Source organism: Pandoraea sp. ISTKB, from assembly GCF_001721285.1.
Taxonomy (GTDB): domain Bacteria; phylum Pseudomonadota; class Gammaproteobacteria; order Burkholderiales; family Burkholderiaceae; genus Pandoraea; species Pandoraea capi.
In genome coordinates this window covers 1-57,671 of the sequence record NZ_MAOS01000046.1, presented here as the reverse complement: position 1 = coordinate 57,671, position 57,671 = coordinate 1, and the positions used below count along the sequence as shown (strand labels likewise).

Here is a 57,671-nt window from a genome sequence, read left to right as displayed (position 1 = left end):
TTCGGCGAATCGGCGGAATCTGAAAGACGTGTAGGCGGGCGCTGGCAAAATCCCTCGCCCCGTTAGCGAATGACGTTTGATAATGAAAATTGACCTGCCGATCAACGACTTGGCGTCGTCTTCTGAGGTCTCTTGGGAACTAGACGGATGAGAAAAAACGGGGTCGCGCACGCAACGATTGCGTCTGCCATCGCTGGAGAATCGGACAATTCCTACAGATCGGAGTCCGCACCGACGACTGAACGGCGTCGGCGCGGGACCATTCCGGGGGATCTCCCCTAAGCCGTCATGTCTGCATCAGACGCCACGATGACGCGATTGCGCCCGGTCTCCTTCGCCCGGTAAAGCGCATCGTCCGCCGCCTTGACGAGGACATCGACTGTCTCCCCGCCCTGCGGGGTGCGGCAGGCGACACCAACGCTCACGGTCACATGGCCGAAGTCGCTTGAAGCGTGCGCGAGGTTCAACCGGTCGACAGCCAGACGAATGCCCTCCGCAACCCGCTGTGCACCCAGCGCATCCGTGTCCGGGAGCACCGCGATGAACTCCTCGCCGCCGTAGCGCCCGGCAGCGTCGGACGGTCGTTGCAGCGCCCCGCCGATCGCACCGGCCACCGCCGCGAGCGCCGCGTCGCCCGCCTGGTGTCCATGCGTGTCGTTGTATCGCTTGAACCAGTCGATATCGACAAACGCCACCGCCATCGGATGTCCCGCGCGACGCATGCGCCGCCACTCCTTGGCCAGAATCTTGTCGAGCGAGCGACGATTCGAGAGACCCGTCAGGCCGTCGGTCCGGGCCAGCAGACTCAGTTCCCGCTCGGCCCGCAAGCGCCGCCGCAGCTGGGCGGCCAGCAGCGTCGAGGTGATGACGAACCCGATGTTGAGCAGCAGAAACAATCCGCCGAATTCGATCACGCGCTTGTGCCATGGCGCGAGCGTCTCGTCGCTGGACGTCACGACGATCAGCGTCAGCGGCACATTACTCAGAAAGCGGCGCGACATCAGACTGTCGCGACCGAGAAAGCGGATGGGGTAAATCTTATGGTCATCGCGCCCGGGCGGCAGCGCTTCGTAGCGCCCGGTCTGCGCCATCGTGAGACCGATCACGCTGGCGTCGAATGGCTTGCGCATGAGAATCGCGCCGTCCTTGCCTAATAGCAAGATCACGCCGTCCCGCCCGACCTCGATGTGGTCGAACAGATGCCGGAAGTACTCGGTATCCACCGCGAGCGACACCACCCCGCCGAACGAGCCGTCCGGACGCGTGATCCGCCGACTCAACACCATCGTCGGCGCATTCGCACGAAGTCTCGACTGAAGGAAGCCGCTGACGAACAACCCCACGGACGGGTTATCGCGATGCACCTTGAAGTAATCCCGATCCGAGAAATTGAACGGGCGCGGCGACTCGCTTTCGGCATCGATGACGATGTTCCCCGCAGGATCGAGCACCACCAGCGAGCCGATGTAGCGCGACGCGCCGGCCCGCTCGAAGATCAGTTCGCGGCGCAACATGGGCGTGAGCGCTTCGACGTCGGGGCGCGCGAGCAGCTTCACGACCGCGTCGAGCGAAAGCTCGTACACATGAAAGTTGAGTTCGAGATCGCGCTCCATCACCTCGGCGATGTTGCGCTGATTGTCCGCTGCGCGCGCGAGCACCAGCAGACGCCCCTCGTAAAGCAGCGCCACGGCGACCGCCGTCAGGAGCACAGAAATCCCGACGCCGCTCCAGACAATCAGCGTCGGCGTGCGCGACACCCAGCGCACCGCCGTACTCACCGCGACCGAAATCCGTGCCTGCAACCGATGCATCGGCATCCTTGCGCGCCCTCCCAGGCAAAGGTGACACGGTTACGCCATGAAGTCGGCGGCCATATCGGCGTCGGTGCGCGCTTCGAGTCGCCCGTCGCGGCAGGCTTTGCGAAACACTTCGTAATCGCGCTCGACCTGGTCGGCATAGTCCGTCGCGTAATGGATCAGCGCTTCGCCAAGCCGGATGCCCTTGCCGACATAACCGACCAGTTCGGCAGCGCACCCGCCCGCCTTGGCATGGGCGCGAGCCAGCACCCAGCCGCACAGGCTCGCATATTCGCGGAAGCCGTCGGCACGGAACAGTTCGAACTGCGCAGAGATCTTCATGTCCCGCAGTTGACGTCCGTAAATCGACCGGCCAAACGGGCCGGAGCCCCAGCCGAGGAAGGCGTCGGATGCCGCCTGCATCAGACGCTGGCCCTCGACCACACGACGTCCGTCGTGCTTGGGCGTCACATTCCTGAAGTAACGCGAGACCACCGACTTCGATGCCTCTTTGAATTGCAGGAACAGCGGCTGGTCGTGCGTATCCATCATCATCAGCACCAGACAGCGGGTGCCGACGCTGCCGACACCTACGACCTTGAACGCCAGATCCTGCTGCGTGTAACTCTCGAGCATGCGGGCACGATCAGGCGGCAATGAGCTGAGGTAACTCTTATAGACAGGGGCGAACAGCGTGCGCCAGTCGCCCAGACCGAGCCAGTCGTCCTCCGGACCGAACAAGGTCGTCGCGCCATGGACATGGAAGACGGTGGGCGGCGTATCGCGAATCTGCCAGTGGTCGCCGACCTGCTGCGCGAACTTGGGCAGCACATTCTCATGCGTGCGGCCGGACGCACGGGCGATGCCCCGCTTCACCCCTTCGCGCACCCGGTCCGTACCAGCCATCTCCAGCATGCGCTCGAAGGTGATCTGCTCGTGCCACAGCTCGATCGTCGGCATGTGGGCGTATGTGTCCAGACGTCGCGCGTAAGCATCGACGGCCGCACGGACCATTTCCACCCCCAGAGTGTCGCCGAAGCCGAACTGCCGCGCTGCGAGCACCAGACTGGCACACAATCGTTTGAGGTCCCACTCCCACGGCCCCGGCGCCGTTTCGTCGAAATCGTTGAGATCGAAAATCAGGGTGCGCTCGGGCGTCGCAAAGCCGCCGAAGTTCGCGAGATGGCAGTCCCCGCAGATCTGCATCGTCAGACCGCTACTTGGCGTGCCCGCCAGATCGTGGGCCTGCACGATGGCGCTGCCCCGATAGAACGCGAACGGCGACGCCAGCATGCGCCCGTAGCGCAACGGCACGAGCGCCGCCACACGCCCCTCGCTGCTCACACGAAGCAGTTCGACGATGTCGCGGTCGAGGTTGCCGAGGTGGGAATGACTGCTGCGGGGTGTCTTTTCACGCAGGCGTCGTCCGGCAGCCACGCGCGCTTCGAACGGAACGGGCGGGATAGCGGGCGCCGGAGGCGACATGACGGTGGCCGACGCAGTGGGTGCGCCGGCAACCGTGGAATCTGCCGAACTTGTCTTTTTCGTCAACGACTTAACGGGCATGGCCGGCTCCTGATGCGGGCGATGGCTGAGATCCTTGCATAGATGCCGATGGCACAGTCCCATCTTCCGGCGCCTGCGCAGGGGCCGGATACCAATGCTCCGGCCGGATCGTCAGCGGCGAATGCGGTTGCTCTTCGAAATGCGGCGACATGATCTGTACGCCGTAACGGTTGAATACGTCCTGAATTCCCTCATGCAGCCCAGAGATCGCGGCAAAACGGGTCGACGGATCGCGCAACGTGGCGAAAACCTCGTACTCGACGTAGAAATCCGATAACGCGCGTTGCAGCACGTACGGGGCCGGCTGCGCGGCGACTTGCGGCGTCTGTAAGGCTGCCTCGATCAGCATGGCGTGCACCTGACGCCACGGCGTGTCGTATCCGATCGTCAGCGTCGTACTGATGGCGACGCCTCGTCCGTGACCCTTTGCCGAAAAATTGCGCACTGTCGATGCCACCACGACCGCGTTCGGAATCGTCAGCTCTTCCTGCGCCATATTGACGAGCTTCACCGACAGGGCATCGACCCCGACCACGACGCCCGTCGCATCGCCGATCGACACGAGATCGCCCTTCTTCAGCGATCGGCTGTAAATCACGATCATCCCGCTCATCAACTGATTGACGATGCCGCTCGACCCCAGCGTGACCATCAGGCCCAGCAAGACCGAGAGTCCCTTGAAGACGTCGCTCTGCGCGCCAGGCATGTACGGATAGGCGAAGGTCAGCGCCAGCCCCCACACCACCACCGACACGACACGCCGCGTGGCGCCGGCCGTCTCGGGGTGCATGCCGGGGATGGTGAGGCGTCCGTTCTGTACCGCGTCGAAGATGTTGTTGACGAGGCTTTGCAGGGCGCGCGTGAGCAGAAAGATGACGATGACGGTCAGAATGCCGGGGATAGCCCCCGCCACGCCGAGCCCGAACTTGTCGACCAGCGACCAGAGGAAATCGGACATGCGTCCCGCCATGGGCTGGCTGGCGGGAAACTGCATCAACATGAAGATCAGGTAGAGATAGGCAAGCGCCAGTGCGACGCACACGGCGCCGATCTGCACGATCTGATGGACCAGATGGAAGGCCGAGCCCGTCCAGTCGAAAGTGCGCGCCGTTCGCTTCAGGACCCGCTTCTCCACCGTAGCTTGTAGCCATGCCTCGAGCCGCGCGCGGGTGCGCCCGACCGTGATCACCAGAATCACAAGAACGACAGCCCCCAGTGCGCTGAGCGCGATGCCGCGCAGGATCGTCGGCCAATGGAGTTGCTGCCGTCTGGCGGCAAACGCGACCTGGAGGTTCTTCTGGACGTCAGCGGCCACGGCGTCGAGCGAGCGCGGGTCGCCGGGCGCGAGGTCGTCGGCAGTCAGTGCAAAGAGAATTCGGTCCTGAAGGCGGAACGCCACGCCGGAGACACCGCCGAGCGATGCATGCAATACGTCGACCGGCGAATCGAAGACGCGCCCGGACAAACTGTCGAGCACCGCCCGGGCTCGCGCTGCGCGCACGTCAGGCGTGGCGCCCCCGAGCACGCCGCGAAACGTCACGACCGGGCGATCCATGAAACGGAGCTCGGCGCCGTCTTGCGGATCGCTGGCGCTGGCTGGCGCCGCCGCAGTCTCGGCAGACTGCGTCCCGTCTACCGAGACTACGGCCCCCGACGACGGCGAGTCTTCGGATGTCGCCGCGATCACAGGCCACGCGAGCGTGACCCCGATCCCACATACCACCAGCACTTGCAACAGCCCCATGCGAATGCGCATATCACGGCTCCTGCGGGCAAGTTGGCCACCAAGATTGCACTCAGTGAGAGGAAATCCTGCGGAAATCAGGCAAAATCTAGGGCTGCTGTATTTCGCCCCTGTCGTGTCACCGATTCACACCCGGTATTACAGCCCCCGTAGGGTTGCCTCCGGCACGTTGGTACACGACGCTGACGCAGCGTTGACTTCGGTTTGCATCGGTTTCCGTCGGTCACCGCAGACGACGCTGACCGGGGCGGGTATGGACGGATTATTCACTATGGCATCGGCACTGTCGAGCATCGACGCGGATCGACCCTCATCGATCCGGGCCCCATCGATACCCGTCGAGACGACTGACGCGCAAGCGAGCCGATGCCGGAGCTCTCGGAAATATTCCACCGCAATCCTCAACTATTGGCCCGGTGTGCCGATAACCAGTTAAGCGGGACTTTTCGGTCGGTTTTTATATGTCCAGTTCGTACAGTGGTTGGCTCGTTGCGCTATCGCTAGCCGTGGCAGTCCTGGCGTCGTTTACGGCGCTCGATCTTTCCGGTCGCATCTATCTCATGACCCATCGTGGCATGCGCCACGCATGGCTCGCCGTGGGCGCGACCGCCATGGGCATCGGGATCTGGTCGATGCACTTCATCGGCATGCTCGCCCTGTCGCTGTCACCCTCGTGGTCGCCACTGGCGTCGAACGCCACGCTGCCACTGGGTTACGATCCAGCCATCACGGCGGCGTCGCTCGGCATCGCTATCGTGATTTCCTGGGCCGCGCTGTGGCTCGTGGCAAGCGAACCGTTCACCCGCTGGCGCCTGGGCTGTGCGGGCGTCCTGCTGGGACTCGGCATCGCAGCCATGCACTACTCCGGCATGGCCGCCATGAAGATGGATCCGGACATCAGTTACGATCCGGTGCTTTTCATCGCCTCGATCCTCATCGCGATTGCCGCAGCCACGGCGGCGCTCTGGATTGCCCGCACCTTGCGCGACGGCAGTCTGCGCTACGTGATGGCCAAGCGAGTGGGCGCGGCCGTCGTCATGGGACTGGCCATCACGGCGATGCACTACACCGGCATGTCCGCCGCGACCTTCTCGGCCGGCGCGGTATGCGGGGCGGCCAACGGCGTCAGTTCGTCGTGGCTGGTGACAACCGTCAGCCTCTTTACCTTCCTGATTCTGGTCACCACTCTGCTCGTCTCCCGTCTGGATGCCCGTACCAGCTTCCTGGCCAGCTCCGTCCTGCAGCTCAATACGCAGATCGCACGCATGGCGACTTATGATGCCCTGACCGATCTGCCCAACCGTCGCGCGTTGCACGACGCCGCCGCGCGCATGCTGATCAACTCGCGTCGTGATCAGCGCCGCTTCGCCGTGCTGTTCATGGACCTCGACGGCTTCAAGACCATCAATGATTCGCTTGGCCACAATGTCGGCGACGACGTGCTGCGCGCCTTTGCCAAACGACTGCGCAAGAACGTGAACGGCGACGACGTGGTGGCGCGGCTGGGCGGCGACGAATTCGTGGTGCTGCTCGGATCGCTGTCGTCGCCGGAGGTCGCGGGCCGTGTGGCGCAACGTCTGCTCGACGACATGCGCGACGGACTGAAGGTCGGCAATCAGTCGCTGCACGTGATGCCCAGCATCGGCGTGGCGCTGTTCCCGGACGACGGCGACAGCATCGATCTGCTGCTCAAGCATGCCGACACGGCCATGTACGAAGCCAAGCGTGCCGGGCGCGGCATCTTCCGCTATTTCGAGCCGCGCATGAACGCCGCCGCACAGCGCACCTGGGAGATCCAGCAGGCGCTGCACGACGCCGAGAGCGAGCAGTACTTTTCGCTGAACTTCCAGCCGAAATATCGGGGTGACACGGAGGCACTGGCCGGCGCCGAAGCACTGCTGCGCCTGTCGCATCCGACGTTCGGCGAATTGCAGCCGGCGGACTTCATCCCGGTGGCCGAGCGCACCGGCCAGATCGTGCAAATCGGTTATTGGGTCGTGCGCGAGACGTGCCGGCACATCCGGGAATGGGACGCCGCGGGACTGCCGCCGGTCAAGGTCGCGATCAATCTGTCGCCGCGTCAGATGGCGCAGTCGCTGCTGGTCGAGAACATTCTGGAGATCGTGCGCGACGCCGACATCGCCTGTTCACGGCTGATGTTCGAAATCACGGAGACGGTGGCGATGTTCGATGCGCAGCACACCATCGACGTGATCCGGGCGTTTCAGGAGCACGGCTTCGAGGTCGCCATCGACGACTTCGGCACGGGATATTCGAGTCTGGCGTACTTGCAGCGCTTTCGCGTCAAGCAACTGAAGATGGACCGCTTCTTTACCAACGGCCTCGACACGTGCGGACGTGAAGGCAGCGCCGTCGTCTCCGCGATCATCGCGCTGGCGCACTCGCTGGATATGGATGTGGTGGCCGAAGGCGTGGAAACGGCATCGCAGCGCGAAGCCCTTAAAACGCTCGACTGCGATGAACTACAAGGCTTCCTGCTGGGCAAGCCACTCACGAGCGACGCCTTCGCACGCCTGCTCGCCAACCTGCCGGGCATTCCCGGCGCGCCGGTGATGGCCTGATCGCCAGACGCCCGCGTTTCCTCTCCCGCATCACCCCGCATACAAATCATGGTTTGTTTTTTGCAAATACAAATCATGATTTGTATTTCATTGCGGCACCCTTGCGTTCCGCAAACAATTATCGAGAAACGAAAAAATTTCCAATAAAAATCAACGACTAACTGACGCTTCCTCAGAAATATCCTCAGCCTGACTTGCCGACGCGTCGTCGGCCGTCAACGACTGCGTCGCGGCAAATTCTGCGGCACGCGCAAGTCTCGCCCGCATGCTTTCGTTTGCCACCGGCCCGGCAGTCGGCACGTGACGCTTCGGGTCCAGGCGCACACCGGTCACGGCATCGACGACCACCGGTTCCACGACCTCGCCCGTCTCACGGTCCACGAGTTGAGCAGCGATGCCCTCCGGCGCGAAATGCCGGTTGCCCCAGGCCAACAACGCCCATAGCACAGGACGGAAATCGCGCCCGGCATCCGTCAGCACATATTCGAAACGCGGCGGACGGTCGCAGTACTGACGCCGCGCCAGCAAGCCTTCCTCCACCAGCGCATTCAGTCGACGTGTCAGCATGTTCGGCGCGATGTCCAGCCGACGCTGAAAGTCGTCGAAGCGCGTGGTGCCGTATCCGGCTTCGCGCAAGATCAGAATGCTCCACCATTCGCCCACACGCTCAAGGCTACGGGCGATGGGGCATTGCATATCGCGGAATGTCTTTCGGTGCATGAGGTTTCCTCCGTTCCGGGATGCCATGAACGACAAACCCTGCCTATTACCATGCAAGTGAGCATAAGCGCGTCGACACCGACGAGCAAGCCGGTCGGTGTCGATATCGCCATGGATCGCCCCGGATTCCGAAGCCGCGCGTTACATCCGATGAATAGGCACTTTAAAAATCAATAGCTTACCCATCAATTACAATGTCATTTCTTTGAAGTGAATTCCACTGCCACTCCCTCAATGTGCGTCTGCGCTAGGCGCTTTCGGCGGTGCAACCTTTCGCATGAGCGGCACCATCAACGTCACACCAAGGAAAATCAGTCCCAGCCCGGCGAAGATGTCACCGAACGTGATGGTCTGCGCCTCGCGTAGCGTCAACAGCCAGAGCCGACGGAGCGCCGCCGTCTGCGCGTCGACAACGTCGAGCCCCGCCGCACTCATCCGCGCCCCTACCCCGGCCAGCCATTGACCCACGGCCGGGTTGCCCACCCCCATGTTTTCCGCCAGGCGGAAGAAATGCAGGTTCGTGCGATCGTTGAGCACAGTGGTACAGACGGCAATGCCGATCGCGCCGCCCAGATTTCGCATCAGATTGAACAGTCCCGACGCCAGACGCAGCCGCGCAGGCGGCAGACTACCCAACGTCAATGTCACGATCGGCGCCACCGCGAACTGTTGCGCCGCGCCGCGCAACGCCTGCGGCAGCATCAGTTGAGCCGTCCCCCAATCGTGCGTGATCGGTGCAAACTGCCACATCGACAGCCCGAATCCACCGATACCGACCATCATCAGAATGCGCAGATCGACACGGTTGGCGAGCATCGTATAGACCGGGATCGACAGCAACTGGAAAATGCCCGTCGAGAAAACGGCCATCCCGATTTCAAACGCCGAGAACCCGCGCACCCGCCCAAGGAACAACGGCGTGAGGTAAATCGTCGCGAAAATCCCGATCCCCGTGGCGAACGAGAAGAAGCACCCAAGCGCGAAGTTTCGCTGCTTGAGGGCGCGCAAGTCGACGATGGGTTGCGCGTACACCAGACTGCGCCAGATGAACGCCACGCCGCACAGCCCGGCCAGCCAGGCAGTCGTACGAATCGTATCGTCACCGAACCAGTCCCAGCGCGGCCCTTCTTCCAACGTGTATTCCAGACACCCTAAACTCACCGCCATCAACGCCATGCCGAGATAATCGGCCCCGCGCAGCAACGAAAAGTCCGGACGGTCGATGCGCACCATCAGCGGCACGGTCACCGTCACGAAGATGCCGGGCACGATGTTGATGAAGAACAGCCAGTGCCACGAATAGTTATCGGTGATCCAGCCGCCGATGGTCGGGCCCAGCGTTGGCGCGAGCGACGAGAGTCCACCGATCACCGCCGCCGCCACGACACGTTGCGGGCCACTGAAGAACGCAAACGCCGTGGTGAAAACGAGCGGAATCATCGAGCCGCCGAGAAACCCCTGCAACGCGCGGAACGCGATCATGCTCTGGATGTTCCACGCAGCACCGCACAGCAGACTGGCCAGCGTGAACCCGGCCGCAGAGGCGGCGAAGATCCAGCGCGTCGACATCACGCGCGAGAGCCAGCCCGAGAGCGGGATCACGATGATCTCGGCGATCAGGTAGCTCGTCTGCACCCACGCGGTCTCGTCAGCACCGGCGGACAGGCCACCACCGATATCGCGAAGCGACGCCGACACGATCTGAATGTCGAGCAGCGCAATGAACATACCGACGACCATCGTCGCGAACGCGATCACCTTGGCCGGCGTGGACATCGAATCCGCCGAGAAGCCCCCGCCGGTCGGCGGCGGCGCAACGCTCCGGCGTTCGTCGTTCGCGGAGTGCGCAGACTTCGCGCCGGCCTCGCCTTGCCCGCCGGCGGGGAACGGTTGTGCCGGTTGCGCCGCTCCGGCTTGTGCGGCGCTCATCTTGCTGCCACCTTGGCTGGGGACGGCGTGCCCGGCTTGCCGCCGTCGACGTTACCGTCACCCCGCGCATCGATCTCCGCCGTCACCGAAAGACCGGGGCGCAGCGTGCCCAGGCGACCGTCCGCCTCATCGAGCAGCACCCGTACCGGCACACGCTGGACGATCTTGGTGAAGTTGCCCGTCGCATTCTCCGGCGGCAGCACACTGAACTGTGCCCCCGTCGCCGGCGCCAGACTCGCGACCCGGCCATGGAAGACCCGGCCCGGCAGCACATCGGCCTCGATCTTCACGGGCATACCCGGGCGCAGGTGCGCGACCTGCCCTTCCTTGAAGTTCGCGTCGACCCACAACCCATGTGCCGGCACGACCGCGAGCAATTGCGTTCCCGCCTGCGCATAAGCGCCGGCGCGTGCGCGTCGATTGCCGACGGTGCCGTCGACCGGAGCGCGCAGCACCGTATATTCGAGATTGAGTTTGGCGATGTCACGCTCCGCGACCGCCTGTGCCAGCGCCGCCTGCGCCTGCTGCTTCTGCGTGGCAATCACATCCAGTTGGCGCTCGGCAGCGACCGCACCGGCTTCAGCCCGCTCACGATTCGCTGCGATCTGCTTGTAATCGGCATCCGCCTTCTGGGCGCTTTGCACCGACACCGCCGATTTCGCGACGAGATCCTGATAACGCACCTGATCGTCATGCGCACGTCGGGCATCGGCCGTCACGGCCACGACACTCGCCCGGGCCTGCGCGATGACCGCCGTCTGCAATTTGGCGGTGGCGTCCAGATTCGCCAGTAGCGCCTGCTGCGCAGCAACGGCACCCTCCGCCTTCGCCAGTGCTGCGCGGTAATCACGATCGTCCAGCCGGACGAGCACGTCGCCAGCGTGCACCGCCTGATTGTCCGTCACCAACACCTGCGCGATGTAGCCCGGCACCTTCGGCCCCAGCACAGTGACGTCGCCGCCGACATAGGCATCGTCCGTCGACTCGAAATACCGCGCCGTCGTCCACCAGTAAGTCCCGTAACCCAGCGCGGCAATCGCCGCAACGACCAACGCGCCGCGCAAGGCAAGACCGCGCGGGAATCCACCACGCTTGGGAGGGCCGCCCGACTGGCTGGCGTTCTGGGCGGGAGTGCTCGGGGATGTCATGGATGGATCCTTCTTCGCTCTGAGGGTGAAAACAGGGAATGTCGAAACTCGCAACACGGGGGTTGCTTTCATAATGGAAGTGAGTATAGAGTTGCAACTATCATCTTGCAAGTAACTCGTTAAATTCCATGAACGCAATCTCGCTGACGATCCCCGGCACGACCTCCCCGATCCTGCGCAATGCCTTGCTGGCATTGACTGTCAGTGCGCTGGCAGGCTGCGCCGTCGGGCCCGATTACGTCGCCCCGAAGGCCGATTTGCCCGCTCATTTCGAAGGCGGCGCTCTGTTGTCGCAGCGCGACGCCGGTCGCGCGACGGCGGACAAACCGCTTTCACTGGATACGTGGTGGACGAGTTTTCACGACCCCGTACTGACGGGCATCGTCGAGCAGGCGCTCGCGCAGAATCTGGATTTGCAGGCCGCGATGGCCCGTGTCGCGCAGGCCCGGGCACAAGCCCGCGAGGCCGGGGCGCAACGATTGCCGTCTGTCACCCTCGACGGCAGCGTCACGCGCGAGCATCAGTCGCTGGAGGGCCCGCTCGGCGTGGTGGCGCGAAACATCCCCGGCTATAACCGCAATATGACGATCTACGACATTGGCGCGGGCGCCAGTTGGGAACTGGATCTGTTCGGTGGTCTGCAACGCTCGGCACAAGCCGCCGGGGCCTTGGCGCAGGCGGCGCAAGCGCAGCGCGATGGCGTTCGTGTGAGCATCGTGGCCGAAGCGGCCGACGCCTATTTTCGCGTGCGAGCGGCGCAACGGCGTCTGGCCATCGCGCAGGATCAGATCGACACCGATGCCCGGCTGATGGAAATCGTGCGCCTGCGCCTGAAGGACGGACTGGCGACGGCCCGGGAACTGGCGCAATCCGAGGCGCTGCTGGCTCAGGCACGGACGACGTTGCCGCCCTTGCGCATCGAACGAGAGACGCAGTTGAACCGGCTGGACGTGCTGATGGGTGCAGCGCCGGGCACCTACGCCCGCCGCATGAGCCTCAATACACAGGATGACGATCTGAAGGCACGCCCGCTGACGATCCCCGCCATCGGCGACGCCAGCGCACCCGCCGATCTACTGCGCCGCCGCCCGGACGTCATTGCCGCCGAGCGGAAACTGGCGGCATCGAACGAACGCATCGGGGCGTCGCTAGCCGAGTACTACCCGAAGCTGTCGCTGTCAGGCATGCTCGGCTTCGACACACTGGCCGGCGGACGCGTACCGAGCGTAGCCACCTTCCAGCCGCTCGCCACACTCGGTCTGCGTTGGCGTCTGTTCGATTTCGGACGCATCGACGCCGAAGTGGAACAGGCGCGAGGCGCGAATGCACAAGCGTTAGCGGAATATCGCCTGTCGATGCTGCATGCAACGGAAGATGTGGAGAACGCCATCGTCACACTGGTGGAACTGGAACAGCAACGCAAGGATCTGGCGAGCGCGGTCGACGCACAAACGCGTGCGCGCGACAGCGCTCAGGAAGCCTATACCGGCGGGACCGTCAGCTTGTATGAAGTGCTCGATGCGGACCGCCAGTTGCTGGCGGTGCGTGATGCCGATGCCCGCGCACAGGCCGATAACGCCCGCGCAGCCGTGGCAACGTTCCGGGCACTTGGCGGCGGCTGGGAATCTGACACGCCGGCGCTGGCGCAAACCTCCAGCAAGTAACCCTTGAGGCGTCGGCCGAGGCGCTCGTCCTCGGTCAACCGAAAGCGGCGGACGAACGCTATCAGGCTCGACGCCCGCGTCGCAGCACCGATGCTGACGGCGTAACGCCACTACTGACCCGACGCTTCGGCCCCGACGGCACGCTACGCCCCGCAGAGGCCGTCGATGCAGGCGGTGCCGACAGCATCGACTGATACGTCGCCGTCAACGTTTCCTGCGCGCTAACCTGCTCACGCAATCGCGCGACCACAACGTCCTGCAACGCCTTGGCCGAACGCATTTCATGTTGCGCTTCGGTCATGGCAGCGAGCGCTGCTTCGGTTTCCTGCAACTGCCGCTGCGACTGCTTGCGTTCCTGCTGCAACGATTTGATGGACTCTCGTGCGGCGTCCAATTCCAGCATCAGCCGACGCTCGTTCGCGTCCGCACGTTCGGCGAGTCTGCTACGCTCGGCGTCCCACTCGGCACGATGCGCTGCGTGTTCGTCCTGCAATGCTTGCGTAGCATCGCGGGCGGCGGAAAGCGCCTGACGCGACGTAACCGCATCCGCCTGGGCATCGATCAACAAGGCTTCGGCACGCCGGGCCTGCGCTTGCGCCTCATCCCTCGCCTGACGCGCATCAGCCGCCGCCGTTTCCGCCGAAGCAATCCGCTCGTGCAAAACAGCGCGCGCCTGCTCCAGCGCCTCGCGGTCAGCGACCAGCTCGGCTTCACGAGCATCCAGCACGGCACGTCGGGCCGCGGCCTCTTCAGCAAGCGCCGCCCGGCCTTCCTCCAGCGCCAACGTCCACAAGCCCAGCGCCGCGCGCGCCAACGATTCCGGCATCTCGATACCTTCCGGCACACCGGCAACGCCGTCTCCCGCGCCCTGCAGGCGCGCTCCCAATCCCGCAAACCAGGCATCCAGATACGGACTGACCGTATTCGGCGAGCCTCGCCCCAATTGCTGACGAATACGCTCGATGGTCGGGCGCTGGCCCGCCATCAACAACGTGTCGGCGGCCGTCCAGACGTCGTGCTCCGAAATACCTCGGCCACCTTGCCGGGGCGATGGCGTGGGCGTGACGGATTTCGAGGTTTGAGACGTAGTCATCGCGAAGGACTCCCTGAATTCGGTGGCATTGCCAAATAACCCACGATAATGCAAGATTATCGTAACCTATTTATCACATACGTTATATTTACTACATATTACATAGTAAATCATATGTTCGGTAAGAAAATTACATCTCACGCCCCTACGGCATCCGAATCCCGCGTTGGCGCCGTCGTGAAAAAGCCGTCTGGCAAGGGTCTGCCCGCGCTACTGAACCCCGCAACGCTCGACGCCGATGCGCGTGAAGCCGCACAGGCGCTTGCCCGCGAAGGTGACTCGGTCAATACGCGTCAGAGTTATCAATCGGCCATGCGCTACTGGATGGGCTGGTACCGCCTGCGCTATGGCGAAGCGCTCGTCGCGCCCTTGCCGCCCGCAGCGATCGTGCAATTCGTGGTCGATCATGCGCAGCGCCAGGGCAAGCACGGCCTGACGACCGAAATGCCGGATGCCCTCGATGCCGCGCTGGTCGCGCAGGGTCTCAAAGCCCGGCTGGGGCCACCAGCGCTCGCCACGCTGCTGCACCGGATCAGCGTCATCGCCAAGCTGCATACGTCGCGAGACCTGCCGAATCCCTGCGCAGAGCCCGCCGTGCGCGAACTGCTCGCGAAAACGCGTCGCGCTTATGCAAAACGTGGCGTACGCACCGCCAAGAAAGACGCCCTCACGCGCGAGCCGCTGCGAGCACTGCTGGCGACCTGCGACGACTCACTGCGAGGCAAGCGCGACCGGGCGTTGTTGCTGTTCGCGTGGGCCAGCGGGGGGCGACGCCGTTCGGAAGTCGTGCGCGCGACGTGCGAGAACGTGCGGCGCAGCGGGCCGGAACATTACGTCTACACGCTGACATGGTCGAAAACGAATCAGCAGGGGGCGGATCTCCCTGAAAACGAGAAGCCGGTCACGGGCGTCGCCGCCACAGCCCTCACCGACTGGCTCTCGGCCTCCGGCATCGAAACCGGCCCGATCTTCCGCCGTGTCAGGCGTGGCGGGCACCTCGGCGAACCACTCTCCGAGGCGGCCGTACGAGACATCGTTCGAGACCGATGTGCGCTCGCCGGCCTGGAGGGCGATTTCTCCGCACACTCATTGCGCGCCGGCTTCGTGACCGAGGCCGCGCTCGCGCAAGTCCCGCTCGCGGAAACGATGACGATGACCGGGCACACCAGCGTCGCGACCGTTATCGGTTACTTCCGTCGGGCGGACATGCAACGCTCGCGTGCCGCCGACCTGATGGGCAGAGACGACGAAGCGGACGACGGCCAGCGTCACGGACAAGGCTCGTCCGAATGAACCGAAGCCCATGACGATGCCGGGGTGTCTGGCATAAAGATGCATTTCAGTGGTATCTTTTGTCGCGCCGGGCGTATGCCATAGTGAACATACCGCCTGCTGTGACTGCCGTTGTTCCCCCCATTGAACACTCATAGGTGCAGATCGTCATGCCTAGCTCCAACGCTTCCCAATCCCGCAATCGCGCGCTGATCGAACGACTGGGTCTGCTGACTCCGATCATTCAGGCGCCGATGGCCGGCACCTCCACACCGGCGCTGGCTGCCGCCGTCTCCAACGCCGGCGGGCTAGGCTCGGTCGGCGTCGCGGCCGTCAGTGCCGACGCCGCCCGCAAAGTCATTCACGAGACGCGCGCCCTCACGCGCAAGCCGTTCAACGTCAACGTCTTCTGCCACGCGCCTGCCAAACTCGATACCGCACGCGACGCTGCCTGGCTCGCGTACCTCGCGCCGGAATTCGCCCGCTTTGAGGCCACGCCGCCCGCAACGCTGAGCGAGATTTACAAGAGCTTCGTGGCAGACGACGCGATGTACACAATGCTGCTGGAGGAGCGGCCTGACGTCGTCAGCTTCCACTTCGGGCTGCCGTCGCAAGACAAGATCGACGCGCTGCACGCCGCAGGCATCACCCTGTTCGCGACGGCGACGAATCTGGCCGAAGCCAAAGCCATTGAAGCGGCCGGGATCGACGCCATCGTCGCGCAGGGCTATGAAGCCGGCGGGCATCGCGGACGCTTCGAGGATCTCGGCGACCGCGTACCCACGGACGACGAACAACTCGGCACCCTGGCGCTCGTGCGCCTGATCGTCACGCACACGTCGGTACCGGTCATCGCCGCCGGCGGGATCATGGACGGGGCAGGCATTGCCGCAGTGCTGGCGCTCGGCGCTCAGGCCGCACAACTCGGCACGGCATTCGTCGCGTGCCCGGAGTCCTCAGCCGACGCCGCGTACCGTGAACGTCTCACCGGCCCGAACCCGCCGCGCACAGCGTTGATTCGCGCCATTTCCGGGCGCCCCGCACGCGGCTTCGTCAATCGTCTTTACGCCATCGAGCAAACGGCGGAGCGCCCCGACCTGCCCGCCTACCCCGTCACCTACGACGCCGGCAAGGCCCTCAACGCCGCTGCAAAAGCCAAGGGCAACAGCGACTACGCCGCGCAATGGGCCGGTCAGGCGGCACCGCTGGCACGTGCGTTGCCGGCCGCTGAACTCGTCGGCGTGCTACGCGCCGAATTGCACGAGACGTTCGACGCCCTGCGCGAACTCGCTACAACCTTCTGAGCGAGGCGACCTCATGACTGCTCGCATCACGCAACGTCTGGGCATGTCCACGCCGATCGTGCAGGCACCGATGGCCGTGGCCTCGACACCGGCACTGGTCGCCGCAGTGTCCAACGCGGGCGGGCTCGGCTCGCTCGCCGTCGGCAACATGGACGCTGCCGCCGCCCGCAACGTCATCCGGCAAACGCGCGCGCTGACCTCCCGTCCCTTCAACGTCAACGTCTTTACCCACGTGCCAGCCAGTGCCGATGCTGCACGTGAGGCCGCCTGGCTCGACTATCTCGCGCCGGAGTTCGCACGCTTCGAGGCCACGCCACCCGCCGCCTTGCGCGAGATCTACCTGAGCTTCGTCGAGGACGTGGCGATGTACGAGATGTTTCTCGAGGAGCGCCCGGCCGTCGTCAGCTTTCATTTCGGCTTGCCGCAACAGGCGTGGATCGATGCGCTGAAGGCTGCCGGGATCGTGCTCTTCGCCTCGGCGACGAATGAAGCCGAGGCCGAGGCCATCGAAGCCGCCGGGATCGACGCGATCGTCGCGCAAGGCTGGGAAGCCGGCGGTCATCGCGGACGCTTTAACGACGAAGGCGACCGCCAACCGAGCGAAGACGAACAGCTTGGCACCTTCGCGCTCGTGCGTCGGCTGGCCGCGCGCACCTCGCTGCCGATCATTGCGGCAGGCGGCATCATGGACGGCGCAGGTATCGCCGCCGTGCTCGCTCTCGGCGCGCAGGCGGCACAAATGGGCACCGCGTTCGTCACCTGCCCGGAGTCCGGCGCGGACGCTGCCTACCGCGACACGTTGCTCAGCGGGCAGCCACCTCGCACGGCGCTCATCCGCGCCATCTCGGGGCGTCCCGCACGCGGACTCGCCAATCGTTTCTGGGCCTTGGAACAAGTCGCGGACAGGCCGGCGATCCCCGACTATCCCATCACCTACGACGCGGGCAAGTCACTGAACGCCGCCGCGAAGGCACACAAGGACAGCGGCTATGCGGCACAATGGGCCGGTCAGGCGGCACCGCTGGCGCGCGCCCTGCCGGCAGCGCAGTTGATCGACGTCCTGACACAGGAGACGCGCGAGGCCATTCAGCACGCGATTGCCGATACCTTTGACGCGGCATCGTAGCCACTCGCGCTTGCCATGACCGGGGCAGCGAATGACGTCTGCCCCCGTCGCCCCATCCGCTTCGGAGACTTCAAGGCATGTTCAAGGCCATCTTGTTGACGCAGTCCGACGGCGCCACGCACGCCGCCGTGACCGAATTGCCGGACGATGCACTGCCCGCCGACGGCGATGTTCTCGTCGCCGTCGACTACTCCACCATCAATTACAAGGACGGCCTCGCCATCACCGGCAAGGTCCCGGTCGTGCGCTCGTGGCCGATGGTCGCCGGTATCGACGGCGCGGGCACCGTGCTCGAATCGTCTCACCCCGCGTGGCGCAAGGGCGACCGCGTAGTGCTCAACGGTTACGGTGTCGGCGAGACTCACTGGGGGTGCCTCGCCCAGAAAGCGCGCCTGCGCGGCGACTGGCTCGTGCGCCTGCCGGAACGTTTCTCGCCGCGCGACGCCATGATCATCGGCACCGCCGGTTACACCGCCATGCTCTCGGTGATGGCACTGGAGCGCAGCGGCGTGATGCCGCACCATGGCGACGTGCTCGTCACCGGCGCCTCTGGCGGCGTCGGCTCGGTGGCCATCGGGTTGCTCAGTTCGCTCGGTTATCGCGTGGTGGCGTCAACGGGCAAGCTGCATGAGGCGGAGTATCTGGAAGCGCTGGGTGCGGCGGAGATCATCGACCGCAGCCTGTTGTCGGCCCCGGGCAAGCCGCTGCAAAAGGAACGTTGGGCAGCGGTCGTCGATTCGGTCGGCTCGCACACGCTCGTCAATGCGATTGCGCAGTTGCGATACGGCGGCGTGGCAACGGCCTGCGGTCTCGCCCAGGGCATGGACTTTCCGGCGAACATGGCGCCGTTCATTCTGCGCGGCGTGACGTTGCACGGCATCGATAGCGTAATGGCGCCGCGCGAATTGCGTGAGGAAGCCTGGCAGCGGCTCGCGCGCGATCTGGAACCGCAGAAGCTCGGAGGCATCTCGCACGATGTGGGCCTGACAGATGCCATCGGTATCGGCCAGCGCATCGTGAGAGGCGAGATTCATGGGCGCGTCGTGGTGGATGTGAACCGCTGACGCGTCACCTGTCACTCGGCGAACGCGCCACGAAAGCACAAAGGGCAGCCGAATGGCTGCCCTTTGTGCTTCATCGGACACTCACAGAGATCGCGCAGGATCTCAGTGACTGCCGCCCAGATACGCCGCACGCACCTTGTCGTCGTTACGCAGGCTTTCCGCCGGACCGTGCACGGAAATGCTGCCGTTCTCAAGCACGTAGCCATAGTCGGCCACCGCCAGCGCCGCAGCGGCGAACTGCTCAACGAGCAGCATCGTGACGCCTTCGGCCTTCAGGTTGCTGATGATGCGGAAAACCTCGTCGACCAGAATCGGCGCCAGCCCCATCGACGGCTCGTCGAGCAGCACGATGTCAGGACGCAGCATGACTGCACGCGCCATCGCCAGCATTTGCTGCTCGCCGCCGGAGAGCGTGCCGGCCAACTGGTTGCGCCGCTCCTTCAGGCGCGGAAACAGGTCCATCGCGCGGTCCAGATCGGCTGCCACATCGCCGCGTGGGCGGCTCCCCGTCAGACGAGGAAACGCGCCCAGACGCAGATTGTCCGTCACCGACATGGTGGCGAACACGCGGCGTCCTTCCGGCGAATGCGCCAGACCCAGTTTCGCGATGCGATGCGAATCGAGCCCGTCGATGCGCTTTTCGCCGAGCGTGATTTCACCGGAGGTCGGCTTGATCATGCCGGACACGGCACGCATGGTGGTCGTCTTGCCCGCACCGTTCGAGCCGATGAGCGTGACGACCTGACCGCCCGGCACGTCGATATCGATGCCGTGCAGCACCTGCACCTTGCCGTAGCCGGCTTGCAGATTACGAATGGAAAGCATAGGGGTTCCGTTGGTTCGTCTGTCCGTCGTGTGGCGTCAGTGCGTGGTCGATGAACCGCCCAGATACGCCTCGATCACCTTTTCGTCGGCCTGAATCTGCGCGGGCAGGCCTTCGGCAATCTTCTGCCCGAAGTCCAGCACCGACACCGTCTGGCAGGTGCTCATCACCACGTCCATGTGGTGCTCGATCAGAATCACCGTAATGCCGTGATCGCGAATCTTGCGGATGATGGCGAGCAGTTCGCGAATGTCCGGTGCCGTGAGACCGGCAGCCGGCTCGTCGAGCAGCAACAGACGCGGATCGAGCGCCAGCGCGCGGGCAATTTCGAGCAGACGCTGCTTGCCGTACGGCAGGTTGCGCGCCTCCTCGTCGGCGAGCGACGCCAGCCCCACGAATTCCAGCAGTCGCATCGCACGGGCGCGCGCGCCGTCTTCTTCACGCTTGTATCGCGGCAGACGCAGGGAGACGTCGAACAGCGTCGAGCCGAACGTGTGATGCAAACCGACCAACACGTTCTCCAGCGCCGTCATTTCCCCAAAGAGCTGCACGTTCTGGAACGTTCGCGCCACGCCCGAGAGCGCAATGTCGGACGACGTACGCCCGGCCAGCGACTGTCCGGCGAACTCGATCGTGCCGGCGGTCGGCACATAGATGCCGGTGAGCACGTTCATCATCGTGCTCTTGCCCGAACCGTTCGGGCCGATCAGGCCGTGAATCGTGCCACGCTTGACCGTCAGATTCACCTGATTGAGCGCCTTCAGGCCGTCGAACTGCATCAGCAACTGACGCACCTTGAGCAACTCGTCCGGCCCCGCAGCGGCGGCAGCCAGCACCGGATCGCTGCTACCGGCGGCCGATTCATCCACTTGCGTGGCCGAGACCGTATGCGCGCGGCGACGGTTCAGCACGCGCGAGCGCAGAAAGCCGATGATGCCGTCCGGCAGGTAGTACACGACGAAAAGGATCATCAGACCGAAGATCGTCAGACGCCAGTCGGTGATGCTGTCGCGCCACCAGGTCACCCCGGCGAGTGCGACCGTGCCGATGACGGGCACTGCCGCTTTTGCGAGCGTGGTCCGTGCGCGCGCCACCGCCGTGACAGCCGCGATGGTCGTGACCACGGCAATCAGCGAGGCCACGATACGGAAGATGTTGATGTCGTCGAGCAACTGCGGCAGCAACACGATGATCGCCGCGCCCAGCAACGAGCCGCTGCGTGTCTTGCGTCCGCCCATGATCACGGCGAGCAGGAACAGAATCGTGAGCTCGAAGTTGTACGTGTTCGGCGAGATGTACTGCTCCGAGTAAGCATAGAGGCTGCCCGCGAGTCCCGCGAACCCTGCGCTGATCACGAACGCATACACCTTGTAGCGATACACCGAAACGCCCATACAGTCCGACGCCACCGGCGAATCGCGCAAGGCTTCGAACGCGCGGCCGAGGTGCGACTTCAGAATGCGGTGGGCAACGAGCATGCTCAGCAACAGCAGCACGGCCACGATCCAGTAGTACTCGGTCTCATCGATCGGATGACCACCGATGACCGGCTTCGTGAGCTTGATGCCCAACGGCCCGGACGTCAGAAAATCCATCTCGTTGATGAGAATCTGGATGATGGTGCCGAACGCCAGCGTGACCATCGCCAGATACGGGCCGATCACGCGCAGCGCGGGCAACGCCAGCACTGCACCGAAGGCAGCCGTCACCAGAATGGCGGCCGGGAGCGCCAGCCAGAGCGAGAGGCCGAGCTTGGCGAAAAACACACCCGCGACATAGGCGCCGATGCCGAACAGGCCAGCGTGGCCGAGCGACACCTGCCCCGTGTAACCCACGACGATATCCAGCCCGAAGAGCAGGATCGCGTAGATCATGATCGTCTCGATCATGTGGATGTAATACGGATTGCCGACGGCGAGAGGAAAGCCGAACAGCGCGACGATGCCGAGCACGGCGGCAAGCTTCGTCGTGACGCGCAGGCCGCCGAGATCGCCGGCCCCACGTGCAGAGGAGGTCTGTGCGGTCATGGTTACACCTTCTTGATGGCGGTCTTGCCGAACAGGCCTGCCGGCTTCACGACCAGCACGAGCAGCAGCAAAACGAGACCCGGCACGTCTTTGTAGCCGGTCGAGATGTAGAACGCAGTCGTGGTCTCGGCGACACCGAGGATCACACCGCCCACGAGCACGCCCATACCGCTCGAAAGACCGCCGATGATCGCCACGGCGAATGCCTTCAGGCCGAGCACGGCGCCCATCGTGGCACCCGTGAGCGTGAGCGGCGCCACGAGCACGCCCGCAAAGGCGGCGGCCATCGACGACAACGCGTACGAGAACGTAATCACCAGACTGGTGTTGATGCCCATGAGTCCTGCGGCGTCGCGGTCGTTCGCGGTCGCGACCACGGCCTTGCCGTAGATCGAACGCCGGTTGAAGAACTCCACGGCGGCCATCATGAGCAATGCGCCCACGACGACGAGCAGTTCCATCGGCAGCACGTTCGCGCCCAGCAGGCTGATCGGCGCCTCGGGCAACGGCGACGGAAACTTGAGGTCATCGCGACCCCACACGTTTTCCGCGACGTTCTTGAAGATGATGCCCAGCGCAATGGTGGACATGATCCAGCCAAATTCCGACTTGATGCGTAACGCAGGTTTCACGCCGATGCGCTCGACGAGTGCGCCTTGGACAAGGCCGAACAGGCAGACGATGGGAATCATCAGCCAATAATTCAGACCGAGGGTGTCGACCAGCGTCAGGCCGACCAGTGCGCCAAGCATCAGCGCTTCGCCCTGGCCAAAGTTCAGGGTGCCGGACGTCGCGAACGTCAGTTGGTAACCGAAGGCGATCACGGCGTAGATCATCCCCAGCGCGATACCGCTGTAGATGAGTTGAATCAGGATGGTCATGCGGTCCTCTCTCGCGAGTGCGAGCCTACGAGCGATGCTCGGGAGGCATTCGATGCGTGCGCCGCACGCCGGTCCCGAGTGCCGGCGGCGGGCAACGGTGGTGTGAAGACAGCGCGCGAGCCCCGTCCCGACACCCCCTTGTCAGGGGCCCGGAGCGAAGGCGACGCGCGCCGTCGTTCACCCGTCATGGCTGCAAGATGCAGCGCCGGGAGGGGATGCGACTTATTTCGCCGCTTTTTCGCGGACCTTGCTGCCCGCCTTCAGATCGGTGTCGTAGGCGTACACGACACGGCCGCCCTTCACTTCACCGAACACCGGAATGTTGGCGGTGATGGCGTCGTGATCGTCATGCGTGAACGGACGATCGTAGGTCGTGACCACGCCTTCCACCGGCGCCTTCAGGTCTTCGAGCGCTGCACGCACCTTCGGGCCGTCCGTGCTGCCTGCCTGCTTGATCGCAGCCGCCAGCAGGTAGATCGAGTCGTAGCCTTGCGCTGCCGAGACCGCCGAATCGATGCGGTTGTTCTTCGGCTTGAACATGGCCAGATAGCCGTCGATGAAGGCCTTGCGCTTCGGCGTATTCGGTTCCTGAATGAACGTCTGCGGCATACGTGCGCCTTCGCCGTTCGCTCCCGAGTTGTCGATGTAGTTCGCCATGGCGAGCGTCCAGCTACCGACGAGCGGCACCTTCCAGCCGATCTTGGCCATGCCGTTGGCGATCTGCGCCAGTTCCGGTCCGATGCCGTACGTGAGGATCACGTCGGCGCCGGCCTGCTTGGCCTTGAGCAACTGGGCCGTCATGTCGACGTCCTTAATGTTGAACTTCTCGACGGCGACCGGCGTAATGCCCTTGGCTTTGAGCGCTTTTTCCAGATCTTCACGTCCGAGCTGACCGTAGTTGGTCGAGTCGGCCAGAATCGCAGGTTTCTTGAAACCGCGACGCGTGATGGCTTCTTCCACGATCATCGGCGCCTGGATGCTGTCCTTGGCCGAGTTGCGGAAGACGTAGTTGTCCGGGTACTGAGGCGGCTTGAACTGGTCGGTAATCACCGTGCCCGTCGCCACGTTGTTGAACACCGGAATTTTGGCATCCTGATAAAAACGCTGCGAAGCGAGCGCCACACCGGTGTTGATGTAACCGACGGTGGCCACCACCTTTTCCTTGTTGATCAGTTCCTGCGCGACCTGCACGCCGCGCTCGTTCTTGGCTTCTTCGTCGCGCTCGACCAACTGGATCTGACGGCCGAGCACGCCGCCCGACTTGTTGATTTCCGCAGCGGCCAGACGCACGCCGTCACGCATGGATACGCCCATCGACGACGAGCCGCCGGTGAACGGGCCCGACACGCCGATCTTGATCGGGTCGGCCGCAATGGCCATCGAGGCGGACAAGGCGAACGCGACAGCGCCGGCCATGAGCTTGAATCGGAATTGCATAAAGGTCTCCTTCGGTGCGATGCGTTTCGATATGACGCTTTTCTGCTGCGGTTTTCTGCTGCGACTTTCCTTGGTGTCGCAGGCCCTGCCGTGGATGCGCGATTCACGGGTGTTGCCCCCCCTCGCACCGCCCCGGTCCTTGTAATTCGTGTCAGGGCGATACCGTCAAGCACGCTTCGAACGACCAACCTAGCGCGCCGATTATGTGATCGCTGAGTTTCGCCCGCAAAGGCGGGAATACCCCTACGGGGACGCGGGTTTGCGCCCCGTTAGCACCTATTGGCGCGGGTTTCCAAGGAGTTTGAGGGCACGCGCCCTTGTACGGCGCGTGTCCGGAGAACGGCACGGAGTGCCAAAGAGTTCGACTCGATCGACGGGTCGTAAGGGAGTTGTAAGCGAAAGCGATTATTCGCCCGGCGCGACGACCTCGCGGGTGCCGTTTCGCCCCATCGGCGTGACGAGTCCGGCCGCTTCCATCTGCTCGATGAGACGTGCGGCACGGTTGTAACCGATGCGCAATTGCCGTTGCACGGCGGAAATCGACGCGCGTCGCGAGTTCAACACGAATGCAGCGGCCTCGTCGTACAGCGGATCTGCTTCGGCGTCGCCGGCAGAATCGCCGAACAGATCGGCCGTCGCGGCATCCGAAGGATCGCCCGCGAGAATGGCCTCGTCGTAGTCCGGTTCGCCGTACTGCTGCCAGTGCTGCACGACACGATGCACCTCGTCGTCGGCCACGAAAGCCCCGTGCACGCGCTGCGGATACCCGGTGCCCGGCGGCAGGAACAGCATGTCACCCTGCCCCAGCAGCGACTCCGCGCCCATCTGGTCGAGAATCGTGCGCGAGTCGATTTTGGACGACACCTGAAACGCGACGCGGGTGGGAATGTTCGCCTTGATGAGACCGGTGATGACGTCGACGGACGGACGCTGCGTGGCCAGAATCAGGTGAATACCCGCGGCACGGGCCTTCTGTGCGAGACGTGCAATCAGTTCTTCGATCTTCTTGCCGGCCACCATCATGAGATCGGCCAACTCGTCGATCACCACGACGATGAACGGCAGGCGGTCCAGCGGCTCCGGCGCGTCCGGGGTGAGCGAGAACGGGTTGCTCACCTTCTCGCCCGCCGCACGCGCCGCGTCGATTTTCTCGTTGTAACCGGCCAGATTGCGCACGCCGAGCGCGGACATCAGGCGGTAACGCTTTTCCATCTCACCGACGCACCAGTTCAGTGCGTGTGCGGCCTGCTTCATGTCGGTCACGACCGGTGCGAGCAGATGCGGAATGCCGCCATAGACGGACAGTTCGAGCATCTTCGGATCGATCATGATGAGGCGCACGTCGTCCGGCGTCGCCTTGTAAAGCAGCGACAGGATCATGGCGTTCACCGCCACCGACTTGCCCGAACCAGTCGTACCGGCGACCAGCAAGTGCGGCGCGCGAGCCAGATCCGCAACGATCGGCTCGCCGGTGATGTCCTTGCCCATCGCCAGCGCCAGTCGCGAGCGGTGCGCATCGAATACCGGCGCCGTCAGGATTTCGGACAGACGGATCATCTGACGCTGCGCATTGGGCAATTCCAGCCCCATGCAGGTCTTGCCCGGGATCGTCTCGACGACGCGGATCGATGTGACCCCCAACGCGCGCGCCAGATCCTTCATCAGGCCGACAACCTGCGCGCCACGCACGCCAACGGCCGGCTCGACCTCGAAACGCGTGATCACCGGCCCTGCCGACGCGCCGACGACCGTCACCGGCACCTTGAATTCGGCCAGCCGCTGCTCGATGAGCTGACTCACCGCAGCGAGCGCTTCGTCGGACACGACGTTGGCATGATCCTGCTGCGTCGCCGGCGAGAGCAGATCCACCGACGGCAAATCGTAGTCGATGATCACGCGCGGCGGCGGCAATTCGTAGGGCGTATCCGCCGCGAATTTGGCCGTCGGCGAGACTTCCGATGTCGACATGCCGAAAGACGGCAGCGGTGCGGCGCTGGCAAACGACGGGATGGCGGGGGCCGTCGGCGTCGGCACCGCAGGCGCGGACAGTGGCGCTGTGTAGGGTGTTTGCGGTGTCGGCTCGTCGTGCGAGAGCGGCATGCCGTCGGCGCGCGCCCACGTGCCATCGGCGCGCAAAACGTAATGCGGTTTCAACGCGGGCTCGATATCGTCGTCAACGTCGGACGACGACAATTGAGCGGGCTCGCTTGTGAGGTTGGCGACATCGGCAATATCTGCGACATCGGGCGCTTCAGGCGCTTCAGGCACCTCCGATACGTCGAACGGCGGCGTGGCTTCCACCGTGTCGAATGGCGCTTGCGCCGGCACCGTAGTTGTCACCGCATCTGCCACCGGATCTGACACATTGGCTGCCGTCACCGCCTCGACGACCGGTCGTTCGATCTTCGGGGCCTCAGATTGGACAGGCGGGTCGTATGCCTCGACACTCGCCAGCACGTCGGCGAAAAGGAAACGGCGAGGCGGCGTCGTAGCGACGACAGGCGTTGTCGGCACGGCAACAGCGACCTTCGGCAACAGAACCGTCGGCGGCAAATTGAGCACCTCGGCGGGTGCGAGCGGTGCGGACGGCACACGCGGTGCGACCAGCGGCGTCTGCGCTATCGGCTCAGCCGAGACGTCGGCGGGGGCAAGCGCTTGCGGTGCAGCAGTCGAATGCGCCTCATCGCTGACCACTGGCGCGTCAACGGACGCGAACGAAGATACCGAGTGTATCGGCGAAGCCAACGGCACAGACGACGCGGTGGGTTGCGGCTCAGACGTCGGCGCACTAACACCCGCCGCCGAGCCCGCACCGCTCCACTCCCGCAGATCACGAAGGAGTGCCTCGGCTTCACTGCGCAATGCGGCCAGCGCATCAACACGCGCCTGCTCGGCAACTCGCGCCGCCTCCTGCTGCGCGAGCATTTCGGGCGTCGGGCCTTCCGCCGCGACTTCCTCATGCACATGCACGGTATCGTTCACCGACCAGTCGATGGGAGAAAACTCGGAGACGTCCGACGACAACGGCGTGGCGGCATCGGCCGCCGACCAGGAGGCCGCCCCCCGCATGGCAGGCGTCACCGCGGGACGTGGGACCGCCGCAGGCGACACCGCCGGCGCAGTGCCAGTGATCGGTGCGTTCAGTGACGTCGATGCCGGGGCGGAAATCGTCGGCGCGTCGATATCGGAAGCCGCGCCCGGCGTGCTGAACGCCGTTGCACGCGGCGCAATGGGCGGCGCCCCACGCGGCGGAATGTTTTCCAGACCCAACTGCGGCGTGCGGAACGGACTATGGACGATGGTGCCGCGCAAATGCGCAGGCGCCATGCCCACGGGGCGGCGATGCCCATCCGTCCCCGGAATCGATGTGGAATGCAGCGGGTCGGTCGAAGCCGACGTGTTCGCGGTACCGGACATCTTCGAAGGCATCGACGCCGCCATCGTTTCCGGAGCAGACGTCGCCGGGCGAGCCGTCATCGCACCGGCAGACGAGAATGCCGTCGGCAACGCGGCGCGCGATTCACGCGGCGGCAATCCCGGCTCAGCACGGACAAACTCGGTCATGCGTAGCGCTTCGCCACGACTCGAACCGGAGGCATAGGCGCCGCGAGGCAGCACAGGACGAGTGCCCGCTGCGGCGCTTCCTACTGAACCTCCTGCTGAACCTACTGCTGCACTTCCAGCCGCACCGGCGGACGCAAGCGTCGCAGCCGCAGCCACGCCACCTCGCCCGACCGACGCCCCCTTCCCTGCAGGACGCGTCGTCGCACCGCTGCCAAACGACGGCTCGGCGCGCGGCGCCCCACGCGTGGTCAGCGGCGGCGGTTGCATCGCGTCCAGGCGCGCGCGCTCCTCGTCGGACAGCTTCCAGCGCGGCTGCGCGGCCAGCCCGCGACGGCGCGGTACAGGTTCTTCGATCAGACTACCGACGTTGTGATGCCCTTGTCCGAGCGTCGGCGTATAGCCGCCACGCTCCGCTCGCTCGGTCCGCTCCGTCGTATCGAACGACATTTGCGAAAGACCACGCGCCGGTTCGCGGCGGCCGGTATCGGCGCGCGAATCTCTCGGCTCGAAGGAAGGCGAATCGTCTTCGTCATCAGCAGATGGGCCACGCGAGAACATGCCCCACCAGGTGGTGCCGAAGACAAGCGGAAGGGAAAAGAGGAGCACGGCACCCGCGACGCCCATGGCGAGCGTACCGCCGAGCGCCACGTGCAGGCCGTGGGAGAGCGATTGGCCGACGCTGCCGCCGGCCGTATTGCCGTCGCCACCGGTGAGTGCGGCCAGCATGGCGCTCGACACCATCGCGAGCGGAACGCCAAGCAGCATACGGAGCGTGCCGGGGCCGAAGATTCTTATCTCACCGCCAAGCAGACCCCGTACGCCAGGCCAGCACAACGCCAGCAACCAAAACGTCGACAGTCCGAACCAGCCAAACCCCATAATCGCTCATTGCTTCAGGAAAACCCGGAGAGCGATTGTAGCAGGTAGGTCACCGTCCGGCGGGCCTCCGGCCCCGACTTTTACGCGTCGGCATGCCGGATACGGCCACTCAGGCGTGACCGTGGGTTCCGGTGGGACGAAGCGTCGGCGCGACACGCTCCACCGCCGCGACCGGCAGCGCTTCGTCCGGCACCACCAGACTCAGGTTGCGACGACGCAACGAGCGCCAGTCGACCTTTGCGAAGATGTCCTCGCCCAGCGCGCTCGTTTGCGAGAGATTCTCGACGCGCACGCCACGGGCACGCAACACTTCCGAGGCGTGACGGAACGACGGTTCGATCAGGTCCGCGAACTCGGCGTCCAGACGCGTGGGCGCACGGGTCTGCATCGTCTCGTAAAAACGCGGCGTGTGCGATGCATCGCGCAGATCGAGGCCATGCAGGTACATCTCGGTAAAGCCCAGCCATGTCGCCACTTGCAGCGCGAAATACGCCACTGTGCCGCCGTGGAAAAAGCCGTTGTCGATGTCAAAGCTAAAGCCCAGTGCACTCTCGTCGCCCACGAACGACGCGCTCGCCGACACCTGCGCATCGGCCCGCAACGTTGCGGTCGTGCGCGCCGCTTCGAAGCCACGCTTGAAAATATCGTCGACCAGATAGAAGCGGCAGCCGAAAGCCGACATCGGGAACATCTCTAACAGACGGGCGAGCACCACGGGCGTGACGAACAACACCAGATCGCGCGCCACGATACGGCGCGCCAGATCCGGACGCTGGCGCACGAAGCCGGCATCGAGAATGCAGTAGTAGTTGAATTTGACCGGCGCGAAGTCGGTGAGCGCAATCGCCCCGTTCACACCCATGACGTGGTGCATCGGCAGCGCGTCGTAATCGATCTCCGCGATCGAGGGGCCGCTGGCGATGATATGGCAAGGCAGACGTCGCAGGCGTTGCAGCTCAGCGCGGCGCGCAAGCGGTACGTGGCGCCCGCGCCACGTGAATCGTTCAATGGCCCCCATCGCATCGCGCTCGATACGCGCGTGCGGCCAGAGTCGTTCGTTGTGCCGCCACTTCGCCGAATGGCTATGGCGGTAAACGAGTTTGAGGATCGTCGAAAGCATTGTCGTTGTTTTGGTTAGGTGTTCCGGTTGCGCCGCTCTCACCTTGTGGATGGACGGCCCTAACCCCGTTACGAATCGCGTGTCGGTCGATTGCCGATCCTGCGTGAACCGTTCGCCTCTGCGCTCCCCCCTGCCCGCAGTGCCGCTCACGAAGGCATGGAGACCTTGCTCCATCACATCGATGGATAAATTCTGCCACCCGGACTTTGCCCGGGACAAGATTTATTCCAGTTGGAAATCTTACGTCAGGTTACCTTCCTTCGCAGTCCAGGATCGCGGGGCTTGACACCGGAATCCCCTGTTCATGCGGGTTTTCCGGCCGTCACACACCGTCTAACAGGGGATGAAAGGAAATCTGGCGAGAAATAAAGCATTGCGGGAAATGCAGACAATGCTCAGGGATAGACGGCGATTCGTACGCCGATGGAGCGCATTGCGACAGGTCGTTTTCGTACCACCACGACCTGTGCAGGCACAGAAGATCAGTGCAGCGCCGTGCTGCCGCTCGGGCGTGGATAGAACGATTGCCCGAGTTCGACGAGCAACGCACTCAATTGCGGGTCGCGCACGAAGCTCGCTGCCGAGTCGGCGGCGAGAATGGCTTCCGGGGTCTGCGGACGCGCAATCAAGAACCCCTGTACATAGTCGACACCGAGTTCCGACAGCGCTTCGAGGGTCGAGGCATCTTCCACCCACTCCGCGACGCTGCGAATCCCCAGATTCTTGGCCAGCGCGACGATGGCCTCGACGATCGCCAGATTGGCCGGGTGTGCAGCCATGCTCTTGACGAACGCACCGTCGATCTTGATGGCGTCGACCGCGAGATCCTTGAGATACGAGAACGAACTGAAGCCCGCCCCGAAATCGTCGAGCGCAATGCGTCCGCCCAACTGATGAATGCGATCGACGAAGCGGCGCGTATTGTCGAGATCGTGCAATGCCACCGTCTCGGTGATCTCGATGCACAGCAACCCGACCGAGCGCTCATGCGCGGCCAGCGTGGCGAAGATGTCACGCACGAAGTGTTCGTCGTTGAGCGACGCACCGGAGAGATTCACACACACGAACCGCGTCTTGGGAAGCTGCTCGCGATGCGCATCGATCCACGCCAGCGTGTTCGTCAGCACCCATTTATCGATCATGCCGATGGTGCCATTCTCCTCGGCGGCACTGATGATGCGCGAGGCAGGAACGATATTGCCGTCCGAATCGCGCATACGCAGCAGCACCTCGAAATTCAGCGACTCTCCCGGCGACGCCATCTCCATGATCGGCTGCATTTCGAGGAACAACGTATTGGGCGTGAGGCCGGCGTCGAGGGCGTCGATCAGACGCAGCTCTGCCAGCCGCTCACGGAAGGCTGCCGCGCCGCGTTCGTAGACGACCAGTTCGCGTCGGCTCTTCTTGGCTTCACGGCAGGCGCGGTCCGCCGACGAAATGGCGTCCGGCACACGCATGTCGGTCGTCAGTTCGATGACCCCAGCCGACGCCCGCACCTGAAACGCCCGGTCTCCGATCTGATAAGGCTCGCCCGCAATCGCGTCGACCAGCCGACGCGCCACGGCGGCGGCCTCCTTGATGGTGGCATCGCGGAATACCACGATAAACTCGTCGCCACCGGTGCGGCCCACGCTTTGCTCCGTCGACAGCCGCGCGCGCATCCGGTCGCAGGCCTGGCGCAGAACCTCGTCGCCGGCCGCGTGGCCGAACAGATCGTTGACTAGCTTGAAGCGGTCCAGATCCAGATACGCCAGCGCCGCAGGACGCGCGTCCGACAGCGTCCGGATGGCTTCGCCGAGCGATTTCTCGATACCGCGCCGGTTCGAAACCCCGGTCAGCGGATCGTTCTCCGCCAGATAGCGCAACTGCTCCATCGTGCGGGCACGCTCCGTGATGTCCTGCAACGAGCCCTCGATACGCCCGTCGGAGAAGATCGCCTTGACGAGATAGCGGCTCACGCGGCCGTCGTCGCGCGGCAGCGAAAGGATTTCAAGTTCCGACTCATCGCTGTGCTGAGCTACATCGAGCAACATGCGCCAGGTGCTCTGACCGAAGAACTGGTCCCAGCGGAAAGTGCGCCCTTCGGTGCTGGGAATACCCAGCATGGTGTGCAGCGCGGCATTCCCCCGCACGAACACCCCCTGATCGTTGAGCGTGAAGAGCCCCACCGGCGTGACGTCGTACGCATTGCGCAGTTCGGTCTGGGCTTCGAGCTTGCCCTGATGCTCCATGCGCATCTGCTCGGCAATGGCCAGCGCCGCCATCAGGCTCGAGAAGAGCGCCGCCGTCACGCTATTGAGCGCCGACGACAACGCGCGGGCGTTGAACGCGGCGGCGATCACTTCGGAAAAGGTGGCGAACAGCACAATGGCGAGCGACGCGCTGTACCAGACCGCGACCCGCGAGCGCGTGAGCACCAGAATGCGCGCCAGCAACACCAGTACGATCGCAATGCCCAGCGCCGCAACGGCCCACAGCACCGGAATGAAATGCGCGTAGGGCAAGGCAATGGCCGCGCAGCACAGCACCACACCGGCCCATTGCAGCACCATCACCATCCAGCGCAAACCGATCCGGCGCAGTTCCCGCTTGAACAACTGCGTGAACAGCGAATAGGTGAGTACGTAGTAGATCGCGAACGTCGCCTTGCGCACCAGCGCGTCCCAGTCCATCGGGATGGCACGCTCCAGCCACTGCGTATCCGCGCCCAGCGAGTTTGCCGCCAGGCGCAGGTTACCGATCAGCCAGGCGGCGAACAACACATACAGCCATTCCTTGTTGATGATGGCGGTGACCAGCACGAACGCCGACAGCGTGAGCAAACCGCCTTCCAGCAAGCCGTTGCTGCGATGGAACTCTTTCTCGGAGATGCGCAACTCGGGCGCAGGCCAGGCCACGAGCGACAGGTGCGCCGGACCGGAAAACGTTCCCTGACAGAGCAGCGTCACCGGTTCGACGAGATGGCCGAGGTCGATGGCGAAGCCTGCTTTAGACATCCGCACCGCCCCGCTCACCCCGCTTCGATCGGCACGGCCGATGGCGGGACTGTCGGGACTGCGCCAGCAGGCGAGCGTTTGCGCGTGACGGGAGGGAAACTCGATGACGGTGCGCTCCTGGTCGCCGACAGGCGGTACCGTGAAGCGAAACCACACCGGCGCTTCTGACAGATGGGTGCTGAATTGCTGAACCGGCGCGACGCGCTCCAGCGCGCCTTGCGCCATCGGCGGATTGAAGGTGGCAGGCAAATCGCCTTGTGCCTGAAACGACACCGGCGTTGCACCACGCACCGCGTACTGACTTTCCTGAAACATGAGCACGATGCCCGAGAGCAGCATGATCGCTGCGGGCACGGCGTACAGGGAAATGCTTCGAAAGAGCTCGTCGAGTCGTGCGGTAATACGCCAACGGCGCCGCGCGCCGGTGAGCTCGCTCAACTCATCGGAGAAATCGTTCGTATTACGGCCGTGATCGTCACGCTCGTTGCCGAGTTCCCCCGCCATATGACTTTTGTGCCCTTATCTCGTTAGTCGCCCCCGCGGTGAATCCCGAACGAGGCGTGCCCGAAAGCTCGCCTCCCCGGCCGGGCCGGCCCTGTCCCGTGCCGCCGATGTTCCGGCCTGCACGGGCAGGTGTCTCTTGCCCGTAAAACCCGTTACCGCCGTCGCTGCCTGAAACACCTCCGGCATACGACGGGATAACGTTAATTCGCTTAACGGCATTACACCGCCAGGCTGTAGCCTGCTGCTACGCATCGTACCTCGTCGGCACCAAAAGATAAATCCCGCAAATGCGCGCCAACACTGGCTTCGACCGGTGCCGGCTTGACTTCGTACCGACTATCCGTCACCCCCTGCTCACCCGGCATGCCGAGACGCAAGTCGGGATGGTGCGTGAGGCACATGTAAGCAAACAACGGATGCCCCGCCGCCTGCCAGCGCGTGCGTGCCTGTGCCACGTCGAGCGCCAGTACGCGATGCCCGATACCGCCGACGTGTGCCATCGGGATCAGTTCCTGAGACGGGAACACGTCGGTAAACATCAGCGCTTCGTACTGCCGATGCAGCGGCGGGCGCGCGGTAATCACCATCCAGTCGATGCCCGAGAGCAGGCAATACTGATAGAAGGCCTTGAAAAGCGCCGTCTTGACGACCCGACCGACAGGCCCGGCCACCACGCCCAGACGCGTCGCTTCCGCGAGCGCCGCGCTATCCAGCCAGTCGGGCAGCGGTGCGGAATCCTCGAGATGCAGCGCGTGATACCGATTGGTCTGGATACGCATCGTGCCAAGCACCGCACCGTCGAGCCGCGCACGTGCCATGAGCACGATGGCCCCCGGTTCACGGTCGCTGGATTCCGGATCGCTCAATGTGGCAGCGAGTTCGGGCAGATGACGGCCATAAGCCGCCTGACGCATCGCCACGGCATCGCGCAGCGACGCCTCGTCGCTCGCAATGGAGACGACAAAAGGCAAACGCTCTTCACGCAATGCCACGGTATCGGACATCGCAGACACCGGCGGACGGACGGCGACAGGCGACGGCGTCCGATGGAGACTGCCGGTCGGCCGGTCGGCATTGGTGATCGAGAGGACATCCGAGGCTTGTGCAAGATCAAACATGATTGACACTCCTTAAGGTCAATGAAAGGGCTGGTGCCGTGCATGGGCGAAGGCGCCACTGCATCGCACAATTCCTTTCTTGATCCGCTTGAGCGAAGTGTCAAGTGCTTATTTTCTTTAGGTTTTTCACATTCCTTGCGGAACCTCGACGCCGCCCCGTCCCGCCCCGGCGCCAATGGCCCTGGAAGCCCCGTCGCACCGTATGAAACGGTTTGCTAACGATCCGGGAATTCCCCGCCACCCGCTTACGCCGCCTTTCCCCTGAGATCAGCTGTCACCTATTTGAGACAGTTGCCGTCCTAAGAAAGACTCTGGCAAAATGATAAACGTGTTTACTAATTTCACTAACTGACGGGATGTCGCGACGAAGGGACGAGCGACGCGTCTCGCCCCGCCAGCCCTGACGACGACATGCCGAAAATCGATTGGTCCTCCCGGTTCGGCACGCTGGTTCACGATGTGGCACGCGTACATTCGCGGCTGTTCGACCGGCGCGCCCGGGGCAACTTCGACCTGACACGGGCGCAATGCCGCGTGCTGGTGATGCTGCATCGCTACGGCGTGCAGACACAGGCCGAACTTGCCGAACGCATGGAACTCACGCCGATGGCACTCGTGCGGCTGCTGGATCGCCTGCGGGAAAAGGGATTGGTGCGACGCGAACGCGATCCGCACGACAAGCGCGCCCATCTGCTCTATCTGACGGATGCCTCCGAGGCCAAGATCGACACCATCGTGGCATTCGCCAACGTGACCGAGCGTGAAGCGTTGGCCGACCTCACGCCGGCCGAGCGCGTCGAACTCTCGCGCCTGCTGGGCAAGGTTCTGACCAGCCTCACACGCGCCGAAGCCGAATGCCCCGCTCCCGCAAAACTGAGGGATGACGTCGCCAGGGAGACCGAATCGGAGTAAAGACGAATAAGGACGAACAACGAGGCAGGAGACAAAAGACGCCGGTCACCGGCGGCAACCCCATAAGAAATGCGGACGAGGCGACAGGCCATCGGACCGCACGACAACGGCGCGCGAAGCACACCACGCGCTCGACGAGCTACCAGAGGAAATACCGTGGCATCCCCCGCTAAGGCTGACGATCCGGGCAAACACCGGGCGCTCGTCAGCGTATCCGTCATGCTGGCAACGGTGTTACAGACACTCGACAGCACCATCGCCAACGTTGCGCTGCCTCACATGCAGGGCAGTTTGTCCGCGTCGCAGGACTCGATCACGTGGGTGCTGACGTCCTACATCGTGGCCGCCGCCATCGCCACCCCGCTTACCGGTACGCTTTGCGCGCGCTTCGGCCGACGCCGCGTCTTCCTTTGGTCGGTGGCGGGCTTCACCATTGCGTCCGCCCTGTGCGGCATGGCGCAATCGCTCACCGAAATCGTGGCGGCACGTCTGTTTCAGGGCATTTGCGGCGCCGCACTCGTGCCCCTCTCGCAAGCGACCATGCTCGACATCAATCCGCCGAGCAAGCACGGCTCGGCCATGGCGGTGTTCGGCATGGGCGTGATGGTCGGGCCGATTCTCGGGCCGTCGCTCGGGGGATGGCTCACGGACAGCTATAACTGGCGCTGGGTCTTCTACATCAACCTGCCCATCGGACTGATCGCCTTCCTGGGGATTGCTGCCTACCTGCGAGAGCCGCCTGAGCAAAAAGCGGGCAAATTCGACGCGCTGGGCTTCGTCACCCTGAGTCTGGCCATCGGGCTGTTGCAACTCCTGCTGGACCGGGGCGAGCAGCAGGACTGGCTCAACTCGACGGAAATCTGGCTGGAGATGCTCGGTGCCATCATCTGCTTCGCGTATTTCGTGGTTCACACATGGACGGCCGGCGAGCATTCCTTCTTTAACCGCGCACTGCTGCGTGACCGGAACTTCAACACGGGCGTCGTCTACATCTTCGTGGTCGGCATCATTCTCTACGCCACGCGCGCCCTGCTCCCGCCCATGCTGCAAAGCCTGTTCGGCTACCCCGCCATTCTCACCGGCCTGGTCACCGCGCCCTCGGGTGCAGGGACCATGGCGGCGATGCTGATCGTCGGGCGGCTCGTCGGCAAGGTCGACGTGCGGTATCTGTTGGGCTTCGGCTTCGCGCTGACCGCCTATTCGTTGTATCTGATGGCCGGCTACTCGCTGACGCTGAGTCCGTCGGACATCGTCTGGCCGGGGGTGATTCAGGGCTTCGGGCTGGGCTTCGTGTTCGTACCGCTCACGACGGTGACGTTCGCCACGCTGCCGGGGCAGTTCCGTGCCGATGGCGCGGCAATCTACAGCCTGTCGCGCAACATCGGCAGCAGTATCGGTATTTCGGTCGTGCAGACGCTGCTCACCCAGAACACACAGGTGAATCATGCCGTGCTCTCCGAGCACATCACACCGTTCTCGCAAGGGGTCCAGAGCTACGTGCAGACGTATGGCGCAGCAGCCATGGCCGCGCTCAATGCGGAGGTCACCCGTCAGGCAGCAATGATTGCGTATCTGGACGACTTCCGGCTAATGCTCCTGCTCACGGTCGTCGTCATGCCGCTACTGCTCTTCATCCGGATGAAGAAAAAGGCGCCAGGTCAGGCCGACGAGTCCGAAGAAATGGTGCATATCGCCGCCGACTGAACTGCTAACGAGCGGGCGCTATCCCCTGCGCACCCGCTCGTTAGCCGCCTTGCGTGGCTTGCGGGGTTTCGGTTCGATGCCGATACGGGGATCGCCTGCAAGCACCAAAGCCGTGAGGCGCGACGCAACGGCCTCGAACGTGTCCTCGGACTGCGGCATGTAGAGCCACTTCCCCAGCACCGGGTGCGGGCGCAACACCGGCATTTCCGCCATCAGCGACGCGTGATGCTCATGCGACGTGCAAACCAGCAGACCATCCCACGGCGCATCCCGGTCGATGACCGCGAGACATTGCCGGCCATTCACATAAGCCGCTTCAGCCCCGAACATTCGTTTGCGCAAATACGACTCATCGTGTTCAAAAGCATCGAAAACCCAGACAAGCGAATTGCGAATAGTAGAAGGCATTGAATATAGCGCTTCGGAATCGACGAAAAATCACACTCTACAGGACGCCCGGAACGTCCGCCAGACCGGAACCTCCCGAGACCCGCGCCGCTGCTGAATTCGAATTAAAAATAAAATAAGACCGGAATTCGAAATACTTTCCTTAGAAAATCTAGAAGCCCGTAACAACTTATTACAACTCACCAAAAAACAACGCCGATATTTGTTGTTGAAGAATTAAGCACCTATTTTGAATTCACTTGAATTGCGCGATATGAATTAAAAGATTTCCCCACCCTCAGGAGCGCGATATGACGACCTCGCCACGTGCCGTTGCGTCTTTCGGATCCGCGCAGTGTCCACTGCCCCTCAAGCCCCTCATTCTGGCCCTGTCGCTGTGTTGCGCCACGCAGGCGCGTGCCGCATGCGACAACGTTACGCCACCGAGCGGCACCACGGTGACCTGCACGGGCACAGACGGCGTCGTCGCCGCACAGGCAGGCAGCACGGGGGTGACGGTGAATGTCCAGCAAGGCGCGACGGTCTCCTCGGTTCGCGCGTCACCCGATATCGCGACGATCACCGTCGACTCCTCCAGCACGATTACCAACGCCGGCACGGTGAGCATGACCGGCACCAACCCCTCTGGCCGTGGCGCGGCAATGCTCGGCGCTCATGATGACAACACGCTCGTCAACACGTCGACCGGCGTCATCACGACATCAGGGTTCGAAAACGATGGCATGGCGAGCAACGGCAACCATGGCTCGCTGACCAATAACGGCACGATCACCGTCAACGGTCCGAACGCCTTCGGTATGACCGCCGCATGGGGGCAATCGTCCGGCCTCGGTCTGAACAGCACCTTCGTCAACACCGGGACCGTGACGGCAAACGGCGGCGGCAGCCGTGCGATCAGCGTGGTGGGCGGGCAAAGCACTGTCACGAACAGCGGCACGCTGATCACAACAGGCGGCACGGCGTCGAACCGTTCGTTCACGGTGTTCATGCAGGGCAACAACAACCGTCTTACCAACAGCGGCTACATCGAAGCGCGCGGCATCAACAGCGACGCCGTCGTGTCGAACACGGCCTCGGGCTTCACCACGTCGATCGTGAATCAGGCGGGCGGCCAGATCATCAGCCGTCAGGGGTTCGGGGTTCGCACGGTCAACGGCACGGTCTCCATCACCAATGCCGGTCTGATCCAGAGCGACGTGGGCACCGCCATCGCGATGAACGCAGCGGCACGCTCCAATACGCTGACATTGCAGACCGGCTCGCAGATCATCGGCACCGCCGATGGCGGTAACAGTGCGGTAAGCACCGTCAATCTGCAAGGCAGCGGTACGTCGAGCAATCCGTTCGTCAATTTCGGCACGCTCAATATGCAGGGCGACAACTGGACATGGACGGGCAGCGGCAACTTCACATCGGCACAGTTTCAAAGCGGCGTTTTTACGCTGAACAGTACGCTCGGGGGGGCAACGTCGCAGGTGGCATCGGGCGCCACGCTCACCGGTACCGGCACACTTACCGGCAACCTGACTAACGCCGGCACCGTGCGCCCGGGCGACGGTGCCGGCAACGGCACACTGACCGTCGTGGGAAATTACACGGGCCAGGGCGGCAAACTCGCGATCGACACCGTGCTTGGCGACGACAACTCGAAGGTCGCCCCGCTCACCGTGAGCGGCGGCGCGATCGGCGGCACCACGACCCTCGCGGTCAACAACATGGGCGGGGCCGGTGCGCTCACAACAGGCAACGGTATTCCGATGGTCAACGCCATCGGCGGCGCCACGTCGTCGGCAAGCGCCTTCACGCTGAACGGCACCGTCAGTCAAGGTGCCTACACGTACTACCTTTATCAGGGCGGCACCACGCCCGGCACTGCCAACAACTGGTATCTACGCTCCACCGTGCCCGTGGCCACTGCCGTGACTTATGTCGACGCGCTGACAGGACAGACGGTCAACACGGTGCTCTCGCCGGTCGGCGCCGTCGGCAGTCCGCCAACGGCCGCCGAAGGCTCGGCCCCGATGCCGATCTACCGGGTGGAAGTCCCGGTGTACTCCGTCATGCCGGAGATCGCACGTGTGGCCGGCTTCGCGCAGATGGGAACGTTCCACGAGCGGCAGGGGCAACAAGGCCTGCTCGACGAGAACGGCTGGCTACCCGCAGGTTGGGCGCGGGTCTGGGGGCAGACGGAACAGTTTCGTCCCAAAGGCGATGTGTCGCCGCAATTCGACGGCAACATCGGGGGCGTACAGATCGGTCATGACCTCGTGTCGCGTCGAACGGACAGCGGGCACAACGATCACGTAGGGATTATCGCGGGATGGACGCGCGCCTCGGGCGACACGCAAGGCAGCGCACTGGGCGCCATGGACACTCACACCGGCTCGTTGGGCCTGGACATGTACAGCGCAGGTTTGTACTGGACGCATGTGATGCCCAACCTCGCCTACATCGATGCCGTGGTACTTGGCTCCGCCCTGCAATACGAGTCGAAGCCGATCAGCGGCATGAACACGAGCACGCACGGCAAAGCGATATCGGCATCGCTGGAGACGGGTTGGCCGATCCGTCTGACGTCGACCCTCACGCTCGAACCGCAGGCGCAAATCGTCTATCAGCGCCAGTCGCTGAACGACCTGACCGACGCCGTCTCCACGGTGTCGTTCGACAGCACCAGCAGCTGGCTCGCCCGGATCGGCGCACGTCTGGAAGGCAATTACGACGGCGAACGCGGCCTGCTGCGTCCCTATCTGCTGTTCAATCTGTTGCACACGTTCGGCAACGACGGGAAAGCGATCTTCGGCGGCACGACGCCGATCGTATCGAGCGCGAACACCACGGCGGCCCAGTTCGGCATCGGTGTGGCCGGCCGCTTCAACAAGCACGCGAGCGTGTATGCCTCGCTTGCCTACCTCACGCAAATCGACGATACGCGCCAGCAGAGTGTGTCTGCCACGCTCGGCGTGCGCTGGCGCTGGTAAGCGCGACCGGCGTCACCCGCCCGCCGCCTGCAACGTTTGCGAGGGCAAGTCGGCGCGGGGATCGATCACGGGCATGGTCGTCTCGGGCGTATAACGCATGCAGCGATTTCGTCCGGCGGCCTTGGCCTGATAGAGTGCCCGGTCAGCCCGCTGGACGAGCGACGACAACTCGCCGCGTGAGCGTTCGTCGCAAGCAATCCCGATGCTCACCGTCGCCGCCACCGTCTCGCCCTGCACCACCCTCGCCGAGCGCTCGAACGCCTCGCGCACGCGCTCCGCAATGGCCTGCGCCTCGTTGGCGCCCACGCCCGGCAGGAATAGCGCAAACTCCTCGCCGCCGTATCGTCCGAAGATGTCGTCGGCCCGCAATTGCTGCGCCGCCGTGCGTGCGAAGAGCAGCAGCACGGTGTCACCGAACGGATGCCCGTAGGTGTCGTTGATACGCTTGAAGTGATCGAGGTCCAGCAGGAGCAAGGCGACAGGTGCGCGCGCCGCGCCATGACGTCGTAGCTGCTCGCGTGCGAGGCGGGTGAACTCGGGACGATTGAATGCCTGCGTGAGGCCATCGCGCGTTGCGGCGCGGTGCAGCGCGATCTCGGAGCGCTCCTTGCCCAGCGACACCATGAGGAAGCTCGCCACCACGATCAGCACGAGCATTTCGGTCGTGGACACTTGCGGGCCGAACCACGCGAGGAACTTCGCATCGGTCGGGCCAAGCCAGACGAGCGCCACCGCACGCGCCGTGTAGAACGAGCCGTGCAGCACGGCGACGACGGCCAGCACAATGCTGCTGGGCAGCCGCAGCCCCGACGCCTGCCAGAACTCCTTGGCCGCCATCAGACTGTAGAACGCGAGCAACGAGAAGAACAGCACGCCGCCACTCCATGCGTCGAGAGGTCGGGCAAACAGCCACGTCCCCCATAGCAGCACGGCCGGGCCGCCGAACACGGCCACCCACTGCACACTGCGACCGTAGAAGCGGCGGGCACCGCTCCATACCATGGCAAAGGCGAGCGTTGCCACCGCGTTGCCCAACGGATAGAGCACCGCGAGCTGGGAGCTTCGCGCGGCGAGCAGATAAAGCACGGGAGAGAACGTTGCGAGCAGGAAGGCGAGGCTCCACCATCGCGGCGATTCGGCCTCGTCGCGACGCAGCGCATCGAGCATGAACAGGATGCCTGTCGCGATACTCAACAGGAAGGTCACAAACTGTAGTGTCGGCAGGTCTAACGCCGGCAGCGACAAACCAAGAGCCATGGCTCCGTCCCCCGTACGCATTGCAACCGACGGACCCTCACCTCGGTCCCGGAAACAACGCGCAGTTTGAAGTACGGGGGATAACAGGAGATGGCAGGAGATAGCACCCTGACCGAACGATCGGCGGTTCGCAGCCATTCGTCATGCTGGAGATGGACAAACGCGACAGCCGCTTGCGCGTCTTATATGACGCACCGTCTGGCCGCCCCGGTCCGGCCATCGGTTTTGTATCTCCATACCCATGGGGCGGGATTCTAGCACGTCAAATTGGGACGGCAACTGCCGCGAAGGCCCGTCGGCAAAGGCTGTCTCAATCTTCCTTACACTGCCTTTTCGGGCACCGTTCCGGCTGGGCTTGCCGTCCGGTGACGCGTCTTGACGCGTGCCGCTTGCCTCACATTTCCTGACGTCGGCGCGCGGACAGCGCTCCGGCGGTCTGAATGACGAGATCGGCAAAGCGACGCTCGTCGCGCTCGGCGTTCCAGCGCACCCGAGGCACGGCGATATTGATCGCGCCGATGGCCCGGCCGTCCTGATTCACGACGGCCGCCGCCGTGGAGATGTCGCCCATGAAGAACTCGTCCTCAGTGTGCGAGTAGCCTTGCTTACGGATGCGGGCGAGCCGCTCCTTGATCTTGCGCGGCTGTGCCACGGTCGCCGGCGTGAACTGGACGAGATTGGTGCGCGCGAGGATGTCGTCGATCTCAGTGTCGTCGAGCGTGGCGAGCATCGCCAGCCCGGGCGCGGTGCAGTACGCAGGCAGACGCGAGCCGACGATCACGTTGGCATTGAAGACACTACGGCTCACGATACGCAACACGAAAACGATGTCGGTATCGAGACGCACCGTGAGGTTCGTCGCCTCTTCCGTTTCGGCCGCCAGTTGCTGGAGATAAGGGGCGGCACGACTCACCAGTTCGTTCGAGACAAGATAGTGATAGGTGAAGTCGAGCAGCTTCGGCGAAAGTTCGTACTTCTTGCTTTGCGGGTCCTTGAGCAGATACCCCAGGGCCGAAAGGGTGAACGTGAAGCGCTGCGCGGCGCTGATGTCGAGACCCGTGGCCACCGCGATTTCGGAGAGCGACAGATGTCGCTTCGAACCATCGAACGCCGTGAGCACTTTCATCGCCTTTTCGACGGAATTGACGTAAAGCGTGGAGTCGGTCAATGCCGCCGCACCCGGCGACGCATCCGTGGTAACGGCTTTGTCTTTGGCTCGGCTACGAGGTGTCTTGGTGGTGGCCACAGTCAGATCGGTATTTGAAGAATTTCGCAGGATTATCTCATAAAAATAACTCTCTATCTTTATGCGATAAACCGTTCGACTTCAATGCGACTTCAATTGGACTTCACGCCAACGCGGAAAATCACTTCACGCCACCGCTCTCCCATGCGCCATCCGTGTCGCGCGACAACAAGTGCTTGCGGATTCGCTCCGACGGCGTCGTCTCGAAGTGTGACGTCTCGCGATAGTAACGTGGCCGCTGGTAGCTGGCGAGCCGCTCGGACGCCCATTGCGACAACGTCGGCCAATCCACTGCCGCCTCGCGAAACTGCACATAGAGCATGACGTCCTGCTCGCCGATCTCACTCGCCACACCGATCGCTGCACACGCCGCCACCGCCGGATGTCGCGCGAACACGCGCTCGATCTCCCACGCCGACACGTTCTCCCCGCGCACGCGCATGCTGTCGGTACGTCGTCCGATGAAGACCAGACTGCCATCCGCCTGACGTCGCGCGCTGTCGCCGGTGTAGAGCTTGCCGTCGCGCAGTGCTTTGGCCGTGGCCTCCGGGTTGTCGAGATACCCCGGCAGGAACACACCCTCGACATCGCTCGACAGCACGATCTCGCCCGGCTCGCCGTCAGCGACGGGTTGCCCGTCGTCGTCGAGCAGCGCCAGCTTGAGCCACGGCAGCGCATGACCGATAGACCCCGGGCGGTCGGCATCGTTGAGCGTCGCGAAGCTCGAACACTCCGTCATGCCGTAGCACTCGCGCAAGGCGCACCCCAGCCGGTCGCGTGTCGCCTCCCATGCACTAGCCGACACGCCCGCGCCCCACGCCACACGCAGGGAGTTCGTTGCGGGCTGCGCGTCCCGGGGCAATTGCATGAGGATGTCGAGAATGCCGCCGAGGTAATGCAGATGCGTTGCCTGCGCCTGCTCGCACTGCTGCCAGAAGCGGCTTGCGGAGAATCGTTCGACCACGTGCATTTCGACGTCGACCAGAAACGGCAGCAACAGCATCTGCGCGCCGCCAATATGGCACAGCGGCTCCCAGAGGAACAGACGGTCGCCGTCACCGGCATCGGCCACGCGCAACGCGGCTTCGCTGGCGATACGCATCATGCGATGCGTGAACAGCACCCCCTTCGGCGCACCGGTCGTCCCCGACGTATAGATGATGCAAAGCACCGATGCCGGCGTGACGTTCGCTACCACGGGCGCCTTACCGGCATACGCCTCAGCCTGGGCCATGACGTCGACCAGCCAGTGACGCACGACCTGCGTGCCGTGATGTCCCGGTTGCTCGGCGGCCAGGGCAACGCCCGCGTCGAGCACCGCCGCAAACGACGGCTCCGAGATAAGCAACCGGGGCTTCGCATGACCGAGCAGATACTCGATACCGTCGCCCTTCAGGCGCGTGTTCACGGGCACCCACACCAGGCCAGAGAGCATGAGCGCATAAATCAGTGCGATCTGCGCGGCACTATTGCCCAGCATGACGGCCACACGGTCGCCGGGCACCAGCCCCTGCGCCGCGAACCAGGCCTGCATGGCGCCAACGCGCGCGGCCATCTGCGCGCGGTCGATGGCCTCGCCCTCGAAGACGACGACCGGCTTCGTCGACGCCCCGTGAAGCCCCGCCATGAGCAGCGGTACGACGTCGAGCTGGTCGCCCGCGGCCCGTTGCGGGAAGTACTGCGTGTAAGGATGTGAAGCAGGATCTGAAGCAGAAGACATTTGCGCATTTACCGGCGCGACTCGGGCAACGTTGGACATAGACATACGAGAATCCGCAGATATCAGTAGCTCTTGCGTTTGAAGATGGAAGACAGCCAGACGACGAACACCATCAGGAACACGAGCGACGTGGCGACTGCGGCCAGCGTCGGCGTGACGGCCAGCTGGATGTCGTCCCACATCTGCTTCGGCAGCGTGGTGTTGATTCCGCCGGAGACGAAGATGGCGATGGTCAGGTCGTCGAACGAGACGATGAATGCGAACAGGAAGGCCGAGCCGAGACTCGCGGCGAGTAACGGCAGCAGCACCGTGCGCACGCGGGTGAAGGCCGACGCACCGAGCATCTTGGCGGCATCGTCGAGGCGCCAGTCGAAGCGCTTGAAGCTCGCCGACAACGTGACCACGACGTAAGGAATCGCCAGCACGGTGTGACCGATGACGAGGCCCGCATTGGTGCCCGCCAGTCCCCAGCGTGCAAAGAGGTAAAGCAGGCCGACGGCAACGACGATACGCGGCACGATCAGCGGTGCGATGAACATCGCGAACAACGGCTTGCGCCAGCGCGACGGCAACCGCACGAGCGCCAGACTGGCACCGAAACCGAGGACCAGCGCCAACGCCGCCGTCGCGAAACCCACGCCGAGCGAACGCAGCAACGCCGCCTGCCACACGCTCGATTCGAGGAACGCCACGAACCACTTGATGGTGAAGAGTTCCGGCGGGAACGACACGAACGATTGCTTGGTGAACGCGAGCGGCACGACGAACGCGATCGGCAGTATCAGCGCCAGCACGACCGCCCAGGTGTACGCCTTGAGGCCCAGCCCACCCTGCGCATGCTCACGGCCGCGCGAGAACGACAACTTGTCTGCGAAACTTGCAATACGTCCCACAGCGATCAGCACCGGCAACATCCGTCCGCCCGACCCGGCACGCCGCTCCGGTGCTTCGCCTGCGAGCGACGACAGGCCGACGACCCGGTCATAGACGAAGAACACGACGATCGAGCACAGCAGCAACACCGTCGAGAGCGCCCCGGCAAAGCGGAGATCGAACAGCTCCAGCACAGACGAGATGACCAGTTGCGCCACCATCGACTCACGCGGCGAACCGAGCAGCGCGGGCACGATGAAGAAGCCCAGACTCGTGATGAAGACGAGCAGTCCGGCCGCCGCCGCGCCTGGGCCGGATAACGGCAGAAACACGGTAAAGAAGCCCGTCGAGCGGTCGGCCCCGAGTGTCTGCGCCGCCTGCACGAGTTGCATGTTGATGCCGCGCATGATCGGCAGCATCGTCATGACCGCCAGCGGCAGCATCGCGTGCACCATGCCAATCAGCACCCCGGTGAGCGAAGGCGCGAGCGTGCCCGCCGTGTCGATCAGACCGAGATGCGCGGCCAGCGTCGTGAGCAGCCCCGTGCGGGACAGCAGCAGCATCCACGCATAAGTCTTGACGAGATAGCTGGTCCAGAACGGCAGCACGATCCACAGCAACCAGCGCTCGCGCGAGCGGGCCGACAACCGGGCGAGCAGATACGCTACCGGATAGCCGAGCAACACCGACAACGCGGCCGTCAGAAACGCGATCCAGAACGTCGAACCGAGCACCTTGATGTAGACGGCCGAGTGCGTCATGCGCGCGAATTGCGCGACGGACAGCACGCCGTCGGCATCGTAAAGGCCGCCTTGCAGAATCTCGACGACCGGCACGATGAAGAACACTGCGAGGAACAGTAGCGCGGGCAAAGCCGGCAACCAGCGGGCCAGATGTTTCGGCCAGGCAATACGAGGCCCCGCCTGAGGCAGGCGTTGAACAAGCCACATGGCAAATACTCCTGAAGCGAATGACTCGGGCGCTCGCTCGAACGCCCCGAAGGTGGCTCAGCGCGTGAGCAGCGTGGCGCGACTGTGGTCCCACGCCAGTCCGACACGGTCGCCCACACGCGGCGTCAGCTCGCGCGGACAACGCACGGTGAAGTCCGCCACGCCATCACCTCCCCCACTGGCGCCCTGCCCCAGCGAAACGATGGCGCGCGTGTCCGATCCGAGAAACACGACTTCGCGAATCGTGCCGGCGAGCGCGCCGTCTTCGGGCGACGTCAGACGGGCCGCCTCCGGGCGCACCAGCAGACTGGCCGCCCCTGCTGCCGGAAGATCGGGACTCGGGCCGATCGGCACGAGACGCGTGCCGGCATAACCACCACCATTCGCGCCACCATTCGCGCCATGCTTGCCGTCAGCCGCCCCTTCCGTTGCCCCAACCCGCAGCGCCACACGGCCGTCGGGCAAGCGCTCGACCACACCGTCGAGCAAATTGGAATGCCCAAGGAAATCAGCAGCGAAACGCGTCGCCGGACGGTCGTACAACTGCGCGGGCGTACCGATCTGCTCGATGCGTGCCTGATTCATCAAGCAGATGCGGTCGGACAGCGTCAACGCCTCATCCTGATCGTGCGTCACGTAGATGAACGTGGCCCCCAACTCCTGATGCAGCCGACGAATCTCCAGTTGCATGTGCTCACGCAGCTTCTTGTCGAGCGCACCCAAAGGCTCGTCGAGCAGGATGATCGACGGACGAAACGCGAAACAGCGCGCGAGTGCAATCCGTTGCTGCTGACCGCCCGACAACTCCGAGGGCAGCCGTTGCGCAAAGGCCTGCATCTTGACCATCGCGAGCGCCGCATCGACGGCCGGGGCGAGTTCGGCGCGCGGCAGCTTGCGCATGCGCAAGCCGTACGCCACGTTCTCCCAGACCGTCATATGCGGGAACAACGCGTAGCTCTGGAAGACCATCCCGATGCCGCGCTTGCCCGGCGCGTCATGCGTGGCGTCGCGCCCGTCGATGAGCAATTGACCGGCGCTGGGCTCGACCAGCCCCGAGATCATTTGCAGCAGCGTGGTCTTGCCCGAGCCCGACGGGCCGAGCAGCGTGAGAAATTCCCCTGCCGCGACCCGCAGGTCCGTCGGCAGGAGCGCGGGGGTCTCGCGATACGTCTTGGCGAGACCGATGGTTTCCAGTTTGGTACTCATGTTCGTGCTCATCCTGCTCCGCTGTTCCGGTGTTCGCGACGCTTACGACAACAACCACGCGTTGAAACGCTCGGTGGCTCGGGTGCGGTTCTCTGCCCACCACTGCGGGCTCGGCAGACGCATGCCTTTCAGGTTGGCCGGCGCGGTCGGCAGCAGCGGCGCACGTTCCTTGGGAATGCCGTCGAACGCCTTGAGGTTGGTCGGGCCATACGCCAGATCCTGCGTAATGAGCGCCTGACGTGCCGGGTCCGCACAGAAACGCACGAACTGACGAGCGAACTCGGCGCGCGGCGTGCCCTTCGGAATGCCCCAGCCTTCGATGGAATACAGTCCCTGATTCCAGACGATCTTCACCGGCGCCTTGTTGTCGATGGCGGCCTGCGCGCGGCCGTTCCACGTCGACATCATGTCGACGTCGCCGTTCTGGATCGCCTGCATGGCCTGCGCCCCCGACGTCCACCAGAGATTGATGTGCGGCTTGATCTTGTCGAGCGACTTGAACGCACGGTCCAGATCGAGCGGATACAGCTTGTCGATGGGCACGCCATCGGCCATGAGCGCCTGTTCCAGCGTGTCGAGCGGGCTGCGGCGCAGCGAACGACGGCCCGGGAAACGCTTCACGTCCCAGAAGTCGGCCCACGTCTGCGGGGCGTCTTTCGGGAACTTGTCAGTGCGATAAGCGAGCACGGTCGAATAGACGTCGACACCGAGCCAGTCGGCGGTCACGGCCTCAGGCATGATGCCCGGGAAGTCGCTGACCTTCATGCCGATCGGTTCGAGGAAGCCCTTCGACTCGAGATAGGGAATATCGGCCGAGAGCGTGAGCGTCGTCACATCCCACACGAAGTTCTTCGTCTGCACCATCGCCGCAAACTGAGCGACCGGTTGCGAATCACGCGCCACGCTGACCACCTTGATGCCGGTCGCCTTCTCGAACGGATCGTAGAACGCACGGCGATACGCTACGGTGTACGGGCCACCGGGGTCGGAAACGATCAACTGCTTGGCTTGTGCGAAGGCGCCGCGCGAGGTAACCAACGGCAATGCGCCGGCCAGCGCGGTGGCGCCGGCCACTTGAAGCAGACGGCGACGGGACGGGTTTTGCGGGTCGTGCGAGTCAGACATAAGAAACTCCGCTTTGCAGTGGACAGGCGCGCCGCGCATGCCCTGTGTGGTTTGCCACGGTACGCGCTCGCTGGCAGCGCACCGTGACGGCACTTCATTCGATGACGATCTCTTCTGGAATGGACGTCGACGTCAGGCCTTCGCTGCTTCGGCCTTCGCGGCACGCTTGGCGAAGAAGGCGGCCATCATGCGCGCCGGCTCACCCGATTCGTACGACTCGCGCTGAATGCGCATGCCGGCTTCGATGGCGTCCTGGAACGTGCCTTCGGTCATTTCACGGAAGCGTTGTTTGTCCAGACGCATGGCCACCGGCGGCTTCTCGGCGAGTTCCGTCGCGATCTCGAGTGCCTTTTCGAACACTTTGTCTTCCGGCACGAGGTGATGGATCAGGCCCAGACGATGGCTCTCGTCGGCATCCATCAGACGACCCGTCAGCGTGAGTTCGATGGTGCGCGACAGGCCCAGCATGTGGTTCATGATCCACGGACCGGTCGTGCTGGCGATGCCGGCGTTGATCTCCGGCTGCCCCATGCGCACGCCCGGATGGCCCACGCGGATATCACCAAGCAGCGAGACCTGGAAGGCCGAGCCGGCGGCCGTGCCGTTGAGCGCCATCACCAGCGGCTTCTTCAGGCTGCGAATCACGTCGTAGTAATGCTCCCAGCCCTTGATCCACTCGATCGCGGTATCGCCGTCGAAGTGCTTCGCCTCGGCCAGATCCTGCCCGGCCGAGAAGGCGCGGCCCGCGCCGGTCATGATGACTGCCGCCACGTTGTCGTCTGCATTGAAGCGCTGGAGCGCGTCGATGATCAGCTCGCGCATGGCGATGGTCCAGGCGTTGAGCGCCTGCGGGCGATTCAACGTGATGACGGCAACCTTGCCAACCTGCGTGAAGAGAACTTCCTGTTCCGTTTGCTTTGCGGTCTCGCTCATTTGAACTCCATGGACATCGACGCGTGGACATCACGCGTGCATTGAGATGACGACAATGCGGTCAACGCATTTTTCGCTAAACAGTTATCTCAGTGCAATAACTGTTATTTGAAAGAAATATAGTGAGTTCAAAAAAATGGTGCAAGCTGAATCGCTTCAGGGTTTACCTCAGGCGGTTGCACCTTGGACCGCGGCGCACCTGGATGGTGGGTGACCTGTCAACGTTGACAGTTGTTGAGCCGCAGCGGCGAGTCTCAACATGACGACGCGATATCCCTGCCACGGCAAGCCGTAGCCCTTTGCATCGGAGGACGACATGAACGCATCAGAGAAAGGAATCAAGTCTCAGGGGAACGTTGGCAACGACGCAGCGAATTCGTTCGAACTCGTGGCAAAGCCAATGCCGAAGACCAGCATGGGCGCTGAGGGAGCGTTCATCTTCGGACCGACTGGCGGAGGCACGCGCGGCATTCTTATCGAAGCCCGCGCGCTACCCGGTGGGGAGCCAATGGAAGGCATCCCGTGCAGCATCATCTCCCTTTCGCCGGACCATGCGATAACGAGCGGCGCGATGGGGATGCCGATCAAGGATGTCCGATTCACCGACGCCAATGGCATCGCCGAATTTCCGGTGACCTACCGGCAAGACGCCGGATTGTTTTCCCCAGCCAGGTTCATCGTTGCAGGCGGCCCGTCGAATAAGGAATATACGGTCTACTTCATGCGGTGCCCTTCGGATCCGGACGAAGCGACTTACATTGCCGTCGTCTATCCTGCGCGCCCCGAACTAGGCGAAGCCTACGCCTTTAACCACGTCCGCGCTTACGGCATCGCCGGTCGATACATTCATGGTGCAGCAGGCGTGCCGTCCGAGGGCGAAGTTTCCGTTCGACTCCATCGACGCGACGGATCAATCGTCCTTGCCTACGAGGTAGAAATGTACTTTTCGGAGTCGTCCGGCAACATCTCCTTCCGATACGACGAGACATTGCAGGGGGACGACACAGATTACGACCTCGGCATCATGGAAGCTTATGTGTCGCGGCCACTGAACACGGAGTATCACATCGGCGGCCCTGACATCGACATCAGAATGAACCATCCGCCGCTTATCGAAAACTCGCGAGCACCGTTCCTCTATGCCCCTGTCAAGTCCGTTCCTGTGGGCGAATCCATCTACTTGCAGTGGCCGACGTACATCAACAAGCAACCCGGCGAAAAGTACCGATTGACCGAAGGTAGCGGAATGGACGTAGAAATTTTCCCGTTCACCTTCGGCGACGTCGCCCTCGCACGCCTGACGTGCAACAGGGCCTGGTCACCTGCCGTGCAACTCTATCGAGAGGTCGATGGCGTTGAGAAGATCATCGATACCGTTCTACTGAACTGGGTTTGAATCGTCGCACGCAACGGGACCTGTCAACGTTGACAGTTGTTGAGCATCTGCATTGATCTGAGGATGGTGATAGGAAGCGCCACCGCGGGCTCCGAGTATCGACATGGTTCACAAGGAGCGATCGATGTCTCGCAGATCCAAAGTCTCGTCTTACAGAAGCCCGTTGCTGACGCATTTGACGGCAACACAGTCCGATGCCGCCCGCAGTGCCGCCTACAGTGCCGGCGATGCCGTCGCGCTAAGTCGCCTGTCGTTGCGGCAACTGCTCGATGCGCAACCGGGCCTGCATATCGACGAAGCACGCAAGCTGCATTCACGCGCCGTGGCGGCGGGCATTGTGGTCGCGCGTCGCTTTCGCGAGCGTGAACTCACCCGTAGTGCCCGCACGTCCCCCGACTTCACTCCCGGCCTGGACAACCTGTCCTCGGGCCCGCAGTACGGCAACCTGTTCGACGAAGACTGGGCTGCGATGGCGCGCCCCAACGCCATCGAGGCGCGCACATCGCCTGCCGCGTATCTGCTGATGCTCTATCGCCGCGCACGCGCGCTTGAAGCCTCCGGCTCGCAGGACGCGTTTCGGCTCAAACTCGACGAGCGGCGACCGGACATCGGTACGGAAGTGATCGACGAAAAAGCGTTGCTGGACGAGGTCACCGCGCTCTCCCTCTCGACGCAGGTCCTCGAATACGCCACGCGCACCGCGATTTACGACGAAGCGGACGCGATGCTCGTTGCCCTGTCCACCCATAAGGACGACGGCACCGTCTTGCAGGCGCTGCACTACGCCTACGATCCAGTAGGCAACGTCGTGCGCATTGAAGACGCGACCGCGCCCGAGCGCTTTCATCGCAACCGGCGCACGGACGGTGTCTGCACTTTCGCATACGACACGATCTCTCAACTGTCGTCCGCCTCTGGACGCGAGAGCGCCTACCCCACGTTCGGACCAGGTCTGCCGGACCTCGACGACGACTCCCTGCTCCACCCCTATACCCAGTCGTATGCCTACGATGCGAGCGGCAATCTCGTTCAGATGCGACACGTCGGCGCGCAGTCGTTCACTCGCGATATGGCCGTCGCCCCGGACAGCAATCGTTCCCTGTATCACGAAGACGGCGCGCCGGCACCCGACTTCGGCAAGGGCTTCGACGCCTGCGGCAATCAAGCGGAACTCGAACCCGGCCAGACCATGCGCTGGAACGCGCGCCAGCAATTGGCCCAGGTCACGCAGATCCGCCGTCACGGCAAACGCGATGGGCAGGACGACGATGAGCGGTACGCGTACGACGGGAGCGGTCAGCGGGTCCGCAAGATCACGCGCCGTGTCGCCGCACGCGTGACGCATACCGCCGAGGTCCTCTACTTGCCCGCACTGGAGATCCGTCAGAACTCCGCGACGGGAGAAACGCTCCACATCATCTCGGTGCCCACCGGGCTGGGCGCCGTGCGCGTGTTGCATTGGGTATCCGAGCCACCGGCGTCGATCGGCAACGATGCCGTGCGCTACCGGCTCGATGATCACCTCGGCAGTCACGTTTGTGAGCTGGACGATAGCGCCGACGTGGCGTGCCGGGAGGGCTATTACCCGTTCGGCACCACCGCATGGCAGGCAGGACGCAACGAAATCGAAGTCAAATACCGTACGTTGCGGTATTCGGGCAAGGAACGCGACGCCACAGGTTTGCTCTACTACGGCTTCCGGTACTACGCGCCGTGGCTTCAGCGGTGGATCAATCCCGACCCGCTCGGGAGTGCCGACGGATTGAACCGGTTCGCGATGCTCGGCAACAACCCGGTAAGCCGGGTCGACCGGCATGGCTTACTGGGCGAGCAGGCCAGCGGTAACCTCTGGGCCACCGTCGCCATCGCATCGCTGCTCTTCGTCGCCGCGATTGCCGTGGCGATCACTCAGCGCCTCAGGCGTCCGGTGGCGGCAGTGGCACGTCGATTGTCCGGACAGGTCTCCCGCAAGACATCGGTCGATCCGTCGGGGGAATCGGGGCCAGCGCCGCCGGTCTCCACCGAAACCTATACCGTCAGCTACGCCGACAAGTTCAAACTCGGCGCGGCCGACGCCAAACGGATGCACGCCTTCAAAGAGGCCAATCCATCGATACTGCAAATCGTTTATCAGGGGAAGAATCTGGCGGGCGATTCGATCTACGCCGGGATCACCAACGAGCGACAAATCGATCAGTTGCGCACGCATCCGAACAACTTCGCGAAGCTCAAACTTCCGCGGCTGAAAATTGCCAATCCCGACGCGAGCCCCGCGCGAACGCACCGCTTGTCAGAGGGCCAGGCGTCGAACTCCTCGACCTCTGCCTGGGAGACAGTGTCGATTTCGAGCGCCGCCAGCAACAAGCGCTCCAAATCCGTCGCCACCGCCACAGCCACGCTCGATCCGGTGCGAGAGCGCACGCCGGTGCCCGAAACGCCGCCGCCGATTTACAACATCGTCGAATCCGACAAATTCCGAGAGCAGCGAGAATCGTTGAAGGGGGCGGCGAAGACTAGCGTGACGACAACGCTCACGAATCTTCTGCACGGCGAAACGACCAAGCATTTCCTGCCCGTCGTCGGCATTCCGGGGGTAGCCAAAGCCTATGCCGAAGATGTGACGGGCATCGACAGAGGACGCGGAAGATGGCGCATGTTCTATACCCGCGGCGAAGGCAATGAGTTCATCATCCACGGCATCGGCGACTACCACAAGGGTGACCACGGCATGAAGGCGATCAAATGGTGGTAGCCGGGAATCGATTCCTTCAACGAGCTTCCTTGTGCTTGCGCAAGCGCCGGATCGCCTGCAACTGGGCCACGGCTTCCGCCAGCTCCGCCTGTGCCTTCGCGTAATCGATGTCGCCCGTATGCTGCTCCAGCAACGCGGCGGCGGCCTCGCGCGCGCGCTCGGCTCGCGCCTGATCGAGACTGTCGGCGCGCATCGCGGTGTCGGCAAGCACCGTCACCCGATCCGGCTGGATTTCGACGAAGCCCCCCGCGATGTATAGAAACGTTTCGGTGCCATCGGACCCTTCGATTCGCACCGTCCCCGGGCGCACCCCCGAGAGCAATGGCGTATGTCCGGGGAGCACGCCCAGCTCACCTGCCGAGCCCGGTACTTCTACAAATCGTGCCTCGCCCGAGAAAATCGACCGCTCGGTGCTGACGACGTCCACCTTGAGTAAAGCCATGTATTCACTTCTCCCTGCAATGCGCCGCCAAGGACCGGCGGGCATCGCCTGAACCTGCTGCGGCGCTGTCACCGCGCCGTGTCTATCGTAGGGACTGCATCGAGCGGACACGGCGCAAACCGTGCCCCACTCACTTACAACGTACGCGGTGTCGCCACGCCAAGGTCCGTCGCCATTTTCAGCAGCGACTCCCAGATCGGCGGCGTGAGATCGACGTGATCGTGATGCTTCTTTCGATTATCCGCCTCGTACTCGCCCGGGTACTGCACCCGATCGAAACCGGGCTGCGGCGGGCACGACGTCAAATAATCGATGAACGCCTCCACTTCATGCGAGCGCCATGTCGCAGCGAAGTCGACCTGCGGATTGAGCACGATGGCGAACATGTTGTTCGTCGCCACCCCGGCGCGCGGATGCTCAGGCTGGATCGTACCGCCGCCCGAGAGCACGCCCGCCAGCAACTCCGTCACGATCCCCAGCGCATAACCTTTATGCCCGCCGAACGGCAACAATGCCCCGAACGGTTCCGTGAAAAGCGCATTCGGATCGGTGCTCGGGTTTCCGTAGCCGTCGATCAACGACCCCGGCGGCGCCTGCTTGCCTTCGGCGGCCAGCACCCGCGCCTTGTTGATCGCAATGGCGCTCGTCGCCATATCGACCACGAGCGGCGGACGGTTATTCGGCAGCGGACCGGCAAAGCACAGCGGGTTGGTCGTCAGACGCGGTTCGCTGCCGCCGAACGGCGCGACCATCGGCTGGCGGTTCGTCACGTTCGTGAACGCCATGAACACCAGCCCCTGATGTGCAGCCATCTCGCCGTACTGGCCCATACGCCCCAGATGATGGCTGTTGCGCAGCGTCAGGATCGCAACGCCTTTGTCGAAGGCGCGTGCAATGGCATGCTCGACGACGAACTTGCCGACGTGCTGGCCAAAGCCGCGATTGCCTTCGTACAGCAACAGGTTGCCGTGATCGGTGAGAACGCTCGGGCGTCCGGTGGGATTGACCTGCCCGTCTTCCAGCACTTTTCGGTAGGTCGGCAGGATCGAGAGGCCGTGGCTCGCATAGCCGACGCGGTCCGACTCGACCAGATGCTGGGCGACGTCGAGCGCGATATCGTCGGGCACGCCTTGCGCGAGCAATAGCTGCTTGCCGAAGTCGACGGCGTCTTTCAGGGGGATTCGCATTGTGACTCCTTGTTCAACGCACGCGTGGAATTACAGCCAGCCCAGCCAGCGCCAGTACGTCGCGGCGAAGACCAACAGCAACGCGTAACCGACGATCGTGACCACGATCCCGACACGCGCGAACTGCTTCGCCGTGAACGTATCGGTGCCCAGACAGACCATGTTTTGCGGTGCATTGATCGGCAGGATGAAACCGAAGCTGACCGTGAAGCCCAGCAGCATCGTCATGCCAAGACGGTTGAAGTCGCCCGGCAAGGTTTGCAGCACGGCGATCAGAATCGGCAGCATGGCCGACGTCAGCGCTGTAGCGCTCGCGAAACCGAGGTGAATGAGAATGAGGAATGCCGCCAGAATCGCGAAGATCCACAACGTCGGCAGCGAATCGAGGCCGGTGGCCGCCACCACATGATTGCCCAGCCACTGCCCCGCCTGCGTCGTGAGCAACGCGGTCCCCAGGCTGATACCGACACCGAACACGATCACCGTGCCCCAGGGAATGCGCGACTGCACGTCCTTCCACGTCATCACACCGAAACGCGGCAGCATCAGCACGACGAGGCCCACGTAAGTGACCGACGTCGTATCGAAGCGATGCAGCTTGCCTTCCGTCGCCCAGAACAGCAACAACCCGATCGACACGGCGAGCAGACGCTTCTGCGAGCTGGTCATCGGCCCCATCTCACGCAGTTGCGCTTCGACCGCTTCCTTGCCGCCGGCGATCGCATCGGCCTCGGGCGGCATCATCTTGAGCACCAGCACCACGAGGATCACCGACATGATGATGGCCCACGGCGCACCGGCCACGAGCCACTCGGCCCACGTAATGCGATCGCCGAGCATCTTGTCCATGAAGCCGACGGTCAGCAGGTTCTGCGCCGCGGCCGTCTGAATCCCGACGTTCCAGATACTCGTGGCCTGCGCCACGATGATCATCACACCGGCCGCGATGTTCGAACGCTTGTCGACACCGAACGCCGCAATCACCCCCATCATGATCGGCACCACACACGCGCTGCGGGCCGTGGCACTGGGAACGACGAGCGAGAGCAGGATGGTGACGGCGACCGCGCCGATCATGACGCGACGCGTACTCGTGCCGATCTTCGAGAGCGTGACGAGGGCGATGCGCCGGTCGAGTCCGGTGAGCGTCATGGCCGCCGCGATGAACAACGCGCCGGCAACCAGCGCAAGCGCCGAATTGGAGAAGCCCGCGAGCGCCATGCTGATCGCGCGCGAAGTGCCGTATTCGACACTGGGGTCCTGCACCGTAGGCGCCGTGCCCACGAGGAAAGCCATCAGCGAGGTGATGATGATGGCGCTCGCCTCGTACGACACGGCCTCGGTAATCCACACGACCACGGCGAAGGCGAGAATCGCCAGCATGCGATGCCCCGCGACCGGCAGGTCATCGGGCATGGGAATCAGGAGCACGGCAATCATCACGATCACACCGGCAATCAGTCCGATGGGAATCGCTTTCTTCTGGGGAGGGCTTTGCACAGATACGTCAGGCGTGCTCATAAGGGGGCTCCAGAACGGAATGGCATGCCGGCAGTCGGCATGTCTTGAGGAAATGCCACGCTTGAACTGCGGGTTAATCCTAACCGCATTGAACTTCGCGAGGCAAGCACGAGGGAATGGCAGACGCCGTGGGCCTTGCGGCCGGACAAGCGTGCAGATGCGACGATGACGAGCGCAGCGACGAACCCGGGTGACGGTGTCGTGCGATCGGCGTTCGCGCGAGATGTCGCAAGCCAGTCAACGTTGCGATGAGCGTGGCGTTGAGCGCGGCAAAGAACGCCGCGTGCGCGGAGGAAAGCGTTTAGAAGTGCAGTCCGAAGTATTCCGGTGATCCGGCGAAGAGTTGGGTGCTCAAAACGGGGTTGGTCAGCGCACGATGCCACACGGTCTGATACAGCCCCGTGAGGCCAGCGCGCGGCCCGGTCACCAGACCGTCCGTGCCGAACGTCAGCCCGGCGTTGCCCAGTGTTCCGCTCAACGTCCGACCACTCACGATGACCGGATCGGCGGCCCATGCGCCCGCTTCCGCGAACACATCGCGCCATGGCGCTGGCGCCACCCCGATAAGTGCGGGGGGCGGAGCGCCCGGCGGGGCGTAGGCCGAGACACGGGCCGCACGCTTCGCGCGCGCGGCCCGCGACGGCCGGGCGCCGTGCCCGGCGCTGGCGGTTGTGGACTTCGTCGCAACCGGTGCACCGGAA

General features: G+C 63.7%; 37 protein-coding genes and 1 pseudogene. 11 read left to right on the top strand and 27 right to left on the bottom strand.

The genetic code is table 11. The annotated features are described in order from the left end of the window. Positions 1-278: 278 nt before the first annotated feature. From A9762_RS18075 to A9762_RS18065, 3 genes are all read right to left on the bottom strand, one after another. Positions 279-1,811: a sensor domain-containing diguanylate cyclase gene (locus A9762_RS18075; protein WP_170836272.1), complete on the bottom strand. Its 1,533-nt coding sequence runs from the start codon at positions 1,809-1,811 to the stop codon at positions 279-281. A gap of 39 nt (positions 1,812-1,850) precedes the next feature. Beyond that, positions 1,851-3,281, bottom strand: a complete 1,431-nt coding sequence (locus A9762_RS18070) for a DUF2252 domain-containing protein (RefSeq protein ID WP_069343413.1) — start codon at positions 3,279-3,281, stop codon at positions 1,851-1,853. A gap of 70 nt (positions 3,282-3,351) precedes the next feature. Continuing rightward, entirely contained in the window at positions 3,352-5,118 is a 1,767-nt protein-coding gene (locus tag A9762_RS18065) for a mechanosensitive ion channel family protein (protein ID WP_069343397.1), read from the bottom strand. Between the two features lie 449 nt (positions 5,119-5,567). Between A9762_RS18065 and A9762_RS18060 the strand changes: the two genes are divergently transcribed. Then, positions 5,568-7,688, top strand: a complete 2,121-nt coding sequence (locus A9762_RS18060) for a bifunctional diguanylate cyclase/phosphodiesterase (protein WP_069343396.1) — start codon at positions 5,568-5,570, stop codon at positions 7,686-7,688. A gap of 150 nt (positions 7,689-7,838) precedes the next feature. Here the strand turns inward: A9762_RS18060 and A9762_RS18055 are convergent, their stop codons facing one another. The 3 genes from A9762_RS18055 to A9762_RS18045 all read right to left on the bottom strand — a co-directional run bounded on the left by A9762_RS18055 (position 7,839) and on the right by A9762_RS18045 (position 11,485). Further along, the gene (locus A9762_RS18055) at positions 7,839-8,408 is read right to left on the bottom strand and encodes a helix-turn-helix domain-containing protein (protein ID WP_083254056.1); all 570 of its coding nucleotides are present in this window, start codon (positions 8,406-8,408) and stop codon (positions 7,839-7,841) included. A gap of 231 nt (positions 8,409-8,639) precedes the next feature. After that, positions 8,640-10,184 (bottom strand): DHA2 family efflux MFS transporter permease subunit, encoded by a 1,545-nt coding sequence (locus tag A9762_RS18050; protein ID WP_069343411.1) that lies wholly within the window; start codon positions 10,182-10,184, stop codon positions 8,640-8,642. Between the two features lie 149 nt (positions 10,185-10,333). After that, positions 10,334-11,485: an HlyD family secretion protein gene (locus A9762_RS18045; protein ID WP_069343395.1), complete on the bottom strand. Its 1,152-nt coding sequence runs from the start codon at positions 11,483-11,485 to the stop codon at positions 10,334-10,336. Positions 11,486-11,613: 128 nt separating this feature from the next. On the opposite strand from A9762_RS18045, the gene A9762_RS18040 reads away from it, so the two are divergent. Beyond that, complete coding sequence (locus A9762_RS18040; protein WP_069343394.1) at positions 11,614-13,149, top strand: efflux transporter outer membrane subunit; 1,536 nt, start codon at positions 11,614-11,616, stop codon at positions 13,147-13,149. Between the two features lie 61 nt (positions 13,150-13,210). On the opposite strand, the gene A9762_RS18035 is transcribed toward A9762_RS18040, so the two are convergent. Beyond that, positions 13,211-14,242, bottom strand: a complete 1,032-nt coding sequence (locus A9762_RS18035; protein ID WP_069343393.1) for a DNA-binding protein — start codon at positions 14,240-14,242, stop codon at positions 13,211-13,213. 177 nt (positions 14,243-14,419) lie between these two features. On the opposite strand from A9762_RS18035, the gene A9762_RS18030 reads away from it, so the two are divergent. The 4 genes from A9762_RS18030 (at position 14,420) to A9762_RS18015 (ending at position 19,008) form a co-directional block, all read left to right on the top strand. After that, entirely contained in the window at positions 14,420-15,535 is a 1,116-nt protein-coding gene (locus tag A9762_RS18030; RefSeq protein ID WP_069343392.1) for a site-specific integrase, read from the top strand. 149 nt (positions 15,536-15,684) lie between these two features. After that, complete coding sequence (locus A9762_RS18025) at positions 15,685-16,818, top strand: nitronate monooxygenase family protein (protein WP_069343410.1); 1,134 nt, start codon at positions 15,685-15,687, stop codon at positions 16,816-16,818. A 13-nt stretch (positions 16,819-16,831) separates the two neighbouring features. Next, positions 16,832-17,944: a nitronate monooxygenase family protein gene (locus tag A9762_RS18020; RefSeq protein WP_069343391.1), complete on the top strand. Its 1,113-nt coding sequence runs from the start codon at positions 16,832-16,834 to the stop codon at positions 17,942-17,944. A gap of 77 nt (positions 17,945-18,021) precedes the next feature. After that, positions 18,022-19,008: an MDR family oxidoreductase gene (locus A9762_RS18015; RefSeq protein ID WP_069343390.1), complete on the top strand. Its 987-nt coding sequence runs from the start codon at positions 18,022-18,024 to the stop codon at positions 19,006-19,008. A gap of 102 nt (positions 19,009-19,110) precedes the next feature. Here A9762_RS18015 and A9762_RS18010 read toward each other — a convergent pair whose 3' ends face one another. From A9762_RS18010 to A9762_RS17975, 8 genes are all read right to left on the bottom strand, one after another. Then, positions 19,111-19,833, bottom strand: coding sequence for an ABC transporter ATP-binding protein (locus A9762_RS18010; RefSeq protein ID WP_069343389.1), 723 nt, complete (start codon positions 19,831-19,833; stop codon positions 19,111-19,113). A gap of 36 nt (positions 19,834-19,869) precedes the next feature. Then, positions 19,870-21,858 carry an ATP-binding cassette domain-containing protein gene (locus A9762_RS18005; RefSeq protein ID WP_240493615.1) on the bottom strand — a complete coding sequence of 663 codons (1,989 nt, stop codon included), beginning with the start codon at positions 21,856-21,858 and terminating at the stop codon, positions 19,870-19,872. A 2-nt stretch (positions 21,859-21,860) separates the two neighbouring features. Beyond that, complete coding sequence (locus A9762_RS18000; protein ID WP_069343388.1) at positions 21,861-22,739, bottom strand: branched-chain amino acid ABC transporter permease; 879 nt, start codon at positions 22,737-22,739, stop codon at positions 21,861-21,863. A 222-nt stretch (positions 22,740-22,961) separates the two neighbouring features. After that, on the bottom strand, positions 22,962-24,176 hold the full coding sequence (locus A9762_RS17995) for an ABC transporter substrate-binding protein (RefSeq protein WP_069343387.1): 1,215 nt from the start codon (positions 24,174-24,176) through the stop codon (positions 22,962-22,964). Positions 24,177-24,581: 405 nt separating this feature from the next. Beyond that, on the bottom strand, positions 24,582-28,619 hold the full coding sequence (locus A9762_RS17990) for a DNA translocase FtsK (RefSeq protein WP_069343386.1): 4,038 nt from the start codon (positions 28,617-28,619) through the stop codon (positions 24,582-24,584). A 109-nt stretch (positions 28,620-28,728) separates the two neighbouring features. Continuing rightward, a complete protein-coding gene (locus tag A9762_RS17985) occupies positions 28,729-29,739 on the bottom strand; it encodes a hypothetical protein (protein WP_069343385.1) in 1,011 nt (336 codons plus the stop codon). A 482-nt stretch (positions 29,740-30,221) separates the two neighbouring features. Next, positions 30,222-33,239, bottom strand: coding sequence for a bifunctional diguanylate cyclase/phosphodiesterase (locus A9762_RS17980; RefSeq protein WP_069343384.1), 3,018 nt, complete (start codon positions 33,237-33,239; stop codon positions 30,222-30,224). Positions 33,240-33,457: 218 nt separating this feature from the next. Further along, entirely contained in the window at positions 33,458-34,357 is a 900-nt protein-coding gene (locus A9762_RS17975; protein ID WP_069343383.1) for a hypothetical protein, read from the bottom strand. Positions 34,358-34,768: 411 nt separating this feature from the next. Here A9762_RS17975 and A9762_RS17970 point away from each other — a divergent pair, with 411 nt between their 5' ends. Further along, positions 34,769-35,269, top strand: coding sequence for a MarR family winged helix-turn-helix transcriptional regulator (locus tag A9762_RS17970; protein WP_069343382.1), 501 nt, complete (start codon positions 34,769-34,771; stop codon positions 35,267-35,269). Positions 35,270-35,338: 69 nt separating this feature from the next. Continuing rightward, a complete protein-coding gene (locus A9762_RS17965; protein WP_371443112.1) occupies positions 35,339-36,973 on the top strand; it encodes a DHA2 family efflux MFS transporter permease subunit in 1,635 nt (544 codons plus the stop codon). Positions 36,974-36,991: 18 nt separating this feature from the next. Here A9762_RS17965 and A9762_RS17960 read toward each other — a convergent pair whose 3' ends face one another. Further along, positions 36,992-37,381 carry a hypothetical protein gene (locus A9762_RS17960; protein WP_069343380.1) on the bottom strand — a complete coding sequence of 130 codons (390 nt, stop codon included), beginning with the start codon at positions 37,379-37,381 and terminating at the stop codon, positions 36,992-36,994. A gap of 290 nt (positions 37,382-37,671) precedes the next feature. Here A9762_RS17960 and A9762_RS17955 point away from each other — a divergent pair, with 290 nt between their 5' ends. Next, a complete protein-coding gene (locus A9762_RS17955; RefSeq protein ID WP_083254052.1) occupies positions 37,672-40,362 on the top strand; it encodes an autotransporter outer membrane beta-barrel domain-containing protein in 2,691 nt (896 codons plus the stop codon). Positions 40,363-40,374: 12 nt separating this feature from the next. Here A9762_RS17955 and A9762_RS17950 read toward each other — a convergent pair whose 3' ends face one another. From A9762_RS17950 to A9762_RS17920, 7 genes are all read right to left on the bottom strand, one after another. Continuing rightward, a complete protein-coding gene (locus A9762_RS17950) occupies positions 40,375-41,619 on the bottom strand; it encodes a GGDEF domain-containing protein (protein ID WP_069343379.1) in 1,245 nt (414 codons plus the stop codon). A 394-nt stretch (positions 41,620-42,013) separates the two neighbouring features. Beyond that, entirely contained in the window at positions 42,014-42,865 is an 852-nt protein-coding gene (locus A9762_RS17945; protein WP_371443111.1) for an IclR family transcriptional regulator, read from the bottom strand. 121 nt (positions 42,866-42,986) lie between these two features. Then, a complete protein-coding gene (locus A9762_RS17940) occupies positions 42,987-44,585 on the bottom strand; it encodes an AMP-binding protein (RefSeq protein ID WP_069343378.1) in 1,599 nt (532 codons plus the stop codon). Positions 44,586-44,647: 62 nt separating this feature from the next. Further along, positions 44,648-46,408 carry an ABC transporter permease subunit gene (locus A9762_RS17935; protein WP_069343377.1) on the bottom strand — a complete coding sequence of 587 codons (1,761 nt, stop codon included), beginning with the start codon at positions 46,406-46,408 and terminating at the stop codon, positions 44,648-44,650. Between the two features lie 57 nt (positions 46,409-46,465). After that, positions 46,466-47,614, bottom strand: a complete 1,149-nt coding sequence (locus A9762_RS17930; protein ID WP_069343406.1) for an ABC transporter ATP-binding protein — start codon at positions 47,612-47,614, stop codon at positions 46,466-46,468. 42 nt (positions 47,615-47,656) lie between these two features. Beyond that, complete coding sequence (locus tag A9762_RS17925; protein ID WP_069343376.1) at positions 47,657-48,739, bottom strand: ABC transporter substrate-binding protein; 1,083 nt, start codon at positions 48,737-48,739, stop codon at positions 47,657-47,659. 132 nt (positions 48,740-48,871) lie between these two features. Next, the gene (locus A9762_RS17920) at positions 48,872-49,672 is read right to left on the bottom strand and encodes an enoyl-CoA hydratase/isomerase family protein (RefSeq protein WP_069343375.1); all 801 of its coding nucleotides are present in this window, start codon (positions 49,670-49,672) and stop codon (positions 48,872-48,874) included. A gap of 316 nt (positions 49,673-49,988) precedes the next feature. Between A9762_RS17920 and A9762_RS17915 the strand changes: the two genes are divergently transcribed. Together A9762_RS17915 and A9762_RS17910 are read left to right on the top strand one after the other, a co-directional pair. Then, positions 49,989-51,068, top strand: a complete 1,080-nt coding sequence (locus A9762_RS17915) for a hypothetical protein (protein WP_069343374.1) — start codon at positions 49,989-49,991, stop codon at positions 51,066-51,068. 124 nt (positions 51,069-51,192) lie between these two features. Further along, positions 51,193-53,820 carry an RHS repeat-associated core domain-containing protein gene (locus A9762_RS17910; protein ID WP_170836271.1) on the top strand — a complete coding sequence of 876 codons (2,628 nt, stop codon included), beginning with the start codon at positions 51,193-51,195 and terminating at the stop codon, positions 53,818-53,820. 16 nt (positions 53,821-53,836) lie between these two features. Here the strand turns inward: A9762_RS17910 and A9762_RS17905 are convergent, their stop codons facing one another. The 4 genes and pseudogenes from A9762_RS17905 to A9762_RS28940 form a co-directional block, all read right to left on the bottom strand. After that, on the bottom strand, positions 53,837-54,262 hold the full coding sequence (locus tag A9762_RS17905; protein ID WP_069343372.1) for a F0F1 ATP synthase subunit epsilon: 426 nt from the start codon (positions 54,260-54,262) through the stop codon (positions 53,837-53,839). Between the two features lie 134 nt (positions 54,263-54,396). Then, a complete protein-coding gene (locus tag A9762_RS17900; protein ID WP_069343371.1) occupies positions 54,397-55,449 on the bottom strand; it encodes an Ldh family oxidoreductase in 1,053 nt (350 codons plus the stop codon). A 30-nt stretch (positions 55,450-55,479) separates the two neighbouring features. Further along, positions 55,480-56,970 (bottom strand): DASS family sodium-coupled anion symporter, encoded by a 1,491-nt coding sequence (locus tag A9762_RS17895; RefSeq protein WP_069343370.1) that lies wholly within the window; start codon positions 56,968-56,970, stop codon positions 55,480-55,482. Positions 56,971-57,271: 301 nt separating this feature from the next. Next, positions 57,272-57,671, bottom strand: a pseudogene (locus tag A9762_RS28940) (hypothetical protein); the annotation flags it as partial.

Excerpts from the sequence above, each read along its gene's own strand:
- A9762_RS18075 (WP_170836272.1), bottom strand. The coding sequence starts at position 1,811 with ATGCATCGGTTGCAGGCACGGATTTCGGTCGCGGTGAGTACGGCGGTG.
- A9762_RS18070 (WP_069343413.1), bottom strand. The coding sequence starts at position 3,281 with ATGTCGCCTCCGGCGCCCGCTATCCCGCCCGTTCCGTTCGAAGCGCGC.
- A9762_RS18065 (WP_069343397.1), bottom strand. The coding sequence starts at position 5,118 with ATGCGCATTCGCATGGGGCTGTTGCAAGTGCTGGTGGTATGTGGGATC.
- A9762_RS18060 (WP_069343396.1), top strand. The coding sequence starts at position 5,568 with ATGTCCAGTTCGTACAGTGGTTGGCTCGTTGCGCTATCGCTAGCCGTG.
- A9762_RS18055 (WP_083254056.1), bottom strand. The coding sequence starts at position 8,408 with ATGCACCGAAAGACATTCCGCGATATGCAATGCCCCATCGCCCGTAGC.
- A9762_RS18050 (WP_069343411.1), bottom strand. The coding sequence starts at position 10,184 with ATGTCCACGCCGGCCAAGGTGATCGCGTTCGCGACGATGGTCGTCGGT.
- A9762_RS18045 (WP_069343395.1), bottom strand. The coding sequence starts at position 11,485 with ATGACATCCCCGAGCACTCCCGCCCAGAACGCCAGCCAGTCGGGCGGC.
- A9762_RS18040 (WP_069343394.1), top strand. The coding sequence starts at position 11,614 with ATGAACGCAATCTCGCTGACGATCCCCGGCACGACCTCCCCGATCCTG.
- A9762_RS18035 (WP_069343393.1), bottom strand. The coding sequence starts at position 14,242 with ATGACTACGTCTCAAACCTCGAAATCCGTCACGCCCACGCCATCGCCC.
- A9762_RS18025 (WP_069343410.1), top strand. The coding sequence starts at position 15,685 with ATGCCTAGCTCCAACGCTTCCCAATCCCGCAATCGCGCGCTGATCGAA.
- A9762_RS18020 (WP_069343391.1), top strand. The coding sequence starts at position 16,832 with ATGACTGCTCGCATCACGCAACGTCTGGGCATGTCCACGCCGATCGTG.
- A9762_RS18015 (WP_069343390.1), top strand. The coding sequence starts at position 18,022 with ATGTTCAAGGCCATCTTGTTGACGCAGTCCGACGGCGCCACGCACGCC.
- A9762_RS18010 (WP_069343389.1), bottom strand. The coding sequence starts at position 19,833 with ATGCTTTCCATTCGTAATCTGCAAGCCGGCTACGGCAAGGTGCAGGTG.
- A9762_RS18005 (WP_240493615.1), bottom strand. The coding sequence starts at position 21,858 with ATGACCGCACAGACCTCCTCTGCACGTGGGGCCGGCGATCTCGGCGGC.
- A9762_RS18000 (WP_069343388.1), bottom strand. The coding sequence starts at position 22,739 with ATGACCATCCTGATTCAACTCATCTACAGCGGTATCGCGCTGGGGATG.
- A9762_RS17995 (WP_069343387.1), bottom strand. The coding sequence starts at position 24,176 with ATGCAATTCCGATTCAAGCTCATGGCCGGCGCTGTCGCGTTCGCCTTG.
- A9762_RS17990 (WP_069343386.1), bottom strand. The coding sequence starts at position 28,619 with ATGGGGTTTGGCTGGTTCGGACTGTCGACGTTTTGGTTGCTGGCGTTG.
- A9762_RS17985 (WP_069343385.1), bottom strand. The coding sequence starts at position 29,739 with ATGCTTTCGACGATCCTCAAACTCGTTTACCGCCATAGCCATTCGGCG.
- A9762_RS17980 (WP_069343384.1), bottom strand. The coding sequence starts at position 33,239 with ATGGCGGGGGAACTCGGCAACGAGCGTGACGATCACGGCCGTAATACG.
- A9762_RS17975 (WP_069343383.1), bottom strand. The coding sequence starts at position 34,357 with ATGTTTGATCTTGCACAAGCCTCGGATGTCCTCTCGATCACCAATGCC.
- A9762_RS17970 (WP_069343382.1), top strand. The coding sequence starts at position 34,769 with ATGCCGAAAATCGATTGGTCCTCCCGGTTCGGCACGCTGGTTCACGAT.
- A9762_RS17965 (WP_371443112.1), top strand. The coding sequence starts at position 35,339 with ATGCGGACGAGGCGACAGGCCATCGGACCGCACGACAACGGCGCGCGA.
- A9762_RS17960 (WP_069343380.1), bottom strand. The coding sequence starts at position 37,381 with ATGCCTTCTACTATTCGCAATTCGCTTGTCTGGGTTTTCGATGCTTTT.
- A9762_RS17955 (WP_083254052.1), top strand. The coding sequence starts at position 37,672 with ATGACGACCTCGCCACGTGCCGTTGCGTCTTTCGGATCCGCGCAGTGT.
- A9762_RS17950 (WP_069343379.1), bottom strand. The coding sequence starts at position 41,619 with ATGGCTCTTGGTTTGTCGCTGCCGGCGTTAGACCTGCCGACACTACAG.
- A9762_RS17940 (WP_069343378.1), bottom strand. The coding sequence starts at position 44,585 with ATGTCTTCTGCTTCAGATCCTGCTTCACATCCTTACACGCAGTACTTC.
- A9762_RS17935 (WP_069343377.1), bottom strand. The coding sequence starts at position 46,408 with ATGTGGCTTGTTCAACGCCTGCCTCAGGCGGGGCCTCGTATTGCCTGG.
- A9762_RS17930 (WP_069343406.1), bottom strand. The coding sequence starts at position 47,614 with ATGAGTACCAAACTGGAAACCATCGGTCTCGCCAAGACGTATCGCGAG.
- A9762_RS17925 (WP_069343376.1), bottom strand. The coding sequence starts at position 48,739 with ATGTCTGACTCGCACGACCCGCAAAACCCGTCCCGTCGCCGTCTGCTT.
- A9762_RS17920 (WP_069343375.1), bottom strand. The coding sequence starts at position 49,672 with ATGAGCGAGACCGCAAAGCAAACGGAACAGGAAGTTCTCTTCACGCAG.
- A9762_RS17915 (WP_069343374.1), top strand. The coding sequence starts at position 49,989 with ATGAACGCATCAGAGAAAGGAATCAAGTCTCAGGGGAACGTTGGCAAC.
- A9762_RS17910 (WP_170836271.1), top strand. The coding sequence starts at position 51,193 with ATGTCTCGCAGATCCAAAGTCTCGTCTTACAGAAGCCCGTTGCTGACG.
- A9762_RS17905 (WP_069343372.1), bottom strand. The coding sequence starts at position 54,262 with ATGGCTTTACTCAAGGTGGACGTCGTCAGCACCGAGCGGTCGATTTTC.
- A9762_RS17900 (WP_069343371.1), bottom strand. The coding sequence starts at position 55,449 with ATGCGAATCCCCCTGAAAGACGCCGTCGACTTCGGCAAGCAGCTATTG.
- A9762_RS17895 (WP_069343370.1), bottom strand. The coding sequence starts at position 56,970 with ATGAGCACGCCTGACGTATCTGTGCAAAGCCCTCCCCAGAAGAAAGCG.